This window comes from Arthrobacter sp. GmRoot5-12, assembly GCF_059739365.1.
The window spans coordinates 1479293-1535554 of sequence record NZ_AP046056.1; the positions used below are offsets into that span (position 1 = coordinate 1479293).

Below are 56262 nucleotides of genomic sequence, written 5' to 3' on the forward strand. Positions count from 1 at the left end.
GGGACCGTGGGGGTCATCAGCGGCAGCGGCCACCCGCACTGGGCCATGGCCGCAGCCGCCGTACCGCTCGCCGGCGCAGACCTGCCCAGCAGCGTCCGGCGCGGTGTCCACCGCATCGTGGGGACGTTCCTTGGCCTGGCGGTTACCGCCGTCGTCATTCTTCCGGGCCCCTGGGCGCTCGCTGCGCTCTACCCCGCCTTTGAGGAGCCGGTGCACCACGCCACGGTGCTGGCCCTGCTGGTCATCCTCTTCCAGTTCGCCACCGAGCTGTTCATGACCCGGCACTATGGCTTGGCGATGGTCTGGTTCACGCCGGTCATTCTGCTGATGACCCAGCTGGCCTTCCCTGCCGAACCGCAGGTCCTGATCCTTGAGCGAGCGGTGGAAACACTGGTGGGCGCACTGCTGGGGATCCTGGTGGTGGTGGCTGTCCGCCGCCCCGGCGCCCGCACGCCTGCCGCGTTCCCGGCGCTACTTCGGTTTCCGCGCCGGCCCCGCCATTAGCCGCGCCGGAGCAACCTTGGCCACCGCTGCCACCACCTTGTAGCGCTTGGACGGGATGGACACGGCCTTGCCGCGCTCGTTGTCCGCCAGCCCTTCACGGACCACCCGATCCGCCCGCAGCCACGTCCAGGACGGGGCCACGGACTTGTCCATCCCCATCCGGTCGTGGAACTCGGTGTGGGTGAAGCCGGGGCAGACCGCCGTGACCTTGATGCCCCGGCTGCGGTAAGCCAGGTTGGCCCACCGGCTGAAGCTCACCAGCCAGGCCTTGGCCGCCGAATACGTGCCGCGCGGCAGGAACGCCGCCACGCTGGCCACGTTGATGATCCTGCCCTGCCCGCGCTCCAGCATGCCTTTGAGCGCCGCATGTGTCAGCACCATGGCCGTTTCCGTGTGCAGCTTCAGGTGCTTCTTCTCCTCTGCCGCGTGGTTGTCCTCGAAGTTGTGCAGCAGGCCGATCCCTGCGTTGTTCACCAGGATTCCCACCGGGCGGCTGGTGTCTTCCAGGCGTTCGACGACGGCGGCAACGTCGTCATCGTCCGTCAGGTCTGCGGGAAGCACCTCAGCCGTGATTCCGTACCGGCGACGGAGGTCCTCTGCTGTTTCCGCCAGCCGCGACGCGTTGCGCGCCACCAGGACCAGGTCATGCCCCTGGGCGGCAAGCTGCCTGGCGAATTCGTGGCCGAGCCCGGCGCTGGCCCCGGTGACGAGTGCTGTGGTTCGGGAGGTGGTAGGCGTCATGCTGCAAGCCTAACCACGGGATGGACAACCACTGTATGGGCGGCCCTGACTTGTGCATTATTTAGTAAGCATGCTTTGCTTATGGCGTAGATGAACCTCCGCAAGCAGTTCGCGGCGGGGCTGCCAACGCCGGCGGTTCCGTGAAAAGCCCAAGGAAGAACATAATGACCACCGCACCGGAAAACCAGCTGACGGCGTTTGGGGAACGCAGCGAGGCAGCTGGGCAGCTCTTGGCCACCACCGTACCCGTACCCGTGGACGCTGGGCTGCTCATGACCCTGAATTCCCGCATGCACTGCCGTATGCCGATGCAGCGCGTAGACCATGCGGAGATGCCGGTCCGGGAGCCCGTTTACGTCGACGGGAACTCCATCGTTGCCATGCGGCCCGGGTCCGTCCCGGAGAGCGTAGTCACCTACCGGTGCGCCTGCGGCTTCACCATCGACGATCCCGGCGCCGCCATGCCCGTCACCGACCAGGCCCTGGCCAGCTAGTTCCGCTCAGCGTTCCGGCCAGTCGACGAATTGGCCGTAGCCTTCGTGCTTGCGGAGGTAGCTGGAGATGAACGGGCAGTGCGGAATGATGCGCTTCCCGGTGGCCACCACGTCGTCCAGGGCAAAATGCGCCAGGACCTTGCCAAGGCCCTGGCCTTCAAACTCCTCACCGGTCTCGGTGTGGGTGAAGTCGATGTGCCCGGGAAGGTCGCGGAAGAAGGCCTTGACAGCCAGCCTTCCATCCACCAGAAGCTCATACCGGTGCTCGGCGTCATTGCGCTGCAGCGAGACATTGGCGGTGAAGGTGTCCTCCGTGGACGCGGTGTTCTCGGTCATGGTTCGACACTGGCACTACTTCACGCCGCTGGCAATGCCCCGTGGGCCCCTCTTCCCCGGACCCCGCTTCCGGCCCCCGGGGACGGCTCTCCGCCGCCGCAGCGGCAAACCGCCCAGCAGGAGGATCGCCACGGTGAAACACACGGTACCCGCTGCCAGCAGGCCCAGTGAGAGGCCGTTGAGGGCGGCGTCCGCCACGGGAATAAAGACCACCACGACGGCGGCCCCGGCGGCGGCGGGCCTGCAGCGGAAGGCCTGGGGCGCCGTCGTCCGTTCCTCCAGGCGGCCAAAGGCTGCGGTCGCCGGCAGGAGCAGGAGGACCAGCGCAAGGACCACCAGCGGGCGCGACCACCACCATCCAGCGGTACCGGACGACGGTTTGGGGACCGGCGTCAGGAGCAGCAACCCGGACATGGCGCCCAACAGGGGCAGGTGCCACAGGTAGACCGTCAGCGACCTGGCACCCGCCAGCTGCAGGAGCCGGGCGATCCAGCGGATCCCGGCGAGGGGTGCCAGGACGGGCCGCGCCAGTTCCATCACCGCCAGCTGGGAAACGCCCAGGATCACCAGGGTCAGGTTGGGCGGGTTGAGGTTGACCAGCATGTTGCCGCGGTACAGGCCCAGCCCCGTCACCAGCCCCAGCAGCAGATGTGCCGCCACCGCGACGCCCACAAGTCCGGAGCGGGAGAGCGGGGCCAGGTAGCCATCGGCGGCCAGGAAACCCAGCTGCTGTACGGCGCACCACACGAACACCAGGTTGACATTGGCAAGGTCCGGCAACGCCCCCCTGAAGCAGTCCACGGCAACCACCAGGCCGGCCAGCAGCGCAAGGGTCAGCCAGGGCGCGCGGTGGTGGAGCGCCGCCAGGACTGGAATGTTCAACTGCGCCGCGAGGTAGGCTGCCAGGAACCACAACGGCATGCCCGCCCCGGTGGCCACGAGTTGGACCACCTGCCGGTCCACGCCCAGCGCGGCTGCCGCGGACAGGCCCGCCACCATGGTTGCCAGCAGCGCCGTGGCCGGGCGGACCAGCCGCAGGAGGCGCGCACGGATGAACTGGGCCGCCGTCCCGCCGCCTGCCTTGAGCCGGCGCCAGGATTGCAGGCCCGTGATGCCGCCGGTGACGAAGAACAGGGGCATCACCATGAAGATCCAGATGACGGGCTCAAACCAGTCCTGCTCGGCCAGGGTGTTCTCGGTGGTCACGGTCCCATCAGGGTGCAGGACCGGGCTGACCATCATGGAGTGCCCCACCACCACCAGGACCAGGCAGACCAAGCGGACAAGGTCGATGGCCGGATCACGGTCTGCCGTGTCCGTTCCGGTTACTGTCCCCCGCGTCCCGGCGCTTCCCATGGGGGCCTATAAGGACTTGACGCTGCCCATGCCACCATTGTGCCCCCGGCGGCCGCGCGGATTTAAGGACTTAAGCCGGTTGTGGATCCTTACTGCAGCGTTGCCAGGAGTCCCAGCACGACGGCGACCAACGGTGTGGTGCCCTGCGTCAGGGCGGCGCGGAGGTACTTTCGCCCGGTCAAGGCCAGGACGGCGGCCGCCAGCAGCATGGAGCCGCAGCAGCTGAAGATGAGCGTCCACCCTGCCACGTCCTGCGCCGATCCCGGGCCGCCAAGCGCCACGAGTCCTATGCCGATGAATGCCCCGATGGCCAGGAACAGGTTGTAGAAGCCCTGGTTGTAGGCCATGGGCCTGGTGGTCTCGGCATCGGACTGGGAGGCCAGGCCGAAGCGCTTCCAGGTGGCAGGACGTGTCCAGGTCAGCGACTCCATGGTGAAGATGAAGACGTGCAGCGCGCCGGCGAGGAAGGCAGAAAGAAGGGAGGCCAGGACCATTGCTTGATCCTAGCCTCCCTGTGGGGTCCGCCAATCCAGCGGCGGCGCCTGCTGCGACGTCAGCGTGCCAGCGTGGCCAGCGTGGTGGCGGCAAAGCCCTTGGCCGACCGGTTCCAGGTGGCCAGCAGGCCCTGCAGGTTCTCCCCGTCCGCGCGGTGGGCGGGAAGCTGGTCCTGGAGGGTGGCCAGCACCCCGGTCCGGAGCTCGGTGTTGAAGTTGACCTTGCCCACGTTCATGGCCGCAGCCTTGACGAGCTCCCCGGAGGGGATGCCGGAGGCGCCGTGCAGGACCAGCGGAATGTGGACCCGCGCCGCGATGTCCTGCAGCACGTCCCAGCGCAGCCGCGGCTCACCCTTGTACTTGCCGTGGACATTTCCAACGGCCACTGCCAGCAGTTCCGCACCGGTGCGGGCTACGAAGTCCTCCACCTGCGCCGAGTCCGTCAGCCCTGCCACGTCCACGCCTGTCCGGCCTGCCGGCTGCTCGGCCGAGAAGGCACGGTCCTCGTCGCCCGCCAGGCCGCCCAGTTCCGCTTCCAGCACCACGTCGGCGCCCAGCAGGGCCCGGGCCGCCCGGACAAGTGAGATGTTCTCCTCATACGGAAGGGATGAACCGTCGGCGAGGACGGAATCCGCCCCTGCCGCGACGGCGTCGGCCATGACCTTGAGGTCGGAGGCGTGGTCGAGCTGCACCGCGACACGCACCGCGGCAGCGTCGGCCAGGCCGCGCAGCGCCGCGATGAGCCGGAGTCCGTTCGCGGTGGCGGCGGTTTTGGGTGCCACCAGCAGGATTACGCCCCGGCCGGATTCCTCTGCGGCGCCCACCACGGCCAGCGCGGTGGTGAAGTCGTAGCAGGTGAAAGCGGGTACCGCGGAACCCTGCTGCAGGGCGGAGGTGACCAGGTGGTCCAGTCGGGTCTGCATCAGGCGCCCAGTCCTCCCACCAGGATCCAGGCCACAAAGGTCAGCGCGAAGCCGGCCAGGCCCAGGACGGTGGTCAGCACGGTCCAGGTCTTCAGGCCGTCGGAAACGGTGAGCCCGTAGTAGCGGACCACAACCCAGAAGCCGGCGTCCGTCACGTGGGACAGGCCCAGGGCGCCGAAGCCGATGGCGATCACGATCACGGCGATCTGCGCCGGGCTGTAGCCGCCGCCGCTGACCGCTGCGGACAGCAGGCCGGTGGTGGTCACGATGGCCACCGTGGCTGAACCCTGGGCCGCACGCAGCGCCAGCGAAATGATGAAGCCAAGGAGCAGCAGGGGTACGCCCAGGGTGTCCAGGGTCTTGGAGAGCGCGGAACCGATGCCGGAAACCTGCAGGACGTTGCCGAACACGCCGCCGGCGGCCACCACCATCAGGATGGAGGCGATGGGGGGCAGGGAGCCTTCGAAGATTTCGCCGGTTTCCTTGAAGGACCAGCCGCGGCGGACGGCCAGCAGGAAGAAGGACAGCGCTACTGCCACCAGCAGCGCCAGGAAGGGGTTGCCAACGAAGGACGCCAGGCCATACAGGGGGTGGGACTTGGGGAGGATGAGGGTGCCGGCGGTACCCAGGAGGATCTGCACGATGGGCGCGGCAATCAGGAAGATGATCAGGGCCGGCCGGGGAGGTGCGATGGCGGCGGCACCGGGGCCGTCGTGGCCCACCTTGACCAGCGAGTCGGAGCCGAACTCCTCCACCTGGGCCTTGACGGCGGGCAGCAGTTCGTAGTCCTTGCGGTTCATGATGGCGGCAACCCAGTAGGACAGGAAGCCCAGCGGGATGCAGATCAGCAGGGAGATCAGGGCGATGAGTCCGATGTCGGCACCGAGCACGCCCGCACCGGCCACAATCCCGGGGTGCGGCGGGACTGCCACATGGATAGCGAGCATGATGCCGGCCATGGGCAGGCCGAACTTGACCGGGTGGACCTTGGCGATCTTCGCGAAGGCGTACACGATGGGCACCAGCACGATGATGCCGACTTCGAAGAAGACGGGGATGGCCACCAGGAAGCCGACGGCGGTGAGCGCTACGGCCACCCGCCTGGCGCCCAGCTTGCGGGTGAAGTGGTCCGCGAGGGACTGGACGCCGCCGGACACCTCGATCATCCGGCCCAGCACGGCGCCAAGCGCAATCAGGATGGCCACCTTGCCCATGGTGCTGCCCACGCCGCCGGACACCACCGTGAAGATGTCCTGCAGCGGGATGGTGGCAGCCACGGCAACCAGGATGCTGACGGTAAGCAGGGCCACGAAGGCCTGGATCTTGAAGCGGATGATCATCACCAGCAGGATGGCAATGCCCACCGCCGCGATGGTGAGCAGTACCGGGGTGCCCAGCTCAACGGCGGGCTTGATGGCCGGGGCGTCGGCCGCCCGCTGTATCAGCGGGGTCATGAGGTGGTTCACGGGAAAATGTCTCCTTTGACGTGCCGTCCGGGGCAGACGGGCATCAGGTCTTACGGCGGGGATGGAACGCTGCGGAACAAAGCCGGCAGCGCTGGGAGGTACGACGACGGCGGAGGGGGGACCGCCGTCGTCGCACCGTTTGGGGGCCTACTGCCGGGTGGGCCTACTTGGTGCGCTTTGTGGGCGCAACGACCTTGATGACGGCGGAGTCGTCGGCGGCGGCGAGGCCCTGGGCCTGGCCGAGGAGGTAGAGCTGCTCGGCGGCGGCGGCAACGGGGGCTGCCAGGCCGGCGGCACGGGTGGCCTTGCCCACGATGCCCATGTCCTTGACGAAGATGTCCAGGCGGGACAGGACCTCGGCGCCGTCCTCGTCGTAGGCCTCAAGGATGCGGGGGCCACGGTTGGAGAGCATGAAGGAACCTGCGGCGCCGGCCTCCAGGGCGGCGAGGGTCTTGGCCTGGTCCAGTCCCAGCGCGTCGGCCAGGGCCAGGGCCTCGGCGGCAGCGGCAATGTGCACGCCGCACAGGAGCTGGTTGACGGTCTTCAGGGCCTGGCCGTCGCCTGGGTTGTCGCCCACCACCGTGAGCGTGGAGGCCAGCAGGTCCAGGGCCGGGGCGGCCTTCTCGCGGGCTTCGGGGGAAGCGCCCACGACGATCAGCAGGTCACCTTCGCCGGCGCGCTTGGGTCCGCCGGACAGCGGGGCGTCCACCAGGTCCACGCCGTATTCGGCCAGCTTGGCCACGGTGGCGGGAATGGCGTCCGTGCCCACGGTGCTGCCGAGGATCACGACGGCGCCCGGCTCGAGAACGGAGGCCACGCCGTTCTCGCCGAAGAGGACGTCGTTGAGCTGTTCGCCGTTGCGGACGGCCAGAAGGACTGCGTTGGCGCCCTTGGCGGCTTCGCGTGCCGTGGTGAAGGTGGCGATGCCGGCTTCTTCCGCCAGCTTGAGGCGGGGCCCGGCGATGTCGAAGCCGTGGACGGTCAGCTGGGATGCCAGGCGGGTGGCCATGGGCAGGCCCATGGCGCCAAGGCCCAGGACGGTGACGGTGTAATTGCTGGTCATGGTGTTCTCCATTGAATTCTTGCGGGAATCAGGGTTCGTGCCGGGTGGGGATCAGAAGGTGTTGCTGAGTTTGCTGGTGACCTGGGCCAGGGAGTCGTCGTCGCCAACGTTGCCGGCGAACACGATGTACGGGATGCCCTTGGCAGGTCCGTCCACCGGTTCCCAGAGGCTGACGATGCCGGGCAGCATGGGGCCGCGGACAATGGCGTGGCGGATCTCCAGGCCGTGGGCCGCGACGTCGGAGGAGGTGATGCCGCCCTTGGCGATGACGAACCGCGGCGGGAAGGTCTTCAGGGTCCGGTTGACCACGTCCACGACGGCGGCGGAGACGGTCCGGGCGATCCGCAGGCTCTCGGCGGGGTCGTCCGTCTTGATGAGCAGGCGGCTGGTGTGGACGATGACGTCACCGGCGCGGAGGGCGTCCACGACGGCGTCCACCGTCTGGTCCAGGTGCGCCTTGGCGTCCGGTTCGGCGCCGAGGAGCTTTTCGACGTCGATCTCGATGATGCGCGCGGAGCTGTGCTGGGCCGTGAGGACGTTCAGCTGCCGGGTGGTGAGGCCAACATGCGAGCCCACCACGATCAGGCCGCCCGCCTCTGACGGGGTGTTGCCGGCATAGGCCTCTTCGGCCGTGAGCGCGGTGCGGATTTCCTGGCCGATGCGGCCGCGGACGAATGGGGGGCCGACGCGGTAGAGGAGGTTCTTGCCGCGGCGTTCCGCTTCTTCAAGGCCCAGGGCCAGTGCCCGGAAGTCGTTCTCGGTGACGATGTCGGCCACGATGGGCGTGGAGTCGGTGGCCGGCTCGATGGCATCGGCAATGGCCTTGGCGGAGATGGCCGGGTCCTGCGCGGCGGCGCCTGCACGGATGATGTTCAGGTCCAGGACGATCACGGAGTCTGCGGGGAACCTGCCCTGCGACTTTTCCGCCACGTAGTCGGCCATGACGGATGTGCTGAAGCCGAAGGAGGCGTCCCTGGCGAACTCGGTCTCGGAGACGGGGACCAGGGTGCCCTTGGCGTTGCCGGTGCCGCGCATGTAGTGGACGCCGCCGATGGTGAGCCGGCCGGCCTCGGGGAATGCGGGAACCAGGACAACGCCGTCGGTCGTTTCCCCGCTCACGGCGGCAACAGTGGCTGCGATGACGTCCGGTTCCAGCGGGTAGTGGCCCCGGAGGGTGGAGTCGCTGCGGCTGACGAAGCCTAGGCGCAGGCCGGAACCTGCTGCTGCCAGGGCGTTCCGGACCACTTCGCCGTTGCGGGCCGCGGCCTCTGCCGGGTCGAGGCTGCGGGTGTTTGTGAGGACGTAGACGGCGGGCTTGTCCTGGCCGAAGGCCCAGGTGAAGTCCTCCACGTCCCAGCGGGTGAGAACGGGCAGGTCCGCCACGGACTGCGTGCCGGTCGGGTCGTCGTCGAGCACTACCAGGACACGGGGAACCTCCGCGTTGGAAGCGGCCAGCGCGCCGGCAACCAGCCCGGCGGGGATCTCCATGTCAGCCGGGTAGGCGGCCAGAACGTCTGCTTCAAGCGTCACAGTGCACTCCGTTGTGTAGCGATCCGGGCGGACGGATCCTGATGTAAGGGTAACTGTAAGATGTCTGACATCTTGCATTTGAATGTTAGTGTGGCACACGGCATACGGACGCGCAAGTACACTTGTCTGACATATCCGCCAGGCGTCGGCCGGGCACAGGGATCGGGGGGCAACATGGCACGGAAGTCACTGGTAGGCGTGGTTGCGGACGAACTGCTGGACCGCATCATCGAAGGCGAGTTTCCACCCGGTTCCACCGTTCCCGGCGAGCACGAACTGAGTGCCCGCCACGAGGTCAGCCGAATGACCGTCCGCGAAGCCATGAAGACGCTGCAGGCCCAACGCATCCTGAGCGTGGAGCGGGGCCGGGGAACATTCGTCAACCCGTTGAGCCGCTGGGCTTCGCTGGAAGCCGTGCTCCGGGCCGCGTCCGAGGGCAAAAATGATGCAGACGCCTCCATCCAGCTCATCGAACTCCGCCGGATGCTCGAAACGGGAGCCTGCGAGCTTGCGGCCGGACGGATCGCCGAGGAGGACATCAAGGCCCTCTTCAACTACATCGCGGCAATGAAGGCCGCCCACAGCATCAACGACGTCGCGGCCTTCGTGGAGGCAGACCTGGCCTTCCATGACGTCATCCTGCACGCATCCGGGAACGTCTTCGTATCGGTCCTGTTCGAGCCGCTGCACCGCGTGCTGGAAAAGCGCCGGACTGAGACCTCTGCCGTTCCGGCAATCCAGGAGCACGCCATCGGCCATCACCAGAACATTGCCGAGGCCCTGGAGTCCCGCGATGCAGCCAGGTCACGCCAGGCCATGGACGCCCACATGCAGCAAACCCTCGACGACCTGAAGCAACTGGTGCTGGAAGCCAAGTAGCCGGCGCGTGGACAGGGTCTGTTCAACGCTCCCGCAGTCCCACTAGGCTTCAGGGACGGCCCGCAACCGGGAGCAACGATGATCACGAGGAGCGAAGTTGTCCAACCACACGTACAGCATTTCTGAAATTGTCGGCACCTCCACCCAGGGCGTGGATGACGCCGTCCGCAACGGTATTGCCAAGGCATCCCAGACCCTGCGGAACCTTGACTGGTTTGAGGTCAAGGAGGTCCGCGGCCACCTGGAGGACGGGAAGATCGCAGACTGGCAGGTCACCATCAAGATTGGCTTCCGCCTGGAAGAGCACTGACTAAAGCAACTGACCCGCAGCCATCGTCGCGAAACCTGGTTTCAACGACGGTGACTGCGGGTCAGTTCTGCTTTAAGGCGCCCTAGTTCGCTGTGCCCTGGCTGCGCCGCCGCCAGACTGTTGGGACGCCGTCGAACGCGGGGAAAACGTGGCCCTCAAAGAAGGACAGGACCGTGTGCGGATCGAGGTCCGGGCTCCAAAGACCCGAAACCGGGCAGTGCGAACCGGTGGCGGTGGAAGCGGCGCCGGCGGACGCCTGGCGCTCCTTCAGCAGGGCGATGCGTTTCATCGTTGAGACCATCCTGGGTGTGAAGACTGGGCAGGGAAAACGTGTACTCCCACCCTAGGAAACGCCTGGTCAACAGCCAATGGGCGGCTGGCCAGAATCACCGCCCTTCGCTGGACGAATGTACAGGAGCACGGCGGCTTTCAGCCCGCTTCACCGCTTTCGCCCACCGCCGCGGGGTCGCGGTCCGGGCGGACGTCCGTCCCCGCGCCAAGGCTGCCCAGCAGGGCAAGGGCGTCCGACGACGGCGATCCCGGCCGCGCGGAGTACACCCGCAGCGTCTGATCAGGATCCTCCGGCAGGACAAGGTTTTCGAAGTTCAGCTCCAGGTCCCCTACCGCGGGATGGTGCAGCCGGACGGTGCCGGCCGAGCGGGTGGCCACCCGGTGCCCGGCCCACCACTGGCGGAAGTGTTCACTGTGGACCGCGAGCTCGCCCACCAGGTGGCTGGCCTGGGGGTCGTTGGGGTGCCGTCCCACGTCCAGCCGAAGGGATCCCGTGGCCTCCGCCGCCACCGTCTTCCAGTCCCTGAACAGTTCCCGGGCTGCGGGGTCCAGGATGGTCCAGCGGGTCAGGTTCCGCTCCGCGGGCGGCAGTGCAGGGAAGTCCGTGAACAACAGGAAGGCCATCCGGTTGCCTGCAAGGACATCGCTGCGCCGGCCCAGCACCATCGCGGGCACCTCCCCCACGGCGTCGAGGAGCTGGCGCAGCGCCGGGCGGACACCCTGCGCAGTGTTCGCGCCGGGTTCGCGGGGAGCGCCGGCGCAGTTCTCCAGCAGGTCCAGCATGTGCGCGTGTTCGCTGCTGTCCAGGCGCAGCGCCCTGCCCACTGCATCCAGGACCGTCCGCGAGGGGTGGATGTTCCGCCCCTGCTCCAGCCGCACGTAATAGTCGGTGCTGACGCCGGCAAGCCGCGCCACCTCCTCCCGCCGCAGCCCCGGAACCCGTCGGGCCCCGGTGCTGGGACCCGTTCCGGCAACGTCCGGGCTCAACCGGGACCGCATGGCTTTGAGGAACTTTCCGAACTCCGCGCTTTGACCCATGCAGACCATTCTGCCTGCGATGACTGCCCTCCTCTACAACGAAGGTAGGACTGGCAGTCCTAGGAAAAACAGGAACAGCCTTGCCTGCTGACTTGATGGCGAAAAGTGCATAGGCTCGGGAGTGAGCCGGTGGAAACCGCTTTCTGGACGGCGTCATACCCCCGCACCACCCGGCCCTAAATCCCAGCACCAGACTTTCCAAGGAGCACACCATGTCAGAGCTGACCCCGAACCTGACCCTGAATAATGGCGTCACCATCCCGCAGCTTGGCTTCGGCGTCTTCCAGGTCCCTCCGGAGGACACCCAGCGGACCGTGGAGGACGCGCTGGAAGCGGGCTACCGCCACATTGACACCGCCGCGGCCTACCGCAACGAGGCAGGGGTTGGGGCGGCACTTGCCGCCACCGGGATAGCACGTGAGGACATCTTCGTCACCACCAAACTCCGCAACGGCGAGCAGGGCCGGGCGCAGGAAGCGTTCCAGAACAGCCGCAAGGCACTGGGCCTGGACTTCATCGACCTCTACCTCATCCACTGGCCGGTCCCCTCACAGGGGCTCTTCGTCCAGGCCTGGAAGGAGATGGAGCGGTTGTACGAGAACAAGGAAATCCGCGCCATCGGCGTCTCCAACTTCCTCTCCGACCACCTCGACACACTGCTGCAGTCGGCTGAAACCGTTCCGGCCGTCAACCAGATCGAACTGCACCCCAGCTACCAGCAGGTGGACCTCGCAGCCAAGTGCCGGGGCCTGGGCATCGCGGTGGAGGCCTACAGTCCGCTGGGGCAGGGCGGGGACCTGAACGGAAACGCCGTCACGGCAATCGCCAATGCCCACAACGCCACGGCAGCCCAGGTTGTGCTCGCCTGGCACCTTGCCGGCGGAAACATCGTCATTCCCAAGTCGGCGAACCCGGACAGGATCCGGGAAAACTTCGCAGCCTCATCCCTGCAGCTTTCCCAGGACGAACTGGCCGCCATCACGGCACTGGAGTCCGGTGCCCGCATCGGGTCCGATCCCGCCGTCGCCGCCTTCACCCAGATGTAGCGTCCGGCAACCCAGCCACCGGAACGCTCCGCCACCGAAAGGATTTTCCATGCAGTACACGCACCTTGGCCGCTCCGGCCTGAAAGTCTCCCGCCTCTGCCTGGGCACCATGAACTTCGGGCCTCAGACAGAGGAAGCGGACGCCCACAGCATCATGGACTCCGCGCACGGGTCCGGCATCAACTTCTTCGACACCGCCAATGTGTACGGCGGTGCAGACCACCGCGGCTGGACCGAGGAAATTATTGGGCGCTGGTTCGCCAAGGGTGGCGAGCGCCGCGAACACACGGTGCTGGCCACCAAGCTGTACGGCACCATGACGGACCGGCCCAATGAATCCAAGCTCTCGGCACTGAACATCCGCAGGGCCCTGGATGCGAGCCTCAAGCGGCTGCAGACCGACTACATCGACGTGTACCAGTTCCACCACATTGACCGTGATACGCCATGGGACGAGATCTGGCAGGCCATCGAAGTTGCCGTCCAGCAGGGGAAGATCCTCTACTCGGGCAGCAGCAACTTTGCCGGCTGGCACATCGCCCAGGCCCAGGAAGCAGCCCGCCGGCGGAACTACACCGGCCTGGTCAGCGAGCAGTCCATCTACAACCTGTTCATGCGCCAGGTGGAACTTGAAGTCATCCCGGCGGCACAGCAATATGGCCTCGGCCTGATCCCCTGGTCGCCCCTGCAGGGCGGGCTGCTGGGCGGTGTGCTGAAGAAGGAACGCCAGGGCGTGCGGCGGACCGAAGGACGGGCGGCCGAAACCCTGAAGAAGCACCAGGACCAGATCCGCCAGTACGAGGACTTCGCCGATGAACTGGGCCATGAGCCCGGCGACGTTGCCCTGGCGTGGCTCCTGCACCAGCCTGCCGTGACCGCCCCGATCGTCGGCCCGCGCACCCAGGAACAGCTGGACGCCGCCATCCGCGCCCTGGACGTCTCCCTCGATGACGACGCGCTCAAGCGGCTGGACGACATCTTCCCGGGACACCGCACGGCGCCGGAAGACTACGCGTGGTAACCCCGCCTGTTGCCGATACGGTGGCGCCGCGGAGCATCCTCTTCATCGGCGGCACCGGCGTCATCAGCACCGCGGCGGCGGAACGGGCCGTCGAGCTCGGCCACCGGCTGACCATCCTGAACCGGGGCCGGTCCACCCGGCCGGTCCCGGACGGGACCGAAGTGCTGCACGCGGACGTCCGGGATGCGGCGTCGGTCCGGGAGGTCCTGGGAGGCAGGGAGTTCGACGCCGTCGCGGACTTCATCTCCTACACCCCGGACCAGGCGCAAACAAGCATGGACCTGTTCCGGGAGCGGACTGGCCAGTTCGTCTTCATCAGTTCCGCCTCCGCGTACCAGAAGCCGCCCACCAGGCTGCCTATCCTGGAGTCGACGCCGTTGAAGAACCCCTTCTGGCAGTACTCCCGGGACAAGATCGCGTGCGAGGAACTGCTTTTCCGGGCCTACCGGGAGCAGGACTTCCCCCTGACAGTCATCCGGCCGTCGCATACCTACGACCGCACCAAGATCGCCATGGTGGGCGGCTGGACGGACATCCACCGGATGCGCAGCGGCCTGCCCGTCATGGTCCACGGCGACGGCACCTCGCTGTGGACGCTGACGCACAGCAAGGACTTCGCCAAGGCGTTCGTCGGGCTGCTCGGAAGGCCGCAGGCGGTGGGCGAGAGCTACACCATCACCTCTGACGAGTACCTGCCCTGGAACCAGATCTACCGGCTGTTCGCCCGGGCAGCTGGGATCCGGGAGCCGGAACTGGTGCACGTGGCGTCCGAGACCATCGCCGCCCATGACCAGGAACTCGGTTCCAACCTCCTGGGCGACCGGTCCCATTCAGTGGTCTTTGACAACACCAAGATCAAGTCCCTGGTCCCGGACTACACCGCAACCATCCCGTTCGCGGACGGGGCCCGGGAAATTGTGGACTGGTACGACAGCCACCCGGAGCTGCAGCAGGTGGACGAAGCCTATATGCAGCTTTCGGACAAGCTCACCGGCTGGTCCCGCCAGGGCGCCTGAGCCTGCGTCGCCGGTATCGCTGGGGCCGCCGCATCCAGCGGCGGGCCAGCGATGCCTGCCGGCTGTGCTAATTTCGGCGCATGACGTTGCCCCCTTCCGAACAGCCCGTCGATAAGCCTGTCGCCGCCGCCATCGCGCTCCTGGCCTCGCAGGGTTTCGATGCAACGTCCGTTGAGGAGCTTGCCGAGGCCTCGGGCATGAGCCGGAGCACGTTCTTCCGACGCTTCGGGTCAAAGGAGGACGTGGTCTTCGCCGACCACGAACGGATCCTGCGCCAGGTGAATGACCGGCTCGCGGAATCCAGGCTCGAGCCCCTGGCCGCCGTCGCGGACGCGGCACTGCTGGTCTTCGAACACCATATGCGGAACCGCGATACGTCCCGGGCCCGGTATGGACTGCTGCAGGCGGTTCCGGCCCTCAGGGACCGCGAACTGGTCACGTCGCACCGGTACGAGCGGGCATTCCTGAAATACTTGAACGACAGGCTGCCGGAGGACCAGCGGAGCGGATACAAGGCCGTGGCCTTCGCCGCAGCCGTGGTGGCCGTGCACAACGCCTTCCTGCGGCAGTGGTTGCGCGCCTCGCCCGGCGCCGGGGAAACCGACGTTGGGGACCGGGAAAGGGCTGCAGCCCTCGCGGCCGAACTTCGTGCCCTCTCAGAAACGTTCCGGCCTGCACTCCTTGGTGCCGCCGCCACCGCCCAACCCGCGCCGACCGTCGTCGTCACCGTTCTCCCGGGCCAGGCCGGCAGGGAGGCGATCGCCCAGGCCGTCCTCGACGCCCTTCCCTAGTCCGCTGCATCCCTCCGTGGTACCCAGTTTCTTGACGTGGAACTGAGTTTCAAGGCATCCTTAGTCGGTGTGGTGCAAGCCACATGCTTCCCGCCACTGATTCAAAGGATGCAGATTAATGACGACGACGTCGCGGACCGACGTGTCCGGCCGCACCGAAAGCCCCGCAGGCTTTCCTGCAGGCACCATGGAGCCGGACTACTTTCTGACCGAGGCCCTCGGGACTGACCCCGCATCCGTTTTCACCCGCATCGGCGATGAGGACCGCGCGTACTGGGACCGGGCCCGCCGCTTCGTCCAGGATGAGGTCCTCCCCGTCATCGACGGCTACTGGGAACGCAGCGAGTACCCGCTGCACCTGCTCCGGCGCCTTGGCGAACTGGACCTGCTGCGGGACGGCGTGGCGGTTGATGGTTTCGCGCCGATGAGCAGCATGGCCGCCGGGCTGGTAAACATGGAGATCAGCCGCGGTGACGGCTCCGTGGCAACCATGATCGCTGTCCAGGGCGGCCTGGCCCTGCGGTCCGTGGCGGAATGCGGATCTGCCGGGCAGCGGGAGCGCTGGCTCCCGCCGATCGCCAGGGGCAGCGAGTACGCCGCTTTTGCCCTGACGGAGCCCACCCACGGCTCCGACTCGGTGGCCCTGGAAAGCACGGCGACCCGTACCGACGGCGGCTTCCTGCTCAACGGCGAAAAGAAGTGGATCGGCAACGGCTCCGTAGGTGGCGTCACCGTTGTGTGGGCCCGCGGCGACGACGGCCAGGTCCATGGCTACCTGGTCCCGCAGGACTCCCCCGGCTACACCGCCACCAAAATCGAGGGCAAACTGGCCCTGCGCGCCATTTGGCAGGCCCATATCAGGCTGGAAAACGTCTTTGTCCGGGAAGGGAACGTCCTGCCGGGCGCCCGGACCTTCAAGGACACAGCCCGCGTCCTCCTGGCCACCCGCCTGGGCGTGGCCTGGTCCGCCGTCGGGCACGCCACCGCCTGCTACGAGACTGCCGTGCAGTACGCCAGGCAGCGCAAGCAGTTCGGGCGGCCGCTGGCCGCCTCCCAGATCGTGCAGGAACGGCTGGCCCGGATGCTCAGCGAACTGGCCACCATGCAACTGATGGTGGTGCAGATGACACGGCTGGACGACGCCGGATTACTCACCCCGGAGCAGGCGTCGCTGGCCAAGTACACCTGCACCCGGACCGCCCGGGGCATAGCGTCCAATGCGCGCGACCTGCTGGGCGGCAACGGCATCCTGCTGGAAAACCGCGTGGCCCGGCACCTGGCCGACATCGAAGCCATCCACACCTACGAAGGCACCGAGACTGTGCAGGCCCTGATCATCGGCCGGGGCATCACCGGCATGTCCGCCTTCGCCTGATCTCCGCCCCGCATCCCCGAAAGGACTGTTCTTGAACCAGAACGCCAACATCCCCGTCATCCTGGGCGGCGCCCGAACCCCGTTCGGGCGGTTCCGCGGCGGGCTCACGCCCTTCTCCTCCAGCCAGCTCGGCGCCCACGCCATCCGGGCGGCCCTCGAACGGACAGGCGTTGCCCCGGAGCAGATCGGCGCCGTCATCGTGGGGCAGGTCATCCAGGCCGGTGCCGGGCAAGGCCCCGCCCGGCAGGCCAGCCTGGCCGCCGGAATCGGCTGGGACGTTCCCACGATCACCATCAACAAGCTCTGCCTGTCCGGCCTCACGGCCGTGATCGACGCCGCCCGCATGATCCGCACGGGGGAAGCGGACTTCATTGTCGCCGCCGGCCAGGAGTCGATGACCAACGCACCGCACCTGGTCCCCGGGCTTCGCGCCGGCGTCGTCATCGGCGACGCTCCCATGCTCGACTCCCTGAACCACGACGGGCTGCAGGACCCCGTGAGCGGCAAGCTGATGGGCGAGGCCACCGACGCCGGCAACGCCGAGCGCGGGATCACCCGTGCCGGGCAGGACGCCGTGGCGGCCCGCTCCCACCAGCGCGCCGAAGCGGCCCGGGCCGCCGGGGTGCTGGCCGAGGAAATCGCCCCCATCCAGGTGCCCCAGCGGAAGGGCCCTGCCGTGACGCTTGAACACGATGAGGGCATCCGTCCGGAAACCACGGCAGAATCACTGGCGCAGCTCCGCCCTGCGTTCTCCAAGGAGGAGACGGCCACCATCACCGCCGGCTCATCGTCTCCCCTCTCCGACGGCGCCGCAGCCCTGGTCATCGCCAGCAAGGCGGCCGCCATTGCCGCAGGGCTGGAGTGGATCGCCGAGATCGGAGCACACGGCCAGACGGCGGGACCGGACGGATCCCTGCACTCCCAGCCTGCCCGGGCCATCGAACGCGCCCTCAAGGACGAGGGGCTCACGGTCCAGGAACTGGACCTGGTGGAAATCAACGAGGCGTTCGCCTCGGTCCTCATCCAGTCCGCCAACGACCTGGGCATCGACCCCGAAGCCGTGAACGCCGAAGGCGGTGCCATCGCCCTGGGCCACCCCGTTGGCGCCTCGGGCGCACGCCTGGTGCTGCACCAGGCGCTGGCGCTGAAGCGCCGCGGCGGTGGCACCGGCGTCGTGGCCCTCTGCGGCGGCGGCGGACAGGGCGACGCCCTCATCCTCAAAGCATGACCCTCCCACCGAAGAAGCACGCCATGACCAATACCCACTCCGCCGACGGCTTCGCCACCATCTCCGTCGCAGCCGTCCTGGCTGAATCAGCCAAAAGGACTCCGGACAGCATTGCCCTCGTCGTTGGGGAGGACCAGGTCAGCTACGCCGACCTCTGGAGCCAGACCCGGGCCTACGCCGGAGCCCTGCGGGCCCGCGGCATCGGCCCGGGAGACGCCGTCGCCGTCCTGATCCCCAACGTCCCGGACTTCGCCCGGGTGTACTACGCCATCCTGTCGCTCGGCGCCATCGTTGTCCCGGTGCATGCCCTGCTGAAGGCACGCGAAATCGAGTACGTCCTCCAGGACAGCGGTTCCAAGCTGCTGGTCTGCGCCGCTCCCCTGCTGGCGGAGGGGGCCGCCGGCGCGGCGGCCAACGGCATTGACGTGCTGACCGTGATGGCTCCCGACGACGGCGGGTTCCCCCGCCTGGAAGCGGAGGCCGCCCGCACCGAGCCGATCCGGACGTATGAGCCGTGCCGCCCGTCGGATACAGCCACCATCCTGTACACCTCGGGCACCACCGGTAAACCGAAGGGCGCGCTGGGCACGCACTTCGCCCTGGTGGAACAAACCAGTGTCCTGCTGACCAGCGTGATGGACTTCCGGCCTGGCGACGTCCTCTTCGGCGGACTGCCGCTCTTCCACACCTTCGGACAGACCGTGGTCCTCAACACCGGACTGCGCGCCGGGGCCACCATCGTGCTTATGCCGCGCTTCAGCGGCGAGGACGCCCTGAAGCTGCTGGCACGGCACAACGTCAACATCTTCCTGGGCGTACCGACGATGTATGTGGCGCTCCTGGAAGCCGCCAAGACGGTGCCGGACCGGCCCACGGCGCTCCGCTACGGCATCTCCGGCGGAGCATCGCTTCCACTGGCCGTCATGGACAAGTTCCGCGACGTCTTCGGGGTGGAAATCCATGAGGGCTACGGCCTGACGGAGACCTCCCCGGTGGCGGCCTTCAACCATGTGGGCACGGCGCCGCGGCCCGGAACGATCGGGATCCCGATCTGGGGCGTCGACATCAAAATCGCCCGCCCGGAGACGGTGGAGAGCATTGAGCTGCTGCCCAACGGGGAACTCGGTGAACTCGTCATCCGCGGGCACCTGCTGATGAAGGGGTACCTGAACCGCCCGGAGGCAACGGCGGAGGCGGTGGTGGACGGCTGGTTCCGTACCGGTGACCTGGGGACGAAGGACGACGACGGCTACCTCACCATCGTGGACCGCAAGAAGGACATGATCATCCGCAACGGATACAACGTCTATCCCAGGGAAGTGGAGGAAATCCTGCTGACCCACCCGGCTGTGGTGAGTGCTGCCGTCTACGGCATCCCCGATGACGTCCACGGGCAGGAAATCGCAGCGGCGATCGTGCTGGATGCCGGGGCAACCGTCAGCGACACGGAGCTGATGGATTTCGCCAGCAACCAGCTCGCGGCGTACAAGTACCCTCGGGTGATCAGGATTCTTTCCGAACTCCCGCTGGGGCCCAGCGGGAAGATTCTGAAGCGGAAGCTGGCTGAGGAGCCCGCCTAGGGACAGGAACGGCCGTGGGAGGGCAGACTGATGGCATGACACTTGCACCCCTCATCGACCTCAATGATGGCAACAGGATTCCGCAACTGGGGCTTGGCACCTGGCCGCTGGACGACGAACAGGTGGCTGCCGCCGTCGTACACGCCGTGGAAGCCGGCTACCGGCACATCGACACCGCCGTGAAGTACGGCAACGAACGCGGCGTGGGCAACGGCATCCGCGCCAGCGGGGTGGACCGGAGCGAACTCTTCATTACCACCAAGCTGGACGGGGAATTCCAGGGCCACGACCGCGCTGTGGCGGGCCTGGATGGATCCCTGAAGCGCCTGGGGCTGGATTATGTGGACCTGCTGCTGATCCACTGGCCGCTGCCGGGACGGGACCAGTATGTCTCCACGTGGCAGACGTTCGAACGGCTGCAGGCACAGGGGAAAGTCCGGTCCATCGGGGTGTCCAACTTCAAGCCCGCGCACCTGGAACGGCTGATGGCGGAGACTGATGTGGTTCCGGCGGTGAACCAGATCCAGCTCAGCCCCGCAATCACCCGAACCGCAGAACGTGAATTCCACGCACGCCACGGGATTGTCACGGAATCCTACAGCCCGCTTGGCGGATCGGGCGCCAGCTTATTGGGTGCTCCCATCCTTACCCAGTTGGCCGAAAAGCATGGAAAAACACCCGGCCAACTGGTCCTTCGGTGGCACATACAAAACGGATTGGTAACGATTCCCAAGACCGCTTCCCCGGAGCGGATGGCAGAGAATTTGGACGTGTTCGATTTCGCCCTGGACCCGCAGGATCTAGCGGAATTATCGATCCTCGACGAGGGCCCCGGCGCGGGCAACGACTCAGACAAAACCGGGCACTAAAACACTCCTGAACTGCACCTTTTTCCAAAAACGGGGTTGGCAAATAGATAGTAAGCATGATTACTATTGGGGCAGAAGGATGAAGTGCCTCCGGAACCCGGAGGCCTCCTCTAAGCAGGAAGAGAGCAACAAATGGGATTTATTGCATTTCTGATTCTCGGACTTATTGCTGGTGCGATCGCTAAGGCGATCCTCCCGGGCAGGCAGGGTGGCGGCTGGGTCATCACCTTGATCCTGGGCGTCGTTGGCGCCTTCCTCGGTGGCTGGCTGGGTGGAATGATCTTCGGCAGCGGACTGCAGGAGTTCTTCTCGATCCAGACGTGGCTGCTGGCGATCGTCGGCTCGCTGATCGTCCTTGCCATCTACGGCATGGTCACCAAGCGAAGCGCCCGCGGATAACTGTAGGGGCAAGCCAGGAAGCCGGCCTGGGGACACCATCCCCAGGCCGGCTTTCTTTTTCTCCGGTAACGGGCGCCCGATACGCCGGCCGGGACTGACAACCTTCTCGCAGAGCAGGAGTTCATCGTGAAAAACAAGCTTCTTTTGGGTGTAGGCGTTGCCGCAGGTTATGTCCTCGGCTCGCGGTCAGGCCGTGCCGCCTATGACAAGCTCAAGGCCCGGGCAGCCGGCATCTGGGACAGCAAGCCGGTCCAGGACAAGGTATCCGTGGCCACCGAGGCCATCAAGGAAAAGGCTCCCGAGGTTGCGGACCAGTTGGGTGAAGCCGCACGCCGGGCAGGCACGGTCATTGGCTCTGCGATGCACCGGGAGGGCAGCTCCAGCGGAAGCCAGTCATCCGGGCCTTCCACAGGTACTCCCACCACCTCTTCCGTAGGGAGCGATGCCAACAGCCTGGGCGAAGACCACATCCCGGCCCACAGCACGCACCCGGACACCACCAACCTTGGTACGTCCGACGGGACGGGCACAAAGGCCTGATTCCCGCTTCCGCCCTCATCATTACGCATGGAAGTGCGTATGACATGGGAAGATGCGGGCTTTGTGCTACAACTGAATCGCCTTGCCGGCCGTCGCGATCCTTGGGGGACGCGGCGGCCGGCAGCGTTTAACGCGGCCTGCATTGCCGCCCTGCCGGGTTTTCCACATAGGGGTTTTGGGGGCTCTTGATTGTCGGTGGTGGCTGGCAGAGTTGGGTTATGGAGGCCATTGGGGAGCAGCTGGACGGGCCGTTCGGCGGGTTATACGGTGGGTTGCTCGGCGGGAACGCTGACGACGCCGGCAGCCGGCGGACGAGTCCGGCCCGCCTTCGCGCCGTCCCCGGCGGGGAGGGATCCGGCCCTGCCATCCTCGGGGCACTTGCCGAAGAACTCGCCACCGCCGCCCTGGCCGCCCCGGACCTCCTGGCAGCAGCCACCTATGTCGAGGCCGCCGATTACGCCGCCCGGGTCGAGAACCTTGCCCGCACCGTGGAGTATCTGCAACTCATCTCAGCCCTGACTGTGGACCGGACCCGCACCCAAGCCATCACCCAGGCCGCGGTCAGGACCACCCACCCTGCCGTGCCCTCCCCTGCCGATGACGGCTGCCGCAACACCGCAGAGTTCCTCCGCCTCAGGCTCCGCATCCCCATCCGCGAAGCACGCCGCCGCCTCACCCTCGCCCAGCACACCCTGCCCCGCACCAGCCTCACCGGCGAACCACTCCCGCCAACCCGGCCCCACCTCGCCACCGCCCTCGCACCCCACCCCGCCACGGACAGGACCCCGCAACCGCCCACCGGAACCCTCCAGGCACCGGCCGTGTCCTCCCACGCCGCGACCCTCATCAACGCCACCCTGGACCGGCTCCAACACCACACCACCCCCACACCCTGGACCGGATCGAAGAGCACCTCACCACCGCAGCCACCACCACCGACCCCGACTTCCTCACCCGCCTGGCCCAACGCTGGACCGACACCATCGACGCCGACGGCACCGAACCCACCGAAGAAGCCCTCCGCCACACCCAAGGCGCCTTCATCCGCAAACCACGCCACGGCCTGCACCACCTCGAAATCTTCGCCACCACCGACCAATACGAACACCTCCTCACCGTCATGAACACCGCCACCAACCCCCGCACCACCACCCCAAACACCAGCACTGGCACCGGCACCGGGAACATCCCAACGGCGAACAACGCAACCGACCACACCGCCCAGCCGGCCCCGCCCGACCTGCCGGACCTGGACCGGCGCACCCGCGCCCAAAAACAACTCGACGGCATCATCACCGCCGCCAAAACCGCACTCGCCACCAACACCCTGCCCACCACCGGCGGCAACAAACCCCAAATCATCGCCACCATCCACTACCGGGACCTCTTCCCCACCCACACCACAGCAACAGCGACAGGAGAACGGCCGGGAATACCCGCACCACCAGGGACACAGACAGGCACAGGGACAGAGGCAGGGACCGGGGCTTTCGCGTTCACCGGCCCCGTCGCCGCCACCACCCTGCGCAAAATCGCCTGCGACGCCGACATCATCCCCGCACTCCTGGGCACCAACGGCGAAATCCTCGACCTCGGCCGCAAAACCCGCCTCTTCACCCCCGCCCAACGCACCGCCCTCACCACCCGAGACCAAGGCTGCGCCTTCCCCAACTGCACCATCCCCGCACCCTGGTGCGAAGCCCACCACATCACCTACTGGACACACGGCGGACCCACCACCACCAACAACGGCGTCCTGCTCTGCAGCCACCACCACCACCTCATCCACAAAGAACAATGGACCATCACCACCACCAACCACACCCCAACCTTCATCCCCCCACCCCACATCGACCCCATCCAAAAACCCCAACAAAACCACTACTTCAAACCACCACCACCCCAACCCCAAGACGAATAGATAACGCAGACGGGCCGGTCCTGGGGTTCTTCCGACGCCCTACGAAGACCGTCACGTGAAGGTATGGCGGCGGGATGGACACAGCTGGCTCGGCCCTTCAGCAGGCAGGCCGAACACTGGGAAGCGACTGGGGAGCGAAGAGCGGAGTCAGCGCGTCTCTGCCCGCGCAAGCCCGACGACCACGGTGCCGTCCACTTCCTCCGAATGGACTGTCCGGGTGCCGAACCCGGCGGCGGCCAGGATCGCGGAGGTGCCGGATGCCTGCCGCTGGCTGGTTTCGATGATCAGGTGCCCGCCGGGAGCCAGCCATCCGATGCCCCCGGCGGCGACGCGTCGGTGGAAGTCCAGTCCATCAGGACCGCCATCGAGGGATGCCGCAGGTTCGTACAACCGCGCTTCGGGGGGCATGGTGCGGATTGCCTCCGTGGGCACGTAGGGAGCATTGACCACGAGCACCCGGACGCGGCCACGCAGTTCACGCGGCAGGGCATCAAACAGGTCCCCCGCGTGAACCTGGCCGCCCACGGGCCCGACGTTCCGCCTGGCGCACCGGACGGCCACAGGATCGATGTCCGCCGCATGCACCTCCGTCCATGGCGCCTCATGAGCAATGGCCGCTCCCACGGCTCCGGACCCGCAGCAGAGGTCCACTACAACAGCGGGCTTCCGCCGGGGCCCCTCCGGCCACGTCGCCGGCAGCAGGGCGAGGGCCTCATTTACCAGCAGCCCGGTACGGCGGCGCGGCACGAAGACACCGGGCTCCACCAGAATGCGCCGGCCCGCAAATTCGGCCCAGCCCAGGATGAGTTCCAAGGGGACGCCTTCCACCCTGCGCCGGACATTTCGCGCTAAGTCGCCGGGAAGTGAGGCCCCCGCCAGCAGCAGGCGGGCCTCTTCCTCCGCGAAAACGCAGCCGGCGGACCGCAATGCGGAGACAATGCCTTCGAAGACCGGCGACGGGGCAGGACTGCCGGCAGTCCGTGAGTCGAGAGGGGGCACAGCAACGCCTTTCGGTGGGAAGACGGGCGTCCCCATGGCGGCTAGGCCAAGCTCTCCGGACGGCACCGAACGGGAATGCCCAAAACTGTGACTGCGGTAATGGGATCCACCTCCTTCGTCCGCTGCTGGAAATCCCATGCTAATAGGTGGCCTTGTGCTCGGGAATGGGTGCCAACTCTTGGCAGGATGGGTTAATGACCACGGGAACAGCCAGCAACATTCTTTGGATCGGCACCTACACCCCCGACGGCGGCGGCCGCGCCAATGGCATCGGGGCCGTGCGGGAGCATCAGGACGGAAGCCTTGAATGGTTGGGCACGGCAGTCCAGGCACAGTCGCCGTCGTTCCTGGCCGTGCACCCGACGCTGCCGTTGGTTTACGCGGCGGCGGAGCAGCGCAAAATGGTTCAGGCCTACCGCCGACGGGGTGACTTTGCGCTGGAACTGTCCGGGGCACCGGAGCCTGCCGGAGAGGCCACCTGCCACGTCGCCGTGGACCCGGAGGGCCGGTTTGTCACCGCTGCATGCTGGGGTGACGGGCAGGTCCTGCTCTACGAGCTGGATGACGACGGCGGCATGACGGCACGGCTCCCCGCGGCACCGTCGGTTGACCCCCACGCCGGCCTTTTCCCCGGCAGCCCCAGGCCGAGCCGAGCCCATGCCAGCCTGATGCTGCGCGACGGGCGCATCATGACGACCGATCTGGGCCACGACACCCTCCGCATTTGGACCTATGAGCCGGGCACCGGCCTGGTAGCCGACCACGAGGTGGTCCTCCCCTGCGGCACCGGTCCCCGGCACATGGTGGAGCACCCCACGGGCAACGTCTTCATTGTGTCGGAGTACTCCGTGGAGGTCTTCGTGGTCCGGCCCGAGGCCGGCACCTATGAGCTGATATTCCGCGGACCTGCAACTGCGGGCGGCAGCCAGGACGGTGATTCGGCCGCCGAAATCTGCCTTGGCCCGCAGGGGAACTTCGCCTACGCCGGCGTGCGTGGATCCAACCTCATCAGCGTCCTGGAAGTAGCAGCCGGCGGCACCGAACTGATCCCCGTCAAGGACTTCGACAGCGGTGGGGACTGGCCGCGGCACCACATGGTCCGGGGCAGCTGGCTGCACGTGGCCCACGAACGGTCGGACAACATTGCCACGTTTGAACTGGATCCCGTCACCGGGCTCCCCGGCCCCGTGCTTCATGATCTTCGCACCCCCTCTCCCACTGCCCTGGTGTCCGCCGGCTAACTGCGATGCCCGCTACGGCTTCCTCCCCTAGCTCTTCCCCAGACGCTGGAGTAATTCAGCGCAAGCGCTTACAGTTGTGACTTGGTTCACAGGTCTGCATGCTGTCCTTCGAACCCTCCTGCCGCATCCCTTGTCAACGGCAAGCCTGTACAGCAGCGCTGCTTCCCAGGAAGGTCTCACCCTTGTTATTCCGCACCCCTCCCGGCGCGCCCCCACGCGCCCAACTGCAGGCAAAGCCCGCAGGAACACAGCACCCCACAACCCGCCGCCGGGCCCCGGGCCGGGCAATCACGGCGAGGTCGGCGGCCGGCCTCCTTGCCGCTGCGGTGGCCGTTTCCGCAGCAGTCCTCCCGGCCCATGCCGCGGTGGGCCTCAAGGATTCAGGCTCCAAGAATCCCGGCGCCCAGGGCCAGGGATCCTCCACCGCCCTGCATTCGCTCCGCGGTCCCGTGACGGACGAGAACTTCTACTTCGTCATGGCAGACCGGTTCAGCAATGGCAGCACCGCCAATGACCAGGGCGGCCTGGGGCCGGATCCCATGGTCTCCGGCTTCGATCCCACCAGGAAGGGCTTCTACAACGGCGGCGACCTGGCCGGCCTGCGCAGCAGGATCGACTACATCCAGGGCCTGGGCACCACATCCATCTGGCTGACCCCCAGCTTCAAGAACAAGGCGGTCCAGCCCGAGGACAAGTCGGCCGGCTACCACGGCTACTGGGTCACCGACTTCACCCAGATCGACCCCCACCTGGGCACCAACGGTGAGCTCAAGGCCCTGATCGACGAGGCCCACGCCCGCGGCATGAAGGTCTATTTCGACATCATCACCAACCACACTGCCGACGTCATCGGCTACCAGGAGGGCAACCGGAAAGGCTACATCTCAAAGGACGCAGTCCCTTACAAGACAGCCTCCGGCGAAGCGTTCGACGACCGCGACTACGCCGGCACCGGAACCTTCCCCCGGCTGGACGCCAACACGTCATTCCCCTACAAGCCGGTCCTGCCACCGGGCGAAGAAAACCTCAAGGTTCCCGCCTGGCTGAACGACCCCACGCTGTACCACAACCGCGGCGACACCACCTTCACGGGTGAGGACTCCATGTACGGCGACTTCTTCGGCCTCGATGACCTCTTCACCGAAAACCCCGCCGTGGTGCACGGCATGGAGGACATCTATAAGTCCTGGATTGGCGACTTTGGCGTGGACGGTTTCCGGATCGACACCATGAAGCACGTGAACCACGAGTTCTGGCAGGAATTCGGCCCCAACGTCCTCAGCTACGCCAAGGAGCACGGCAAGGACGAGTTCTTCATGTTCGGCGAGGTCTTCGACACCACCAAGAGCTTCACTTCCCAGTTCACCACCCGCAACAAGATGCAGGCCGTGCTGGATTTCCCCTTCCAGGATGCCGCCCGCAACTTTGCCTCCAAGAGCCAGGACGCCAAGGCGCTCCAGGCATTCTTCGCCGGTGACGACTGGTACACCGACGCCGATTCCAACGTCTATGAGTTGCCCACGTTCCTGGGCAACCACGACATGGGCCGCATCGGCAGCTTTATCGCCCAGGACAACCCCGCCGCAGGCGATGCCGAGAAGGTGGCACGCGACGAGCTGGCCCACGAGCTGATGTACTTCTCCCGCGGCAACCCGGTGGTGTACTACGGCGACGAACAGGGCTTCACCGGCCCGGGCGGCGACCAGGATGCCCGCCAGACCCTCTTCGCCAGCAAAGTCCCGGACTACCTGGACGACGACCTGCTGGGCACGGACGCCACCCACGCCACGGACAACTTCAACCCAAGCCACCCGCTTTACGCCAAAATCCGGGAGCTTGCAGCCCTCACCAAGGAGCACCCGGCACTGCGGAATGGCGCACACCAGCACCGCTACGCCGCTGACGGGCCGGGCATCTACGCCTTCTCCCGCACCGATGCCAAGGACCAGCGCGAATACGTGGTGGCACTGAACAACAGCACCCAGACACAGACGGTGGAAGTCCCCACCTACATCGCCAAGCGCAGCTACATGCGCGTTTACGGCGAAGGCGCCGATGAAGCCAAAACCTCTGACGACGCCAAACTGACCGTGACCGTGCCGCCGCTTTCCGCCGTCGTCTACGAATCCTCGGGCCGCATTCCGCACTCCAAGGAGGCTCCCGCCGTCGCCCTCCGGCAGCCGGCCGCCGCGCCTGGTGACAACGGACGCATCAACGTAACGGCCGACGTCGACGGTGCTTCGTTCTACGAGGTCACCTTTGAAGCCCGGACGGCGAGCGGCGCGTGGCAGCCGATCGGCACGGACGACACCGCTCCGTACCAGGTTTTCCACGACGTCGCGGCGCTGGATGCCGGCACACCGCTGGAGTACCGCGCCACCGTTCTGGACAACGGCGGGCATTCCGCCACCAGCCAAAGCCGCTCCGCGGCCGTACCCGCGCCCGTGCTGACCCTGCAGAAGCCTGCGGAGGGCAGCAGCGTGGAAGGCAAGGTTGAGCTCAGCGCCACCGCTGACCCGGAGAAGGCCAGCCACGTGGTGTCCTTCGAGCGCAGTGTTGGCGGCGGGGTCTGGACCGCGGTGGGCACCGACTCGTCCTCGCCCGTCTACTCAGCAACCGACGACGTGACCGGGCTGGCGGACGGCACCAAGGTCCAATATCGGGCGGCCATGACCGGCACCGGCTACAACGTCACCAGCGAAACCAGGACTGTCACGGTGGGCCAGGCCCCGCAGCCCGACTCGGTCACGGTGGCCGGATCACTGAACCAGGCGATGGGCTGCAGCGCACAATGGGATCCAGGCTGCAGCCAGGCCCGGATGGTGTTGGACCCGGCGGACCGCATTTGGCGGCTGACCGTGGACCTGCCGGCCGGGAAGTACGAATACAAGGCAGCGCTCAACGGCGGCTGGGACGAAAACTACGGCGCCGACGGCCAGCTAAACGGGCAGAACATCGTGCTGGACCATCCCGGCGGCCCGGTGACCTTCCGTTATGACAACAGCACCCACCTGCTCAGCGCCGTCTACGCCTCGCAGCAGCCGGCCGCCGTGGCGGCAGCCGGAAGCATGGACAGCGAGCTGGGCTGCGCCTCGGACTGGGAGCCGTCCTGTAACCAGGCGCAATTGGTGCTGGACCCGGCAGACCTCGTGTGGAAGCTGTCCGTTCCGGACCTTCCTGCGGGAAGCTACGAGTTCAAGGCGGCCCTGAACCGCAGCTGGGACATCAGTTATGGGGCCGGCGGCGCTTCCCCGGGTGCCAACATAGTGTTTGAGCACGACGGCGGCCCGGTCACCTTCCGGTACGACCACTTCACCCATGTGATCGCCGCTAACTAGTTCACCCGCCGAACAAGGCAAACCAGGCAAAGCAACTACGGCAACAGGCCCCGCCGCTTACAAAAGCGGCGGGGCCTGTTGCCTTGAGAGCCGCTTAGGCCCGGCGCAGGGCTCCCTCCACCGCCGCGAGCAGCGAGTTGAACCGCTTGTTGGCGGGGAGGTCATCAAGGTAGACGGGTTTGCCGTCCGGCCCCCCCAGGGGCACCTGCCAGTTGGGGTACAGGGCTTCTGTGGTTCCGGGCTGGTTCTGGACCCTCCGCTCCCCCACCGCATCCACCAGGGCCACGCCGAGCAGGACCGACGGCGCCTGGGCCAGCAGCAGGTGCAGCGCCTCGATGGTGTGCTCCTCGGACGGCTGCCCCTCCACGCCGCCGGCGGCACCCTCGGAGAGGTACCCGCGCTCGCGCAGCAGGGCGAACATCTTCTCCAAAGACGCGTTGTGCTCCGCGCGCTCCTCCTGCTCGGACCGTTCCAGCAGCCCCAGCCGGCTCCGGAGCCCCACATGGTCCCCGGCAAGGTAGCCGGCGGTGGGTGGCAGGTCGTGGGTGTTGACGCTGGCGAGCGCCTGCGTGCGGTACTTTTCGGGCGCAAGGGGCGAATCGCCGTCGTACTCAAACCACAGGATGGACGTGCCCAGGATCCCCCGGGCCGCAAGGTAGTCACGCACCCAGGGCTCGAAAGTGCCCAGGTCCTCCCCGATCACCACGGCACCGGCGCGGTGCGCCTCGAGCGCGAGGATGCCGATCAGGGCCTCGTGGTCGTAGCGGACGTAGGCGCCATCCCCCGGAGCGTTCCCCATGGGGATCCACCACAGCCGGAAGAGTCCCAGGATGTGGTCCACGCGGATGCCGCCGGCATGCCTTAGCACGTTGGCCAGCATGTTGCGGAACGGTTCATATCCGGCCTCGGCCAGGCGTGCGGGGTGCCATGGGGGCTGGCCCCAGTCCTGCCCCTGCTGGTTGTACATGTCAGGAGGTGCGCCCACGCTGGTGTTCGGGGTCAGCACGCCGCGCAGCGTCCAGGCGTCGGCACTGCTGTGGTCCACGCCTACTGCAAGGTCGTGCACCACGCCCAGCCGCATCCCCGACCGGAGCGCGGCCCTCTGGGCGTTCTCGAGCTGCTCGTCGCAGATCCACTGCAGCCAGCGGTGGAACCCGATCCGGTCCGCCAGCTTCTCCCGGAGGGCTTCGGCTTCCGGTGTTCCGATGGCGCACTCGGGGTCTGTCCACAGGGGGTCGTCCGGCGCCAGGTCCTCGCGGATGGCTGACCAGAGCGCGAAGTCCTCCAGGCCGCGGCCGGAGCTGCGGCAGAACTCATCGAAGGCGGCCTGCCGGGCCGGTGAACGGCGCGTGTGATAAAGCATTTCCAGCGCCTGCAGCTTGGCCGCGTACACGGCATTGCGGTCGAGGCGGGTGCCTTCCCGGTTCAGCCCTGCCACTTCCTCGTGCAGCTTTTCCAGCGCCGCACGTTTCCGCGGCCGGAGGTATGCCAGCTCGGGAATGGCCTCGATGCGGATGTACAGCGGATTGAAGAACCGGCGGGTGGACGGCGAGTAGGGCGACGGCTGGACCGGCGGTACCGGCTCGGCCGCGTGCAGCGGGTTGACCAGCACGTAGTCGGCGCCGCGCGCACCACTGATCGCGGCCAGGTCCGCCAGGTCCGCAAAGTCGCCGATGCCCCACGACCGCTTTGAGCGGACCGAATACAGCTGCGTGGCCAGCCCCCAGCCGCGGCGTTCCTCCAGCGGCTTTGCCGTGGCCAGCCGCGCAGGGGTTACCACCAGGGCGGCGCTGGCCATAGCGCCCTCCGACTCGACATGCAGCGTGTGCCAGCCCAAGGGCAGGTCCTGGGGAAGGGCGAAGGTGGCACGTCCCGTGGAGACGCCGTCCACCTCCCGGGGCTGGACCCAGACATCCTGCTGGACCGCTTCGCGCTGTCCGGTTCCACCTTCCAGGGTGACGGTCAGGCGCGCGGTGGCGCCGTCACGCACGTGGACCGGCACTTGGGCCGGTTCGCCCTGCTTAATGACGACGGCGGGCGGCAGCATCCGCCGCCACGGCGCCAGTTCGGCTTCGGCCAGGGCAGCCTCAATGTGACTGTTGGTGTGTGCCTCGACACCGAGGGCTGCCAGCACCTTGACCAGCGTCCCCTGGGCAACGGAATGCGGCAGCCCATCCCAGCCCTGGAAGGACGTACCCACACCATGCGCGTCGGCCAGCTGCTGCAGCAGGTGCGGATCGACCGGCCCGGCCGCAGCGGCGGGAGGGCCTGCTGGGATCGCTGGGCCTGGTGCGTGCTGCTGGTCTGAAGCCGTCATGGGTGTCCGCCTCGTCTGTGATGGTCCCGGAACTTACAGTGCTGTTGTACCGGGCGCTGACACCCCCGTGCACAACCGTTGGTTCAGATTATTGCAGGGCGGCGCGGAGGCGAAACCGGGACGGCATCCAGGCGGATCAGGACGGGTTCCGGAGGCGGACGTTACGGATCGAAGTGCGTGGTCACGGCTCCGTCGCTGACCCGGCCGATGACTCCCGCTGCAAGGTCCCGCAGCTTCTGGTTCCGGTGGCTGGACGCCTTGGTGAGCAGGGCCATGGCTTCATCCTGGCTGCACCGGTTCTGGGCCATGATCACCCCACACGCCAGGTCGATCGTGGTGCGGTTGGCCATTGCGGCCCTCAGGTCGTCCGCCAGGTTCTGGGCGTCGGCGATCCGCAGTGCCAGCCTCAATGCGCGGCCCGCGAGGTCAGCAAACCCCTCAGCCCTGCGAACGACTTCGTCAGCAAAGACGTCCGGTTCCGAAGCGAAAAAATTCAACGCGGCGGACTGGTGCCCGTCCAGGGCAAGCGGGACGCCCAGGACGCTGCGGCAGCCGTTCTCGGCCAGCAGCTTCTGGTACTTGGGCCAGCGGGTATCGGTCTCCACATTGGAAAGGATGACGGGCTTCATGGCCTCCAGCGCCGCAATGCACGGACCTTCACCCAGGACCTGCTCCAGCTTGTCCAGGACAACGGCGCGTTCACTGCTGCCCGCAATGGTGGCACTGCGTTTGCGGCGCTGGAGGGTCACGCCGCACTCGACGAACACGCCCGCGTCCTCGCTGACGGCGGAGGCTGCAACAGAGGACAGCTCAGTCAGGAAATCAGCAACATTGCCGCTGCCCATGATGATGTCATGCAACTGGACGAACTGGCCGTCACTATTGAAGGAGCCCATCCCTCAATATAGGCGCTATGGAGTGCCGCGTGCGCGCCACAAAACGTCATTTGCGGGGCGCCGGTTACTCCGTACGACGAAAAGAGAAGGACTAAGGCGGGAATCTGTGGCGGCCTGCCGAATCTGTGTAGCCTCGTGACGATCCAAGGCACGGCAACTGAATGGAGGAGGCCGCAGATGAGCCTGAGCGAACTGCGGGTGTTAGGACGGTCGGGAACCCCCATCAGTCCCCTCACCCTTGGCACCATGAACTTCGGCGAGGGGAACGGCAGCTCCCAGGGCGCCCCCACCGGCGCGGACGAGAGCATCCGGATCATCCATGAAGCCCTGGACGCCGGCATCACCGCAATCGACACCGCTGACGTCTACTCCCAGGGTGAGTCCGAACAGGTGGTGGGCCGGGCCCTCCGCGGCCGCCGGGACGATGTCTTCCTGGCCACCAAGTTCCACGGCCAGATGAGCCCCAACCCGGCGCACTCCGGGAACTCGCGGCGCTGGATCACCCAGGCCGTGGAGGGCAGCCTCCGGCGCCTGCAGACGGACCGCATCGACCTGTACCAGGCGCACCGGCCGGACTACAACACCGACGTCCTGGAGACCATCACCACCCTCAACGACCTGATCCGCCAGGGCAAGATCCTGTACTACGGGACCTCGGTGTTCACGCCGGCCCAGCTGGTGGAGGCCCAGTGGCTGGCCACCACAAACCATCTGATCCCGCCGCTGGGCAACCAGGTTCCGTACTCCATGCTGGTCCGCGGCAACGAGCGGGACGTCCTGCCCATCGCCCAGCAGTATGGCCTGGGCGTGCTGGCCTACGGCCCACTCGCGGGCGGTTGGCTGTCCGGCAGCTTCGTCCTCGAATCGGGCAAGCCGCCCACCCGGGTCCACACACTGCCCGGCCGGTACGACATCTCCGGGCCATCCAGCGAGCGGAAGCTGCTGGCCGCGGACTCGCTGGCCCGGCTGGCGGACAAGCTGGAAATGTCCCTGGTGGACCTGGCCGTGGGGTTTGCCCTGACCCATCCCGCCATCAGCAGCGTGATCATCGGCCCGCGCAGCGAGGAACACCTCCGGGCGTACCTGCGCGCGGCGGATGTCCAGCTGGGCGAGACCGTACTGGATGCCATCGACGACCTGGTGCCGCCGGGAACCAACTTTGTGGAGCGGGACGCGGGCGCAATCGTGCCGTCCATCGAGTTCGCGGAATTACGACGCCGGTAGGCGGCTTCCAGCCCGGACCCCGGACTATTGACTAACCGGTAGAAGGCTCCTACGGTCGATACCGATACCGCCGCCCAAGGAAGCCGGGGCCTGCCATGCCAATGTCCGATGAGGAGCGACGCCTGCTCAAGGAGCTGGAACTGGGGCTGATCGCGGACGATCCCCACCTGGCCATGGAACTGCTGTCCGGCTATCCGGCACGCCGTCTCCCCGCAGGCCTGTTCCCGGGCATGGCGGCGGCACTGATTGGTGTGGTGCTCATTATCGCGGGGGCCGGGCTGCCGGCTCCCGGTGCGGTGGTGCTAGGGATTCTGTTGCTGGGGCTGGGCGCCTGCCTGCTGCTCGGTCCCACGGTGCTGGCCCGGAGCGGCGGCCGGCAGACCACCGGCTGATGGCCGTGGTGGTGCACCTGCGCGGCCCCCGGGTGCCGCAGCAGTTTGCCGCCGCGGCGCCAGGATGAACATGCTTGCCAGGACGACGGCGGCGCCAAGCCAGGCAAGTGCTGGGAGCCGTTCTCCCACCACGAGCACGGCCAGGACGGCGGCCACCACGGTTTCGAGCAGCGAGATGCCGGTGGCCGTGCTCGCCCCTACCCGGGCCAGGCCCCACCCGAACAGCAGGTACCCGGCAAACATGGGGACCGCCGCCATGTAGGCGCCGACGCTGACGCTGGTCCAGGACTCCAGCAGCGGGCGTCCCGTTGCGGCAAGGACAGGCACCAGGAGGAGCCCGCCGAGTCCGAAAACGGCGCCCATGGCCGCCCGTGAAGAGACCCCGTCACCGGTCAGCCGGTGTGCCGCCCAGGAGTACAGAGCATAAGTAGTTCCGGCCAGCAGCCCCAGCAGGATTCCCGCCGTCGGCGCCAAGGAAGTCAAAGTCAAGGAAGTCGAGTTCCAGGAATCAGCCCCGGCGCCAGCAGCCCCATGTGCGGGTGCTGCCGGCGAGTGCCCGGCAAGGGACAGCAGGGCTGCGCCGCCAATTCCCAGCAGCGCCCCGAGAATCCAGCGTCGGCTCAGCGGCTTCCCGTCCGCGAAACGTTCGATCAGGGCGGCCGCTACCGGAGCTGAACCGATGGAAACCACCGTACCCACGGCCACTCCGGAGAGGCGCATGGAACTGTAGAAGGCCAGGGGGTAGACAGCAACCGCCACGGCACCGAGAGATACCAGGCGCCATCGCGCAAGCAGGCTGCCCGACTGAACGGCAATGTGCCGTGCGGCGTACAGTGCCTGCATCAGTCCGCCCAGCCCCATTGCCACCGCGCCGATGGCCAGTGGGCTCACGGCGGGCGCGAAGGTGGCCGCTGTTCCGGTGGTTCCCCAGAGGATGGATGCCGCCACTATGGAGAGCGCTCCCCAGGGCTGGGCCTGCTGATGGTTTGGCTTGTTGTTCACAAGGCGTCCAGCAGTTGCCCGGCGATGGCCCGGGCTTGCCGCAGCGGCACGTCGCCGCCCTCCAGGCCTGCCCTGGCCATGGCACCTTCGAGGAGGAAGGCCAAGTGGGCGGCAACGGCAGGCGCCTGCCCCTCCCTCCCGGGCAACAGTGCCGTGACGTGCCGGGCCAGGAGTTCCTGCACTTCCTCCTTGTGGAGCCGCACTGCAGTCCGCCCGGGGTCCCCTGCGGGCAGTTCAGCCGCCGCGTTGAGCAGCCCGCAGCCGCGGAATCCGTGCTGGTAGGCGGCATTTGCGTGGTCGAGGTAGGCGTCGAAGACCGCCAGTGCCTGCTCCGACGGGGTCCCGGCCTTTTCCAGCCGCGTCCGGTAAAGGCCGAGCCACTCCTCATGCCGTGCTTCCAGGTAGGCGGCCACGAGGTCCGCTTTGGACGTGAAGTTGTTGTAGAGGCTTTTTTTGGCAACGCCCGCCGCGGCAGTGATGGTGTCGATTCCCGTGGCGGCCACCCCCTGGGCATAGAAAAGGCGCGCTGCCGCTTCAAGCAGCAGCACCCGGGCGGGGCGGCGGCTGGTCGCCGAAGCGCGTGACACAGGCATGGGGCTCCTTGCGGTGGTAGTAGGTAGGCCAGTCTACCTACTACCACCACAAGGGCGGAACACCCGTTTGTGAATCAGGCGGTGCGGACCGTCTTAGCGGACACGGCCTGGAGCTCCGTGGCCAGCCGTTCCACCAGGAGTTCCGGGGGCTCGGTGATATCGGCCAGGAGGTGGGCCTCGTCCTCGTCCAGTTCCTCCAAGGCTGCGAACTGGGATTCCAGCAGGGTCCGCGGCATGAACTCGTGGGCGCGGGCTTCCATCCGCGCGCCAATGGTGCCCGCGCTTCCGGTCAGGTGGATGAAGACAACATCCGGCGCTGCGCTGCGCAGCAGGTCCCGGTAGCGGCGCTTCAACGCTGAGCAGGCGACGATAGGCGGGACTGTTGTGACGCCGTCGGCCTTTCCTGCGAGCAGCTCCCCCAGCGTGCCAAGCCAGGGCTCCCTGTCAACGTCCGTGAGCGGTTTGCCGGCGCCCATTTTCTGCTTGTTGGCGGCCGGATGGAAATCGTCGCCATCGAAGAATGGCATGTCCAGGCGCAGGCCCAGCAGGGAGCCCATGGTGGATTTCCCCGAGCCGGACACGCCCATCACCACCAGGGGCGGCAACGGGGCGTTCACCGTTCCTCCCCGTTCCCGTCGAAGCTGAGGAGGACTTTGCCGGAACTGGTGGAGTCCTTGGCCACCTCGAAGGCGTGCAGGGCGTCCTCCACGGGGTATTGGTGGGTGATGACGGGGTCGATGTGCAGTGACCCGTCGGCAAGCGCCGCGATGACCTCGTCGATTTCGTCGTTGAAGCGGAAGGAGCCCTTGAGGTCCAGTTCGCGGGTGATGGCCAGCGAGATGGGTAGCGGCTGCATGCCGGTGGGCAGCAGCCCCACCATCACCACGGTCCCGCCCCGCACCGCGCCGCGGATGGCGGAGGCCAGTCCGTGGTGGTTGCCGGAGGATTCGATCACCACGTCCGCCTCCACGGCGGCGATCGCTTCCGTGTCTGCGGCGTTGACGACCTGGTCCGCGCCGACGGCCTTGGCGATCTCCAGCGGCTTGGGATGGAGGTCCACAGCGGTGATGTGCGCTGCACCGGCGCGTTTGAGGACCGCGACAGCGAGGGCACCGATGGGGCCGGACCCGATCACCAGCGCGGTCTTCCCGGCCACGTCCCCGGCGCGGGAGACCGCGTGCCAGGCCACGGACGCGGGTTCGACCAGGGCGGCCGTGCGCAGGTCGATGCCCTCGGGCAGGGCCCGCAGCATCCGGACGGGCAGGTTCACGTACCGGCTGAATGCGCCGTCGGTGTGCGGGTAGCGGGCGGCGCTGCCCAGGTAGGTGCAGCCGGGTGAGAGGTTGGGCCGGTCCGCGGGGTACCTGGCCGCGCCAGGTCCCGGGGTGGCGGGGTGGACGGCGACGGCGGTTCCGGGCTGCGGTCCCTGGCCGTTGGCGGCGGCGCGGACCACCACGCCGGAGATTTCGTGGCCCAGGACCAGGGGTGCCTTCAGGATGGATTCCCCGGCCGCGCCGTGCAGCCAGTAATGCAGGTCCGAGCCGCAGATGCCGCCGTACAAGACCTCGACGACGGCCTGGTCATCCGCCGGCAGGGCCAGCGGGACCTCATCGATCCGGAGGTCCCCGGCGGCGTGGGCCACCACGGCCGGCCCGGAGGCGGGCAGCGTGTTGGGGCCTGGCTGGACGGGTGTGTTCGCGGGCATCAGACCACCACCGTCATTCCGCCGTCGATGAAAATGGTCTGGCCGTTCACGAAGTCCGACCCGTCGGAGGCCAGCCAGACCACGGGCCCGGCCAGGTCCTTCGGCGTGCCCCAGCGGTGGGCCGGGGTGCGGCCCAGGATCCAGGTATTGAACTGTTCGTCGTCCACCAGGTTCTGCGTCATCTCGGTGTGGATATACCCCGGCGCGATCCCGTTGACTTGCAGGCCGGAAGCGGCCCACTCGGCCGTCATGGCCCGGGTGAGGTTCCGCAGCCCGCCCTTGGCGGCAACATACGGGGCGATAGTGGGGCGGGCCAGGTCCGTCTGCACCGAGCAGATGTTGATGATCTTGCCCCGGCCGCGCGGAATCATGTGCCGGGCCGCCTCCCGCCCCACCAGGAACGCACTGGTCAGGTCCGTGGAAATGACCCGCTCCCAATCCGCCACCTCAAGGTCCAGCATCGGCACCCGGTGCTGGATCCCGGCGTTGTTCACCAGAATCTCCAACGGACCCACGTGCTCTTCGATCCACGCGATGCTGCGGGCTGCCGCCTCGCCGTCGGTGACGTCAAACGCGATGCTGGCGATGCGGCCGGCCGGGAAGTCGGCGGCGAGCGCGGCTTCGGCTTCCTTGAGCCGCTCCGGGTTGATGCCATTCAGCACAACCGTGGCACCGGCGTCGGCCAGTGCCCGGGCGAGTGACGAGCCGATGCCGCGGCTGGAGCCGGTGACCAATGCGACGCGGCCGGTGAGGTCAAACAGTGAGCTCATGCGAACGGTCCCTGCTGCACCAGGTTGACCGGGGTGTCGCCGGCGGCGAGGGCCTCAAGCTGCCGTTTCAGGAGTTTCAGGATCCGTGGTTCGAACGCTGAGGCGTTGCCGCCAACGTGGGGGGTGATGAGGGCGTTCTCCGACGACCAGAGCGGGTGGCCGGCGGGCAGCGGTTCTGGGTCGACGACGTCGATGGCGCAGTGCAGGCGGCCGGACACCACTTCAGCCGTTAGGGCGTCGGTGTCGATCACGGCGCCGCGGCCGACGTTGACCACCAGGGCGCCGTCCGGCAGGGCGGCCAGGACCTTGGCTCCCACCAGGTGGTGGGTCGCCTCGGTGAGGGGAAGGACGGAGACCAGGATGTCGTGGCCGGCGGCGAGCGCCACGAGTTCATCCGGACCGTGGACCTGGCCGTCCGCATCGGTCCGTGCGGCGCTTCCCACCCGGGTCAGTGTGACTTCGAAGGGCTCCAGGCGGCGGGCCAGCTCCTTCCCGATTCCGCCGATGCCCAGCAGCAGGACCTTCCGGTCGGCCAGCGACTGGCGGCGTTGCGGGTTCCAGCGTTCGGCCTGTTGATCGCGGGCGGCCTGGTCGATGCCGCGGAGCTTGGCGAGGATGAGGCCAACGGCCAGCTCCGCGGTGGCAGCTGCATGGACGCCCGAGGCGTTTGCCACGGCGGCGGCCGGACCCGCTGCCTCGCGGACGCCGTCGAACCCTGTTGACTGAGTTTGCACGAACTTCAGGTCCGGGACCTTGCCAAGGTTCGCCAGGACCGCGCCGGCATTGAGGTACGGCAGGATGACCCCGTCGATGCTTCCGTGGGCCTCGTCAGGGGCCACCTGCATGTCCCACACCACTCCCGTCAGTCCCTCCGGGAGCGGGGACAAATCGGCCAGGAGCTGGGGTTCGGGGAAACTGACGGTTTGCACGTGCTGCATCGTTGAAGGCCTATCGGTTGGTGGGAAGGTGCTGCGGGCGGATCGTTATGCGTCGCGGCGGTCGAAGGTCAGTCCGCCGGGGACCTGGAAGGTGGGCATGAGCTCGAGCATGCCCACATTCACGTGGCGCGGGGTTTCAATGGCGTAATCAAGGGCATTGACGATGTCGTCCGTGGTGAGCGACTCGTAGCCCTCGTAGTAGGTCTGCCAGGCTTCTTCCATGGCCTCGGGGCTGCCGCCCAGGTTGCGGCCGAAGATTTCGGTCTCCACCCGGCCGGGGCAGATTTCGGTGACGCGGATGCGCTTGCCGACCGTGTCGTTGCGCAACTGCCGGGAGATCTGGTGCACGGCGGCCTTGGTGGCGTGGTACGCGGTGTGGCCGTAGAAGTTGTAGAGCCCGGCGATCGAACTGATGTTGACCACGTGGCCCAGGTCCCGCTCCACCATGCCGGGCAGCACCAGCCGGGTGAGCTGCAGCAGGCCGCGGAGGTTGACGTCGATGAGTTCGTCGATGTCCTGCTCGGAGGAGTCCAGGATGTTGCCGGTCCGGGAGACCCCGGCGCAGTTCACCAGGACGTCCACCTTGAGGTCGCGGACGACGCCGGCCAGGCCGGCGGTGTCGGTCAGGTCCACCACATGCGGGACTGCTCCCGTGCGGTCGGCCAGTTCGGCGAGGCGTTCCTCGTTGCGGGCCACAGCGTGCACGGTCAATCCGCGCTTGGCGAGACGTTCGGCGATGGCCGCGCCCATGCCGGTGGACGCTCCGGTGACGAGGGCTGTGGTGTAGTCGGAAAAAGGCACAGGGACTCCAATAAGTGGTAAATGGCGGGGCTCTTAGGTCCGGCAATGGGCTGGGCGTAGTGGTTGGCAGGGGGTTAGGGATCGCGTAGCGGTTTGTGGGTGCGGTCCCGGGCGGTGGGACGGGCATTCATGATGTTCAGGCTCCTGACGCCGGGCTGAGTTCGTGCCAGCGCTGGCCGGCGCCGACCCCCAGGAGTCCAAAGACTGTGTTCACGGTGTTCCGGAGTCTGTCCAGCTCCAGGCAGGCTGTGCGGTGCATGGCTGTTGCTTCAGCCACGGTTGTCTTTCTGAAGGTGACGGTGTGTCCGGGCCTGGACTGTGCCAGGACATCCAGGGAGCGGCTTGTGACGACCCCCAGGACCGGATAGCCCGCCGTAACGCCGCGTCCCCGGTGCAGGACCAGCAGTTCGTCCCGGGACGGAACCTCGATGGCCCCCACCGGGACACCGCGGGAGAGGACCTCGGAGGTGAGTTGGCGTTCGGGAAGTGCGCCGCCGAGCCGGAGTCCGATGTGGTTGCTTCGGGGGCTCACGGTGTACTGCGTGGTGAAAAGCAGGTCTGCGGTGTCGCCGAATTCGGCTACGTCCGGCCCGTCGGTGACGTCGATGACCGGGTGGGTGGTGAATTCCGGCTTTGCCAGCCCCAGCCGGAACAGGGGCAAGCCGAAGTATGGCTGAGTGAGGGGCGCGGTGGTCTTTTGCGTTGCAAGCCGGGTGCCCTCAACAAGTTTCAGTCCGAAGCCCACGACCGTGTCCGGTGCGCAACTGCCCAGCAGCGTGGGGACAGTGAAGGATCCGCGGACGGCGATGTAGGCCCGGAGACCGGTGCGGATTCCGCGGACCGCCACTGTTTCGCCGGCCCGTACGGAGACGGGCTCCCACTGGGGGCAGTCGCGGCCGCCCACCGAGAGGTCCAGCGGCGCGCCGGTCACGGCGATCAGCAGGTCCGTGGTGGCGCGCATCCTGAAGTCCAGGGCGGTTAGTTCCAGCAGCGGATCGTTGTCCCCGTTGCCGGCCAGGATGTTCGCGGCCTTGGCCGAAAACTGGTCCAGGGCGCCGTTGACGGGAAGTCCGAATGCAGGACCCTTCGTCCGGCCAAGGTCGGTGACGACGGAGTGTCCGGGCTGAAGGACGATAAGTGACCCGGTCATGGCCGGGCCTCCAGGAACTGCCCCTCGTACTTTCCGAAGTCCTCCGCGGGAATGCGGTAGAAGCGCAGTTCATCGCCGGGGACGTAGGGCACCAGGGGTTCGCGTGCTGCGTCCAGGACCGTAAGGGGGGTCTGGCCGATGACGCACCAGCCTCCTGGTGCGACGGCGGGCGCGATCACGGCTTGGCGTCCGGCCACGGATACTGCACCGGCGGGTACGGACAGCCGCGGGTCTTTGAGCCTGGGGACGGGGACCGGGAAGTCTGGTCCGTCCATCATGGGCGAGCCTGCCGGCGCTCCGAGGCAGCGGATGACGTAGGTCTTGGCCGTGTGCCGGGCGATCACGTCCTGGACGTCCAGGCCCTGGTGCTCTGCCACGCTTTCCAGGTCCGGCCCGTAGCTGCCCCCGTACACGACCGGTACCTCGAAGCGGCGCGGCTCGCGCAGGGTGGTGCCAACAAAGTCCAGCTGGCGCATCCCCAGGAGGATGAACGCCCTGACCTGGCGGGCGGAGGTGAGGTAGGGGTCGAATTCGACCAGGACGGAGTCGTAGGTGGGAACGGCGCCATGGATGCCTTCGACGCCGGCGGTCGCCAGCCAGCCGGCCAGGGAGTGGACCGTGGCCCAGTTGGCTTCTGCGTCACCGGCCTGTGCCACCACACGCAGGGCGGCGTCGCCTGACTCGTAGATGTCCAGCATTGTCCGGCTGGTTGTCGTTGGGGCGGCCATGGTCAGGAAACCTTTTGCTTTGCGGCGAGCACTTGTGCCAACGGGGCAATGGTGACGCCTGCGGCGATCAGTTCGCTGCGAACCAGGCGGGCAAGTTCGACGGCGCCCGGATTGTCGCCGTGGAGCAGCACCGTGTCGGCATGGATGGCGATGTCGCTGCCGGAGACTGTTTCGATGAGTCCTTCGGTCACCATCCGCACAGTGCGCCGGACAATGACGGAGGGGTCGTGGATCACGGCGCCGGGCCGGCTGCGCGGCACCAGAGTCCCGTCATCCTGGTAGGCGCGGTCCGCGATGCCAACGATGGCCACCCGCAGGCCGCGCTCCGCCGCCGCAGTGGCGAGTTCACCGTCCTGCGCCAGGATGATCAGCTTCGGGTCCACCCGGGCGGCGGCATCTGCTACGGCTCGGGCGTAGTCCGCGCGGGTGGCCACCAGGTTGCCCAGGCGGCCGTGGGGAGCCAGGTGGGAGACGGTACCGCCGTGGTAGGCGGCAAACGCCGACAGGGCACCCAGCTGGTAGATCACATCGTTGCGGACTTCGTCAGCCGTGAGGTCCATGGCCCGGCGGCCGAAGCCGCGAAGATCCGGGAAGCTCGGGTGGGCGCCGATGCCGACTCCCGTCCTGACACATTCAGCCACGGTGGCGTCCATGATGTCAGGGTCCCCCGCGTGGAAGCCGCAGGCGATGTTGGCGCTGGAGACGATTTCCAGGAGGGCGTTGTCGTCGCCGATCGAGTAGGCGCCAAAACCTTCACCAAGATCCGCTACGAGATCAACTGTGGGCATTGCGGGCCTTCCTCTGCTGGTGCTGCGGGTGTAAATCAGTGTGGCATCGGGATTGGAGCCACACAAAGACGAATGCGGTATCACGCTATAGGGAACAGTTATGACCTTTAGGGGCGCTATTGGCGACCCCGAAAAATTCAAGCGGCCCTTATTTCGTAACAACAAGACTGGCTTTTCCAACAAATTTTTTCCTGCTTATGCACAAAACATATGCCGGCATCAAAACCGGCGATGGCTTGGGCCGGGATAGAATGATCTGGTCATTGGAAAAGTCATCTGCAATTAACCTATGCCCGAGACTCGGATCACACAAAGACGTATTGCCTGTCCCGCCATAGCGCCAACGTATGACCCCGCATGCTGTGCCGTCCCCGGCTGGAAAAGAGGAGCGCTATGGACACCCGGAAGCTGGCGTACTTCGTGAAGATCGTCGACTCAGGAAGCATCACCAAGGCGGCCGCCGCCCTCCACGTCGCCCAGCCGGCGCTGAGCCAGCAGGTGTCGGCCCTGGAAACGGAGCTGAAGCAGCGGCTCCTGATCCGGAGCAAGCAGGGCGTGGAGCCCACGGCGGCCGGCCATACCCTCTACCGGCACGCCCAAACCATCCTGCGCCAAGTGGAGCAGGCAAGGATCGATGTGGCAGCTTCAGGAGCGGCACCTTCCGGGCGCGTCTCCATAGCAATCGCTCCCTACAGCATGGCCTCAAGCCTTACCCCGCGGATTATCCGCGAAGTAGGGCGGCGCTACCCCGACATCGTGCTGCACCTGACGGAGATATACGGCGGCGTACTCAGCGAGGCCATCAAGAACGGGCGGCTGGACATGGCCCTCATCTATGAACCGGGGCCCATCCGGGGTGTGCAATTCACCACCCTCATCGTCGAGGACCTGTACCTGGTGGTCAACGCCGCGCGGGAGCTTCCGGTGGATCCCGGGGCCGGCACCATCGCCCTGGAAGCGGCGGCCACGCTGGGCCTGTTCCTGCCCGAACGGATCCACACCCTCCGCCAGGTGGTGGAGGCGGGCTTCGACAGCAAGGGCCTCACGCTGCACCTGGTGGGGGAAGTGGAATCGGTGCCGTCCCTGACCCGGCTGCTGCGCAGCGACCTGGGTGCGACCATCCTGCCAAAGTCGGCCGCGGATGCCCTGTTCCATGAGGAGGACTTCCGGGTCCTGCGGATCACCGGGCCTGCACTCCAGTGCAAGATCGCGCTGTGCACTCCGGACCACGAACCGCTCTCTGAGGCCGGTTCCGCCGTTCTGCTGGTGCTGAAGGAAATGCTCCAGGAAATGCTGCGCAGCAAATACCAGCCGCTTTCCAGCGGAACACCCTCCGCTGGCGCGGATGCATCATAAGCGGCCCTTATCAGGTCACGCTCCATTAGTCTTATCCATGGAATTTGCTGCGTCCTAGGATAAAAGCCATAAAGGTTCGCCAACGGCGTTTACCCGGCACAAATGATTCCCTTGGAGCCCAGCATGAAAAAGATCACCAGCCTGCAATACCGGAAATCCTCGGAACGAAGGATCCAGCTTAAGGCCAGCACCGGTTCGCATTGCCCCACCAATGGTTTCTGGCGGGCCGAGGACGGCGCTGCCTCGGATCCGGTGTTTGTCTTCGAGGGCAGCATGATGCCGCCGGGCAAGCGGGGATCCACCATGTGGTACCTGGACGACTCCCAGGTGGGGCCGCCTGCGTACCTTCTTCCCGGGATCAACTGAGGTGGCTTGAACCACCGCCCCGCCGGCGGCCAACAGAAGGCCCGGAGTTCCAGAAGGAACTCCGGGCCTCTGTGGTTTAACCCCATCGGTGTGAGCTACAGCGCGGGCTCCAATTCGGCGTCTTCCACCAGCAGCCCCTTTGCCTTCAGGACCTCGGTCAGCTTGCACAACTCGATGGTGGTGCCACCCTCCTTGTAGCGGCGGATGAGGTCGTCCTCAGCGTCCACGCGTGCCTGCGACAGCCTGATGACTTCCTCGATCTCATCCTTGCGGACCACCACCACACCGTCGCCATCACCCAGCAGGACATCGCCCGGGTAGACAATTTCGCCGCCGAACACCAGGGGATGGTTGATCGGGCCAATGGTTTCCTTGACGGTTCCCTTGATGCAGACACTGCCGGAGAACACCGGCAATCCGAGTTCAATCAGGTCCTTGGTGTCGCGGACGCCTGAATCCGTAACCATACCCGCCAGGCCTTTCGCCTTCATGGCGTTGCCCAGCACATCGCCGAATGTCCCGGCTTCCTCGTACTCACCGGCTGCCACCAGGACAACGTCGCCCTGCTTGGCGTAGTGAATGGCCACCTGAAGCATCAGGTTGTCCCGCGGTGCACAGACCACGGTGACGGCGGGGCCGCAGAAGGACATGCTGCGGTCAATCGGCTTGATCTTCGAACTCAGCGCACCTTTGCGGCCCTGTGCTTCATGCACGGTGGCAGATGAGAACTTGGAGAGCCGCTGAACGGCATCTTCGGAAGGGCGGTCGAATTTCGTTTTGACATGGATCATGAGGTGCTCCTGTTTTGTAGAAAGCGTGGGCAAAGCAGTGATTGGGTCAGGCCAGCGCCCTGACGGCCTTTTCGATGGCAGCGATGGAATCCTCGATCACCGGCAGGCCGGTGGCATAGGAAATCCGGAAGTAGGGGCTTAGTCCGTACGCCGAACCCTGGATGACGGCAACGGACGCCGCTTCCAGGAGATACAACGTGAAGTCCTCGTCGTTGCTGATCCGCCTGCCGTCGGGTGTCGTCTTGCCGATGACCCCGGCGCAGTTGACGTACGCGTAAAAGGCGCCTTCCGGCGTCGCGCACTGCAGGCCATTGACCGCGTTAAGCCCGGCGACTGCCGCATCACGCCGTTCGCGGTACACCTCCACGCTTTCGCGGACGAACGCATGGTCTCCGGTGAGTGCCGCGGCGGCAGCCGCCTGGCTGATCGAGGACGGGCAGGAGGACATTTGGGACTGCAGCTTGTTAATGGCAGCCACCAGGGGCGGCGGGCCGCCGGCGTAACCCAGCCGCCATCCGGTCATCGCGTAGGCCTTGGAGACCCCGTTGGTGACCAGCACGCGGTCCTTAAGCTCAGGGGCAACGGCCACGAGACCCGTTATGGGCTCTTCGCCGAAGTGGATCTCGTCGTAGATCTCATCGGTGAGGACATAGACGTCAGTGTGGTCCTTGAGGACGGCGGCCAGGCCTGCCAGTTCTTGGCGGGAGTAGACCGCTCCGGTGGGGTTGGAGGGCGTGTTGAGGATGACCCACTTGGTGTGCTCCGTCAGTGCGCCTGCCAGTGCCTCGGGGGTTAGTTTGAAACCGGTGTCCTCACCACAGGAAACGATGACGGGGGTGCCTTCGTTGGCGAGCACCATGTCCGGGTAGGAGACCCAGTACGGCGCTGGAATGACAACTTCGTCGCCCGGATCGAGGGTGGCCATGAACGCGGTGAAGATGACCTGCTTGCCGCCTCCCCCGATGGTGATTTCGCCGGCGGTGTACTGCTGCCCTGTTTTGCGGTGCAGCGTCTGCAGGATGGCCTTTTGCAGTTCGGGCGTCCCGGTGACCGATGTGTACTTGGTTTCACCACGGTCGATGGCCGCGAAGGCGGCGTCCTTGATGTGCTGGGGCGTGTCGAAGTCCGGCTCGCCGACCGTCAGGTCCAGGATCCGGCGGCCCTCGGCCTTGAGCTCCCGGACACGGGCCGCCGCGGCAACGCTGGGTGAGGATTTGATACGGGTTACGCGTGATGCGGGCACGAATTCAGGCATGGTGTCTTCCAGGCTTCCGGTACGGATGGGGGTGGTTCATTTGAGCCTAGGGAAGGAGCCACCCCCTTGGATAAGACCTAAAGTGCGTGGACAGATAAGCAGCCCTTATGACGGAGCACCTAGAACTTTCGCCTATTGCTCCAAGTACTTTCGGTATTGCCCTGCCGGTTTGACCGGGGCGTAACCTGCAGGGTGGATAACGGGCCCAATGAAGGCACACCGCCGGCCCCCGCGACGCCTCCACGTCCGACGGGCGGGAAGCCGCGCGGGCAGGCGAACACCAACGGAGACAAGGAGCAGAGGTGCCCGGCAGAAAAATTCACGATCGGATACCTCCGCGTTCAGCCAGGACCGGCACGGGCGCGGCCGGCGTGGCAGCGTACCGGTACCGCGGCGTCCCGAAGCCGGACCCCGCCACGGCCCGAGCCCAACAAGTCCTGGCCATGCTGGCCCAGCTGAGGACGACCCTCGCACTTCGGTCCAGCAGGGTACGTGCCCTCACCGCCGAGTTGGGTGATTGCCTTGCCCAGGCCGTGTGCGATGGCGTGAAGGTTGCCGCCGTCGCGAAGGCCGCCGGACAGCCTGCAGCAAGTATCCGGTCTGCCGCGCTGGCACGCGGCGAGCTGTACCCGTCCGGCCAAACCCGGAGCGGGCATCTTCACCTCATTGCGGGATTGGCTTCGGAGCTGGCGGCAGCAGAAGGCGCCCGGAGCGACGCGGAAGAACAACGAACGCAGGTTCTGGCCCTGGCCAGGAAATCCCGGCTCCTTGACGACTACCAACTTGCCGGGGCAAGCGGGCTTAAGTCCGACGAAATCCGCAAAATGACCAGGGGCGTCGGCTTGCGTGTGCCCAGCCGCAGTAATCGTCCCGCCTGATCCCCGGCCGGCGGGCCTTCCGCCCTCCCATCCCCGTTCCACGGCGAGCTTCCGTGTTGTCCAAGGTCTCCGGTCCTTCGACTCCAAGCCATAACAAATCGCTATGTAGGTACATAAAAGCCGACTTTGTGTGACCCATACCGCAAACGTTAACTTGATGTTTGAGGCCGGTCCGCAAAGCCGTAAACACGATTTGCGAGAGAGCTCACAGCAGGACCAACAGGACATTCCACTCAAGATCTCTTTCCGAGAGCCCAGGTTTAGCGGCAACCGGTGTTCACCCATCACCCACGGAGACGAAATGACAGAAACCACACTTCCCAGGAAGACCCCGGTCAAGGCCGCAATCGCGGCCTGGATCGGTACGACGTTGGAGTACTACGACTTCGCGGTGTACGGCACCTCGTCGGCGCTGGTTCTGAACGTGCTCTTCTTTTCACCCGAGCTGCCCCAGGGCCTCAGCGTACTGCTCGCCATGATCACCTTCGCGGTCGGCTACGCGGTGCGCCCCCTCGGCTCCCTCATCCTGGGGCCGCTGGGCGATCGTCGCGGCCGCAAGTTCGTCATGATGATCACACTGTTCGGCATCGGCGGCTGCACCTTCCTGATCGGGTGCCTCCCCACATACGCCCAAATCGGGCCTCTTGCTCCAGTCCTGCTCGTGCTGATCCGCGTCATCCAGGGACTGTGCCTTTCCGGCGAGCAGCCCAGTGCCATCACCATGAGCCTGGAGCATGCTTCCGAAGGCCGGCGCGGGTTCCTCGCGAGCTTCACCACCTTGGGTTCCTCCTCCGGCACACTGCTTACCCTGCTGGTCTTCATCCCGATCGCCGCCATGCCCTCGGAGCAGTTGCTGAGCTGGGGTTGGCGGCTGCCGTTCTGGGCCTCCGCCCTCGTAGTCGTCGCTGCCTACCTGATCCGCCGCCACATCGAGGAGCCGCCGGAGTTCGTAAAGGCCCAGGCCGCCAAGGTGAACGTTGCTCCCCTCCGGCATCTTCTGCGCTTCCACTGGCGTGCCGTGCTGCGGATCGTGTTCTGTGCCCTCATCGCTGGCACGAGCTACATGATGCAGACCTTCTCGGTGGCATTCGGTACCGCCGGCTACAAGCTGGATAAGCCGACCATGCTCCTGACGACTACCGTCTCGGCCGTGATCGCCCTCGGCATCACGCCCCTCGCAGGATTCCTTGTGGACAAGATCGGCCGCAAGACGATGTTCCTCATCGCAACGGGCGGCGTGGGCGTCACGATGGTCCCCTACCTGTGGTCAATCACGACCGGGAATTGGTCGCTGATCTTCCTGTTCGGCATCATCAACTACTCCCTCTTCTACTCAATGGTGAACGCGTCCTGGCCGTCATTCTTCGCGGAGATGTTCCCCGGCCGCCTGCGCGTCTCCGGACTCGCCCTTGGGACGCAGGTCGGCTTCGCCATCTCGGGCGTCATCGGCCCCGTTCTCTCGACAGCCCTCGCTGGCCCCGACCTGAAAGATTGGGTCGGACCGTCCATGGTCGCGCTCGGGTTCATGGTCCTGGCCGGAGCCTCAGCCCTGACCGCCAAGGAGACCAGAAAGTACACCCTCAAGGAGCTCGACGAGGTGCAGCAGAGCGAACGGGAAACGTCCGTCCTCACGGCCGCGGCCATGTCCCCAAGCTCAGCTGCCCGCGGCCTCGCTGGTTAGACCCAAAAGCGGGATGACGGGATATCTCCCTTGAGATGATCACGGACTCGCTGAACGTCCCACAACGTTGATTCAGTTGTGAACAAGTGAAGACCTCTTAGTGGCGGCACCAACAGCCAACCACTAAGAGGTCTTCCTGTCGCCAGGGCCGCTCCGGCTGGCTGCAGCACGCCAACCAAAACTTCAACGGCCGCGGCCCCCGGCCCGAAGCACGACGGGATCCGCAAGCTGACCAGGGGCATCGCTGCACCGTAACGGCCCGGGCACCTGAGTCCGGTCCGGAAGGCTCTGGCCAGATCTACCGGATAGTGCTGGGATAGTCCCGGAACACGGACTCGCTGGAGGCGATGGGCATGGCACGGTTGAACGGGCGTATTGCGTTGGTGACCGGTGCCACCGGTGGGATCGGGCGGGCAGTGGCTGCCGGCCTTGCCCGCGAAGGCGCAACTGTCGTGGTGGTGGGCCGGACCGTGGCGCGTGCCCAGGCGGCGATGGCCGATATCCGGACCCGCGTTCCGGGCGCGGAGCTTGAGCCGCTGGCCTGCGACCTGTCTCTGCAGTCTTCGATCCGCTCTGCCGTGGACGGGTTCCGCTCCCGTCACGGCAGGCTGGATGTGCTGGTGAACGCGGCCGGCGTGTTCCGCAAGGAACGCCATGAAACTGCCGAAGGGCTGGAGCTCACCTTCGCCACCAACGTGATGTCCTACTACCTGGTCACCGGGCTCCTGCTGGACGATCTCAGGAAGGGTGCGTCCGCCGCCCTGCCGTCGCGCGTCATCAACATCGCGTCCAAGTACGGCAATGTCCGGATCCCCTTCGATGACCTGCAGACGGCGAAGGGGAAATACAGCTTCCTCCGTTCCACGCCGCCCACCATGCTGGGCCGGGTCCTCCTGACCCAGGAATTCGCCGCCAGGCTGCGTGGAACAGGGGTGGTGGTCAACGCCGTCCATCCCGGACTGGTGAAGAACACGGGGCTGTTGCAGGACGTGGGCGGCCCGTTCCGGTGGATCACGAACACCCTGGGAAAGTCGGCAGAGAAGGCTGCCGACACGCCGCTCTGGCTGGCAACCTCACCCGAGGCGGCGGTGCTGACCGGCAAGCTGTGGGCAGGCCGGAAAGAGCTTCCCACCCCCGGCATGGGTTCTGACCCGGAGGCGCGGCGGCGGCTGTGGGACGCCTGTGCCGGCCTGGCGGGGACTGACTTCCGGTGAGCGCCACCGTTCATGCCCGCCGCACGGGCCGCATGCCGGGGCGGCGCCGGATGCCGGGGCACGGGAATTTGTTGCCCGCGTCCGGCGTTGTCGATCTGTCCAGAACAATCTGGACATCAGCAGCTGGACAGGAGAACACACCACATGTCAGTTGACTACGACGCTCCACGGGTCACGCCCGAGGAAGAGCCGAACGTCGCCCTGGAGGAGCTGAAGTCCGATAAGTCCGGCCGCCGGGAGGCAGCTCCCGACATGGACGAAACGGACCTGGCGGACAGCTTCGAGCTGCCCGGCGCGGACCTCTCCAACGAGGAACTCCTCATCCAGGTGGTCCCGGTGCAGGCAGACGAATTCACCTGTATGTCCTGCTTCCTGGTCCACCACCGCAGCCAGTTGGCGCGCGAGAAGGATGGCAAGAAGTACTGCAAGGAATGTGAGGGCTAGCAGGGGCACGACGGCCAACTGCGTTCGGTTTCCAACCATTGGAATCTGCACTCGTGGCCGGAGCGATGGACAGCCATGATGTAGGTCACGCTCCGGCAAAGGCCGGCCGACTGGAAAGAAGGAAACCATGTCCCTCAGCGTTGAGGAAATGAACAAGCAGCTCCCGGCGGCCAACGTGCTGCCCGGAGAGGCAGTCCCGTATTACATGGCGTCGGGCGAGGGCGCGCGCTACGAAATCAACGGCCAGTTAGTAACGGTCATCGCCCGCGCCGCCGATACGGGCGGCATCTTCAGCGCGGCCTACATCTCCGGCGGAATGGGGGCCGAATCCCCCTTTGTCAGCCACAGCATCGAACACAAGACCCTCTACGTCTTCGACGGGATCCTGCACGTCTGGCTGCCCGGCGAGAGCAGGATCCTCACCTCCGGAGACTCGGTGGTCATCCCGCCGAACACCCCGCACGCCTACCGGATGGCAAGCCACTACACCCGGTTCCTGAACTGGATGACGCCCGGCGGCGGCGAAAAGTACTACGAGCGGGTGGGAACGCCCATTGATTCGCACGTCCCGCCGGTGCGCGCCGGACACAAGACCAGCCTGCAGGAGCAGGCCGAGGTGGGCGCCGAGTTCGGCATCACCTTCCCCGACGTCCAGCGCGTGGCGCCGTCGTTCAAGAACGACGCCGGCCTCCCGCCTGCCCAGAGCCCCTACTTCCTGAGTGCCGGGGAGGGTGAGCGACTGGTCAGCTACCAGACCATGTTCACCTACCTGTCCCGGCCGGCCAACACCGGTTCGAGCTACTTCGCCGTGCACACCAAGGGCGCCAAGTCCCCCTACATCCCGCTGCACTTCCACTCACAGCACACGGAAAACTTCCTGTGCACCGAGGGCCGGATGTGGCTGTACGCCAACGGCCGGGAAATGCTGCTGACCAAGGGGGACTTTGTGCACGCCCCTGCGGGAACCATCCACTCGTTCGCGTTTGATGCCCACAACACCCAGATGGTGGGGTTCCTGACGCCGTCCGTGTTCAACGGGTTCTTCGAGTACTTCAACCAGCCCACGGAGGACTACATGTACACCGAGGGCGGCGAGCCTTACATGGACCTGGAAGGCTTTGGGCGTGCCCAGGCCGAGATGGACCTGACCGTGGTGGGCCCGCCGCCGCAGCGCCGCGCGGCCCTGGACATCCCCTAAACCACATCCAACACAGAAGGCCCGGACTTCCGAGAGGAAATCCGGGCCTTGGCTTTGTCATCATTCCATTGCTCCGTAGCGGCCGTTCCGGACACTCAAAACGGCAGTTACGGAGCAGCCGATGGGTATTGCCTGACCAGTTCGCGGCCGTAGTCGTTGCCGTTGGGGGTGCGGACCACGGTGTGCATGTGGAACGGGGCAGGTTCGTCGTTGCTGAGGAACACGCCGGTGTGGTGGTCCAGTTCCAGCACCACCACAGGGCTTTGCAGGCGGAAGTAGAAGGCCTCCTCCCCCTCCCAGCCGCCGATCCAGCTGAAGAACGATTCACCGTAGTGCTGCTGGATCTCCCGGCGCCGTGCGGCGCGGGGCCCGTCCGGCAGGTAGGCGATGAAGTCATCCACCACCGCGTCCAGCAGTTCCCGGGCCTCCGTGGGCATATCCCGCACGGGGATGCCCTCACAGGGGATCACCCGGTTGTCCTGGAAGCACCCGCCGAGGTGCCGCTCGTCGCCCGGGTGGAGGCGGCCTTCGGGCATGGCCGGGTCCACCATCGACGCGTAGACGGTGGCGCCAGCCCGGAGCTGGGCGGGCAGCGCGCCCATCAGCTGCCGGGCCAGGGCGATGCGCTCCTTGAACACCTTCACGCCCCGGTGCGGGCCGGCGTCGATCATGTCCGGTTCGGCGCCCATGAACACCGGCGACACCACCAGCTGCGTCCCCGCCACCAGGCAGTTCAGCGCCGCGTGGTGGCCGAAGAGCTGCCACCCCCACGGTTCGGTCTCGGACGGTTCGCCGTAGAGGGCAAAGTTGTAGCTGAACTCGTTCATGAGCAGCGGCAGCTCCACCAGGTCGCCTAGGAACCCGTTGATGCGCATCAGGTTCCGCACCAGCTCAAACCCCTGCGGGCTCAGGCTTGCTTCCACCACGCCCAGGGCAGCGTCGCGGACCGGTGGTTCCAGCTCATCCAGGCGCAGCCCGGTATCGTGCTGCATGAATTCGGGGTTGGCCCAGCTTTGCCACTCGGGCGCATCCACGGCGTAGCTGAGCTTCCGCGCCTGGTCCGCAGTGACGGTGCCCAGCAGCTTGCGGGCCGCGGCCACCATCTCCGCGGCAGGCGCTTCCTCCCCGGGCCGGGCCGGTGCCAGCGGGTACAGGCCTTCCCGGCGCACGCCGTCGCTGGTGATGCCGGTGAAGGGCTGCGGGTAAAGCTTCTGCCAGCCTTCGATCATGGGCCCGGCGAACGGGTCGGTCTTGGCAGCTTCTGCGTACTCGCGGGCGTTCAGGCCCCGGATGTCCGCCACGCGCGGGTGGTCCGGGGGAAACAGGTAATCACGGAATGACGGCGTCGACACGGTTGCTCCTGGTGTTCTCAAGGGAAGTGGGCGACCATCCGGCCGCCACGGATAGGGCTGCGCCCGCGGCGGGGGCGGAATTTCCGCGCCAGGCCACGTGCTGGTCCGGGCGGACCAGCACGGCGTTGGCGCCCCACACGTGGGAAAGGGGCCTGCCGTCGTAGGAAGGTCCGACGACGGCGACGGTCACCGGAACGCCCGTCCGGGCGGCGGCCGCCAACACCGGCTGGGCGACTTCAGCCGCGGTCGCGCCTGCCGCGCCGGCGTCCACCAGCAACGTGAATCCGGTGCCCAGATGGCTGTACAGGGAGGTGCCGTCCGCCAGCCATGCGTGCGGCAGCAGGGCGCCCGGGCTGGCGGACGGTACGTAGCGGATGGGGTCTTCGGCCGGGACTGGCAGGCCGTCGGGAACCACGAGGGCCGACTCCGCGTACGAGTAGCCCAGGACCAGGCCCAGGGAGTCGAACTCGCTCTGCTTCACGGCGAGCGCGTCGTGGGCAGCCCGGCGCGCAGCGTCACCACGGGTCCCGGCAAGCGCCAGGTGCGGGTCCGCAAAATGGTACGCCAGGGCCTTGCCGTTCTCCGCGGCGTCGCGGATGGTGCGGGCTGCCACGGGCCGGCGTTCTTCCCCGTAGCTGGGCAGGAGGCCGGGGCCTGCCCAGCCGTTGACGGCGGCGGCGAGCTTCCAGGCCAGGTTGGCGGCGTCGCCGATGCAGGTGTTGAAGCCGTGGCCGCCCCATGGCGGGTTGAGGTGGGCGGCGTCGCCCACCAGGAAGATGTTGCCGCGGCTGTACTCCGGGGCCAGCAGCATGCGGGCAGTCCAGGGGTCCGTGGCCACCACTTCGACGTCCACCTCAGTGCCTACCAGCGCCCGGACCATCGCGGCAGCATCGGCGGCGGTGACGGTCACGGCCGGATCCACGCCCTGGACAATCGCCCACCAGGTGTCGGTGCGGTCCATGGGCCCCACCATTCCCGAGGTCTCCGATCCCACCACCCAATACTGCACGGCAGGATCCAGCGAGACGGCGGAGGCCAGTGACCGTGACCGGAACAGGATGCTGATGTTGGACAGGGCTGCGGAGCCGCCCTCCAGGCGCATGCCCAGGCTGCGGCGCACCGCAGAGGATCCGCCGTCGGCGCCAATAACGTAGTTCGCGCGGATGGTGCGGCAGGTACCGGAAACATCGGCGATGACGACGGCGTACGGCGCCGTGGCTGCCACGCCTTCCGGATCAGCGGCATCTTCGGGAGCGGCGGCGTGGGAAAGTCCGGCGTGATGGCTGCCGCCTTCGTCTCCGCGGGCGCCCGGCCCCTGAACCTCCTGGACCTCCTGGACGGACCACCCGGTCACAAACGTGACCAGCGGGTTGTCCGCGACGGCGGCGCGGAGCACCTCTTCGAGGACCGGCTGCGGCACCTGCTGGCCGCACTCCGGCTGGGGCCCGTATGTGCCGGGAACCAGCTGGAAGGCGTGCCGGAACCGGCGGAGTTCATGTGCGGAAGGCCCGGTGAGCGCGGTGCAGAAGATGACGTCCTGGGCGTAGTCCACCGGCAGCGGCGAAGCCTTCCGGAGCGCGCCGGCAAGGCCCAGCCGGCGCAGGTGCGTCATGGTGCGGGCATTGGTGGTCTTGGCCCGGGGGCGGCTGGGGTCCACGGCGGTCCGGGGATCGATGACGGTGCTGGGGATCCCGCGGGATGCCAGGTCCAGGGCCAGGAACAGCCCGCTGGGGCCGCCGCCGGAAACCAGGACCCGCGCCTCCTCCGGGATGTCCGCGGGGCCGGCGTTCGGGAACGTGCTCATCAGGCACGGCTCCGGAGGGAGGGATCGCCCACGGGCGTGGTCAGGGTGCCGAGCTTCTCGATCTCCACCTCGACGGTGTCACCGGGCTGCAGCAGCCACTGCGGGGTGCGGGCGTACCCCACGCCTTCCGGTGTTCCGGTGGCAATGACGTCGCCCGGGTGCAGGGTGAACGTTTGGCTGATGAGCGCGATGATGGCCGGGACGGAGAAGATCATGTCGCGGGTGTTGCCGTTTTGGGCTTCGATTCCGTTCACGCGCGTGCGCACCTGCAGGCCGTCCCGCAAGTCGCCCACCTCGTCGCGGCTGACCAGTGGACCAAGGGGTCCGCTGAAGTCGCCGTTCTTGCCCAGGGTCCACTGCGACGTCAGTTTCTGGGCCCTGCGGGAGGTGATGTCGTTGAAGGTGGAGTAACCAAAGACGGCGCCGGCAGCTGTTACCTCATCCGCGGACTCGACGCGCCGGCCGATGTAGGCGGCCACTTCGCCCTCCCAGTCCAGTCCCGACTCGCCGGCCGGGACGGGAACCGGGACGTTGCCCACGGACAGGGACGCCGTCCAGCGGGCAAACAGGGTGGGGTACGGCGGCAGTTCCTGGTCCTTGAAGCTGCCTTCCGCCACGTGCGCCTTGTAGTTCAGGCCCACGCAGATGACCCGTGCGGACGCCGGGACGAGCGGCACTTCGGTGACGGTGCCGCGCTCCAGCCAGGCGCCGGCGTCGGACGCGTCATGCTCTGCCGCGCCCGCAACCAACGATGCCGCTTTGTCCTGCCAGCCTTCCGCGTCGGTCCAGAAGCCGGCGACGGGTGCCAGCGGGAGGACGCGGGAACCGGCGAGCGCTGCTGCCCAGGGTTCGCCGTGGTGCGTGATGCCAATGAACTGCATGGAGGTGCCTTTCGGGTGTGTTCCGGGCGCATGGCGCACCGAAGGAAGTGGGGAAATCAGTGCTGCTTTGCCTGCCGGCAAAGGAAATCAATGGTGGCGGCGGTTGCCTGCCCGGCCGCCGAGCTGCCGCCGTCCGGCAGCTGCCACATGTGGTCCGCGTCTTCCAGCAGGAGAAGTTCGACGGCGGCACCCGCACCTTCCAGCGCTGCGGCGAGGCTGGTGGACTGCTCCACGGGGACGAACCGGTCCGCCGTTCCGTGGATCAGGAGGAAGGGAGGCACGCCTGGATGCACATAGGTGAGGGGGCTGGCCGCCCTGGCCTTGTCCGGGGCGTCGGCCGGCTGCGCTCCGATCAACAGCGCTTCACGGGAGCCGGGGTCATCGGCGCGGGCTATGGCATCCGTCCTGGCCTGTTCGCCCATGCGTTCCACGTCCGTGGGCGGGTACCAGGCCACGACGGCGGCAACCTGGTCCCCGCCGTCGCGGTCCAGGGTGCCGGCGTCCAGGGTGCCGGCGTCCAGGGTGCCGGCCGGTTGGGAGGATCCGCCAGTCAGGCCGAGGAGCGCGGCCAGGTGGCCGCCTGCCGAATCGCCCCAGGCGTAGATCCGGCGCGGATCCACGCCATAGTGGGCAGCGTGGGCGCGGAGCCAGCGGACCGCCGCCCTGGCGTCCAGCAGCTGGGCAGGGAAGGTGGCAACGTCCGTCAGGCGGTAGTCGGCGGAGGCCACCACGAACCCGGCGTCCACCAGCTGTTCGATGGGGCTGAGGCCGAAACCGTCCACCCCGGGCCCCAGCGAGGAGCGCTCACCCATCCGCCAGCCGCCCCCGTGGAAGTGGATCACGGCAGGGCGTCCGTCCTGGTCCGGGCCCTCCCCGGGAGTACCGGGAAGGTAGAGGTCCAGCAGCAGCGGGACTGCGTTTTGGGGCCGGGCGAACTCGATCCCCCGTT

Annotated in this window: 55 protein-coding genes (2 of these 55 only partly in view); 26 read left to right on the forward strand and 29 right to left on the reverse strand. The window is 66.9% G+C overall.

The features are described from left to right. Positions 1-504, forward strand: the 3' end of a protein-coding gene (locus AC6JAM_RS06670; RefSeq protein ID WP_497934318.1) for an FUSC family protein. 612 nt of this gene lie to the left of the window's left edge; only the last 504 of its 1116 coding nucleotides appear in the window; the start codon falls outside the window, past its left edge; the stop codon is at positions 502-504. Here AC6JAM_RS06670 and AC6JAM_RS06675 read toward each other — a convergent pair. Continuing rightward, positions 472-1245 (reverse strand): SDR family NAD(P)-dependent oxidoreductase, encoded by a 774-nt coding sequence (locus AC6JAM_RS06675; RefSeq protein WP_018769648.1) that lies wholly within the window; start codon positions 1243-1245, stop codon positions 472-474. The two genes, AC6JAM_RS06670 and AC6JAM_RS06675, sit on opposite strands and share 33 nt — an antisense overlap. Positions 1246-1409: 164 nt before the next feature. Between AC6JAM_RS06675 and AC6JAM_RS06680 the strand changes: the two genes are divergently transcribed. Next, positions 1410-1739, forward strand: a complete 330-nt coding sequence (locus AC6JAM_RS06680; RefSeq protein ID WP_224084224.1) for a hypothetical protein — start codon at positions 1410-1412, stop codon at positions 1737-1739. A 6-nt stretch (positions 1740-1745) separates the two neighbouring features. Here the strand turns inward: AC6JAM_RS06680 and AC6JAM_RS06685 are convergent, their stop codons facing one another. From AC6JAM_RS06685 to AC6JAM_RS06715, 7 genes are all read right to left on the reverse strand, one after another. After that, a complete protein-coding gene (locus tag AC6JAM_RS06685) occupies positions 1746-2075 on the reverse strand; it encodes a GNAT family N-acetyltransferase (protein ID WP_018769646.1) in 330 nt (109 codons plus the stop codon). Between the two features lie 15 nt (positions 2076-2090). Continuing rightward, on the reverse strand, positions 2091-3431 hold the full coding sequence (locus AC6JAM_RS06690) for an acyltransferase family protein (RefSeq protein ID WP_224084223.1): 1341 nt from the start codon (positions 3429-3431) through the stop codon (positions 2091-2093). An 89-nt stretch (positions 3432-3520) separates the two neighbouring features. Further along, positions 3521-3925, reverse strand: a complete 405-nt coding sequence (locus AC6JAM_RS06695) for a DUF1304 domain-containing protein (protein WP_497934320.1) — start codon at positions 3923-3925, stop codon at positions 3521-3523. Positions 3926-3984: 59 nt separating this feature from the next. Continuing rightward, a complete protein-coding gene (locus AC6JAM_RS06700) occupies positions 3985-4848 on the reverse strand; it encodes a class II fructose-bisphosphate aldolase (protein ID WP_497934321.1) in 864 nt (287 codons plus the stop codon). Then, the gene (locus AC6JAM_RS06705; RefSeq protein ID WP_056391061.1) at positions 4848-6314 is read right to left on the reverse strand and encodes a GntP family transporter; all 1467 of its coding nucleotides are present in this window, start codon (positions 6312-6314) and stop codon (positions 4848-4850) included. The genes AC6JAM_RS06700 and AC6JAM_RS06705 overlap by 1 nt, the downstream gene beginning before the upstream one ends. Positions 6315-6477: 163 nt before the next feature. Next, positions 6478-7377, reverse strand: a complete 900-nt coding sequence (locus tag AC6JAM_RS06710; RefSeq protein ID WP_497934322.1) for an NAD(P)-dependent oxidoreductase — start codon at positions 7375-7377, stop codon at positions 6478-6480. A 51-nt stretch (positions 7378-7428) separates the two neighbouring features. Further along, positions 7429-8907: a four-carbon acid sugar kinase family protein gene (locus AC6JAM_RS06715; protein WP_497934323.1), complete on the reverse strand. Its 1479-nt coding sequence runs from the start codon at positions 8905-8907 to the stop codon at positions 7429-7431. A gap of 174 nt (positions 8908-9081) precedes the next feature. Here AC6JAM_RS06715 and AC6JAM_RS06720 point away from each other — a divergent pair, with 174 nt between their 5' ends. Both AC6JAM_RS06720 and AC6JAM_RS06725 read left to right on the forward strand, forming a co-directional pair. Continuing rightward, the gene (locus AC6JAM_RS06720; protein WP_018769639.1) at positions 9082-9786 is read left to right on the forward strand and encodes a FadR/GntR family transcriptional regulator; all 705 of its coding nucleotides are present in this window, start codon (positions 9082-9084) and stop codon (positions 9784-9786) included. 97 nt (positions 9787-9883) lie between these two features. Beyond that, positions 9884-10096: a dodecin gene (locus AC6JAM_RS06725; protein WP_018769638.1), complete on the forward strand. Its 213-nt coding sequence runs from the start codon at positions 9884-9886 to the stop codon at positions 10094-10096. Positions 10097-10178: 82 nt separating this feature from the next. Here AC6JAM_RS06725 and AC6JAM_RS06730 read toward each other — a convergent pair whose 3' ends face one another. Beyond that, positions 10179-10385 (reverse strand): hypothetical protein, encoded by a 207-nt coding sequence (locus AC6JAM_RS06730; RefSeq protein WP_018769637.1) that lies wholly within the window; start codon positions 10383-10385, stop codon positions 10179-10181. 140 nt (positions 10386-10525) lie between these two features. Further along, on the reverse strand, positions 10526-11425 hold the full coding sequence (locus tag AC6JAM_RS06735; RefSeq protein ID WP_056391093.1) for a helix-turn-helix transcriptional regulator: 900 nt from the start codon (positions 11423-11425) through the stop codon (positions 10526-10528). A 212-nt stretch (positions 11426-11637) separates the two neighbouring features. Between AC6JAM_RS06735 and AC6JAM_RS06740 the strand changes: the two genes are divergently transcribed. The 11 genes from AC6JAM_RS06740 (at position 11638) to AC6JAM_RS06790 (ending at position 23211) form a co-directional block, all read left to right on the forward strand. Beyond that, positions 11638-12471 carry an aldo/keto reductase gene (locus AC6JAM_RS06740; RefSeq protein ID WP_056391069.1) on the forward strand — a complete coding sequence of 278 codons (834 nt, stop codon included), beginning with the start codon at positions 11638-11640 and terminating at the stop codon, positions 12469-12471. Between the two features lie 49 nt (positions 12472-12520). Then, the gene (locus tag AC6JAM_RS06745) at positions 12521-13492 is read left to right on the forward strand and encodes an aldo/keto reductase (protein ID WP_056391073.1); all 972 of its coding nucleotides are present in this window, start codon (positions 12521-12523) and stop codon (positions 13490-13492) included. Next, the gene (locus tag AC6JAM_RS06750; RefSeq protein WP_134166056.1) at positions 13486-14508 is read left to right on the forward strand and encodes an SDR family oxidoreductase; all 1023 of its coding nucleotides are present in this window, start codon (positions 13486-13488) and stop codon (positions 14506-14508) included. Before AC6JAM_RS06745 ends, AC6JAM_RS06750 begins: the two co-directional genes overlap by 7 nt. Positions 14509-14588: 80 nt before the next feature. Further along, positions 14589-15299 (forward strand): TetR/AcrR family transcriptional regulator, encoded by a 711-nt coding sequence (locus AC6JAM_RS06755; protein ID WP_497934324.1) that lies wholly within the window; start codon positions 14589-14591, stop codon positions 15297-15299. Between the two features lie 118 nt (positions 15300-15417). Then, entirely contained in the window at positions 15418-16674 is a 1257-nt protein-coding gene (locus AC6JAM_RS06760) for an acyl-CoA dehydrogenase family protein (RefSeq protein WP_497934325.1), read from the forward strand. A 31-nt stretch (positions 16675-16705) separates the two neighbouring features. After that, positions 16706-17902, forward strand: a complete 1197-nt coding sequence (locus AC6JAM_RS06765) for an acetyl-CoA C-acetyltransferase (protein WP_018769630.1) — start codon at positions 16706-16708, stop codon at positions 17900-17902. A 23-nt stretch (positions 17903-17925) separates the two neighbouring features. Continuing rightward, entirely contained in the window at positions 17926-19482 is a 1557-nt protein-coding gene (locus AC6JAM_RS06770; protein ID WP_497935925.1) for a long-chain-fatty-acid--CoA ligase, read from the forward strand. A 35-nt stretch (positions 19483-19517) separates the two neighbouring features. Further along, a complete protein-coding gene (locus tag AC6JAM_RS06775) occupies positions 19518-20351 on the forward strand; it encodes an aldo/keto reductase (RefSeq protein WP_497934326.1) in 834 nt (277 codons plus the stop codon). A 132-nt stretch (positions 20352-20483) separates the two neighbouring features. Continuing rightward, positions 20484-20750 (forward strand): GlsB/YeaQ/YmgE family stress response membrane protein, encoded by a 267-nt coding sequence (locus AC6JAM_RS06780; RefSeq protein ID WP_018769627.1) that lies wholly within the window; start codon positions 20484-20486, stop codon positions 20748-20750. Between the two features lie 126 nt (positions 20751-20876). Beyond that, positions 20877-21290, forward strand: coding sequence for a YtxH domain-containing protein (locus tag AC6JAM_RS06785; RefSeq protein WP_497934327.1), 414 nt, complete (start codon positions 20877-20879; stop codon positions 21288-21290). A 901-nt stretch (positions 21291-22191) separates the two neighbouring features. Beyond that, positions 22192-23211, forward strand: coding sequence for an HNH endonuclease signature motif containing protein (locus AC6JAM_RS06790; RefSeq protein WP_497935927.1), 1020 nt, complete (start codon positions 22192-22194; stop codon positions 23209-23211). Positions 23212-23358: 147 nt separating this feature from the next. On the opposite strand, the gene AC6JAM_RS06795 is transcribed toward AC6JAM_RS06790, so the two are convergent. Then, on the reverse strand, positions 23359-24138 hold the full coding sequence (locus AC6JAM_RS06795; RefSeq protein ID WP_497935929.1) for a putative protein N(5)-glutamine methyltransferase: 780 nt from the start codon (positions 24136-24138) through the stop codon (positions 23359-23361). A gap of 266 nt (positions 24139-24404) precedes the next feature. Here AC6JAM_RS06795 and AC6JAM_RS06800 point away from each other — a divergent pair, with 266 nt between their 5' ends. Both AC6JAM_RS06800 and AC6JAM_RS06805 read left to right on the forward strand, forming a co-directional pair. After that, positions 24405-25451 (forward strand): lactonase family protein, encoded by a 1047-nt coding sequence (locus tag AC6JAM_RS06800; protein ID WP_497934328.1) that lies wholly within the window; start codon positions 24405-24407, stop codon positions 25449-25451. Positions 25452-25633: 182 nt separating this feature from the next. After that, complete coding sequence (locus tag AC6JAM_RS06805) at positions 25634-28789, forward strand: alpha-amylase family glycosyl hydrolase (RefSeq protein WP_497934329.1); 3156 nt, start codon at positions 25634-25636, stop codon at positions 28787-28789. Positions 28790-28883: 94 nt separating this feature from the next. Here the strand turns inward: AC6JAM_RS06805 and malQ are convergent, their stop codons facing one another. Both malQ and AC6JAM_RS06815 read right to left on the reverse strand, forming a co-directional pair. Continuing rightward, positions 28884-31106: a 4-alpha-glucanotransferase gene (gene malQ / locus AC6JAM_RS06810; protein WP_497934330.1), complete on the reverse strand. Its 2223-nt coding sequence runs from the start codon at positions 31104-31106 to the stop codon at positions 28884-28886. 161 nt (positions 31107-31267) lie between these two features. Continuing rightward, a complete protein-coding gene (locus AC6JAM_RS06815) occupies positions 31268-32002 on the reverse strand; it encodes a GAF and ANTAR domain-containing protein (RefSeq protein WP_497934331.1) in 735 nt (244 codons plus the stop codon). 177 nt (positions 32003-32179) lie between these two features. On the opposite strand from AC6JAM_RS06815, the gene AC6JAM_RS06820 reads away from it, so the two are divergent. Both AC6JAM_RS06820 and AC6JAM_RS06825 read left to right on the forward strand, forming a co-directional pair. Beyond that, complete coding sequence (locus tag AC6JAM_RS06820; RefSeq protein WP_497934332.1) at positions 32180-33226, forward strand: aldo/keto reductase; 1047 nt, start codon at positions 32180-32182, stop codon at positions 33224-33226. 95 nt (positions 33227-33321) lie between these two features. Continuing rightward, complete coding sequence (locus tag AC6JAM_RS06825) at positions 33322-33618, forward strand: DUF3040 domain-containing protein (RefSeq protein ID WP_224084219.1); 297 nt, start codon at positions 33322-33324, stop codon at positions 33616-33618. Here AC6JAM_RS06825 and AC6JAM_RS06830 read toward each other — a convergent pair. From AC6JAM_RS06830 to AC6JAM_RS06875, 10 genes are all read right to left on the reverse strand, one after another. Then, positions 33529-34620, reverse strand: coding sequence for a DMT family transporter (locus AC6JAM_RS06830; RefSeq protein ID WP_018772087.1), 1092 nt, complete (start codon positions 34618-34620; stop codon positions 33529-33531). The two genes, AC6JAM_RS06825 and AC6JAM_RS06830, sit on opposite strands and share 90 nt — an antisense overlap. Then, the gene (locus tag AC6JAM_RS06835) at positions 34617-35213 is read right to left on the reverse strand and encodes a TetR/AcrR family transcriptional regulator (protein WP_497934334.1); all 597 of its coding nucleotides are present in this window, start codon (positions 35211-35213) and stop codon (positions 34617-34619) included. The genes AC6JAM_RS06830 and AC6JAM_RS06835 overlap by 4 nt, the downstream gene beginning before the upstream one ends. A 74-nt stretch (positions 35214-35287) precedes the next feature. Beyond that, on the reverse strand, positions 35288-35830 hold the full coding sequence (locus AC6JAM_RS06840) for a gluconokinase (protein ID WP_223993520.1): 543 nt from the start codon (positions 35828-35830) through the stop codon (positions 35288-35290). Beyond that, positions 35827-36918 carry an L-idonate 5-dehydrogenase gene (locus tag AC6JAM_RS06845; RefSeq protein WP_497934335.1) on the reverse strand — a complete coding sequence of 364 codons (1092 nt, stop codon included), beginning with the start codon at positions 36916-36918 and terminating at the stop codon, positions 35827-35829. Before AC6JAM_RS06845 ends, AC6JAM_RS06840 begins: the two co-directional genes overlap by 4 nt. Continuing rightward, positions 36918-37688 (reverse strand): SDR family oxidoreductase, encoded by a 771-nt coding sequence (locus AC6JAM_RS06850; RefSeq protein WP_018772091.1) that lies wholly within the window; start codon positions 37686-37688, stop codon positions 36918-36920. The genes AC6JAM_RS06845 and AC6JAM_RS06850 overlap by 1 nt, the downstream gene beginning before the upstream one ends. Then, positions 37685-38626 (reverse strand): 2-hydroxyacid dehydrogenase, encoded by a 942-nt coding sequence (locus AC6JAM_RS06855; protein WP_488315189.1) that lies wholly within the window; start codon positions 38624-38626, stop codon positions 37685-37687. The genes AC6JAM_RS06850 and AC6JAM_RS06855 overlap by 4 nt, the downstream gene beginning before the upstream one ends. 45 nt (positions 38627-38671) lie before the next feature. Further along, positions 38672-39427: an SDR family oxidoreductase gene (locus AC6JAM_RS06860; protein ID WP_056388221.1), complete on the reverse strand. Its 756-nt coding sequence runs from the start codon at positions 39425-39427 to the stop codon at positions 38672-38674. A 136-nt stretch (positions 39428-39563) separates the two neighbouring features. Next, positions 39564-40577, reverse strand: coding sequence for a 5-oxoprolinase subunit C family protein (locus tag AC6JAM_RS06865; RefSeq protein WP_056388223.1), 1014 nt, complete (start codon positions 40575-40577; stop codon positions 39564-39566). Further along, positions 40574-41305, reverse strand: a complete 732-nt coding sequence (locus AC6JAM_RS06870) for a 5-oxoprolinase subunit B family protein (RefSeq protein ID WP_056388225.1) — start codon at positions 41303-41305, stop codon at positions 40574-40576. The genes AC6JAM_RS06865 and AC6JAM_RS06870 overlap by 4 nt, the downstream gene beginning before the upstream one ends. A 2-nt stretch (positions 41306-41307) precedes the next feature. Next, complete coding sequence (locus AC6JAM_RS06875) at positions 41308-42093, reverse strand: LamB/YcsF family protein (RefSeq protein WP_056388227.1); 786 nt, start codon at positions 42091-42093, stop codon at positions 41308-41310. A 393-nt stretch (positions 42094-42486) separates the two neighbouring features. Here AC6JAM_RS06875 and nac point away from each other — a divergent pair, with 393 nt between their 5' ends. Beyond that, positions 42487-43449: a nitrogen assimilation transcriptional regulator NAC gene (gene nac / locus AC6JAM_RS06880; RefSeq protein ID WP_056388229.1), complete on the forward strand. Its 963-nt coding sequence runs from the start codon at positions 42487-42489 to the stop codon at positions 43447-43449. A 123-nt stretch (positions 43450-43572) separates the two neighbouring features. Beyond that, positions 43573-43815: a hypothetical protein gene (locus AC6JAM_RS06885; RefSeq protein WP_026266203.1), complete on the forward strand. Its 243-nt coding sequence runs from the start codon at positions 43573-43575 to the stop codon at positions 43813-43815. 95 nt (positions 43816-43910) lie between these two features. Here the strand turns inward: AC6JAM_RS06885 and AC6JAM_RS06890 are convergent, their stop codons facing one another. Continuing rightward, positions 43911-44606: a 4-carboxy-4-hydroxy-2-oxoadipate aldolase/oxaloacetate decarboxylase gene (locus AC6JAM_RS06890; RefSeq protein ID WP_497934337.1), complete on the reverse strand. Its 696-nt coding sequence runs from the start codon at positions 44604-44606 to the stop codon at positions 43911-43913. Positions 44607-44652: 46 nt separating this feature from the next. Beyond that, the gene (locus tag AC6JAM_RS06895; protein ID WP_497934338.1) at positions 44653-45861 is read right to left on the reverse strand and encodes an aspartate transaminase; all 1209 of its coding nucleotides are present in this window, start codon (positions 45859-45861) and stop codon (positions 44653-44655) included. 302 nt (positions 45862-46163) lie between these two features. On the opposite strand from AC6JAM_RS06895, the gene AC6JAM_RS06900 reads away from it, so the two are divergent. The 5 genes from AC6JAM_RS06900 to AC6JAM_RS06920 all read left to right on the forward strand — a co-directional run bounded on the left by AC6JAM_RS06900 (position 46164) and on the right by AC6JAM_RS06920 (position 51276). Continuing rightward, complete coding sequence (locus AC6JAM_RS06900; protein WP_497934340.1) at positions 46164-46739, forward strand: hypothetical protein; 576 nt, start codon at positions 46164-46166, stop codon at positions 46737-46739. A 301-nt stretch (positions 46740-47040) separates the two neighbouring features. Further along, on the forward strand, positions 47041-48420 hold the full coding sequence (locus AC6JAM_RS06905; RefSeq protein WP_478222470.1) for an MFS transporter: 1380 nt from the start codon (positions 47041-47043) through the stop codon (positions 48418-48420). Positions 48421-48773: 353 nt separating this feature from the next. Further along, positions 48774-49634, forward strand: a complete 861-nt coding sequence (locus AC6JAM_RS06910; protein WP_497934341.1) for an SDR family NAD(P)-dependent oxidoreductase — start codon at positions 48774-48776, stop codon at positions 49632-49634. A 144-nt stretch (positions 49635-49778) separates the two neighbouring features. Continuing rightward, on the forward strand, positions 49779-50078 hold the full coding sequence (locus AC6JAM_RS06915; RefSeq protein WP_018772148.1) for a DUF4193 domain-containing protein: 300 nt from the start codon (positions 49779-49781) through the stop codon (positions 50076-50078). Between the two features lie 127 nt (positions 50079-50205). Beyond that, a complete protein-coding gene (locus AC6JAM_RS06920; protein WP_497934342.1) occupies positions 50206-51276 on the forward strand; it encodes a quercetin 2,3-dioxygenase in 1071 nt (356 codons plus the stop codon). Positions 51277-51383: 107 nt separating this feature from the next. Here AC6JAM_RS06920 and AC6JAM_RS06925 read toward each other — a convergent pair whose 3' ends face one another. The 4 genes in view from AC6JAM_RS06925 to AC6JAM_RS06940 are tightly spaced (at most 56 nt apart) and all read right to left on the reverse strand, a layout consistent with a single transcriptional unit that may run on beyond the window. Beyond that, a complete protein-coding gene (locus AC6JAM_RS06925; protein ID WP_497934343.1) occupies positions 51384-52628 on the reverse strand; it encodes a DUF3500 domain-containing protein in 1245 nt (414 codons plus the stop codon). Further along, on the reverse strand, positions 52606-54432 hold the full coding sequence (locus AC6JAM_RS06930; protein WP_497934345.1) for an FAD-dependent monooxygenase: 1827 nt from the start codon (positions 54430-54432) through the stop codon (positions 52606-52608). Before AC6JAM_RS06930 ends, AC6JAM_RS06925 begins: the two co-directional genes overlap by 23 nt. Then, complete coding sequence (locus tag AC6JAM_RS06935) at positions 54432-55313, reverse strand: fumarylacetoacetate hydrolase family protein (RefSeq protein ID WP_018772152.1); 882 nt, start codon at positions 55311-55313, stop codon at positions 54432-54434. The genes AC6JAM_RS06930 and AC6JAM_RS06935 overlap by 1 nt, the downstream gene beginning before the upstream one ends. A 56-nt stretch (positions 55314-55369) precedes the next feature. Beyond that, positions 55370-56262 carry the 3' portion of an alpha/beta hydrolase fold domain-containing protein gene (locus tag AC6JAM_RS06940; protein ID WP_497934346.1) on the reverse strand. The gene runs 19 nt beyond the window's last position, so the window shows 893 of its 912 coding nt (coding positions 20-912); its start codon lies off the right edge, out of view; it ends in the stop codon at positions 55370-55372.

What these genes read in the sequence shown, in the direction of transcription:
- AC6JAM_RS06820 (WP_497934332.1), top strand. Translation starts at nt 32,180, where the DNA reads ATGAGCCTGAGCGAACTGCGGGTGTTAGGACGGTCGGGAACCCCCATC.
- AC6JAM_RS06780 (WP_018769627.1), top strand. Translation starts at nt 20,484, where the DNA reads ATGGGATTTATTGCATTTCTGATTCTCGGACTTATTGCTGGTGCGATC.
- AC6JAM_RS06910 (WP_497934341.1), top strand. Translation starts at nt 48,774, where the DNA reads ATGGCACGGTTGAACGGGCGTATTGCGTTGGTGACCGGTGCCACCGGT.
- AC6JAM_RS06870 (WP_056388225.1), bottom strand. Translation starts at nt 41,305, where the DNA reads ATGGCCGCCCCAACGACAACCAGCCGGACAATGCTGGACATCTACGAG.
- AC6JAM_RS06890 (WP_497934337.1), bottom strand. Translation starts at nt 44,606, where the DNA reads ATGATCCATGTCAAAACGAAATTCGACCGCCCTTCCGAAGATGCCGTT.
- AC6JAM_RS06895 (WP_497934338.1), bottom strand. Translation starts at nt 45,861, where the DNA reads ATGCCTGAATTCGTGCCCGCATCACGCGTAACCCGTATCAAATCCTCA.
- AC6JAM_RS06735 (WP_056391093.1), bottom strand. Translation starts at nt 11,425, where the DNA reads ATGGGTCAAAGCGCGGAGTTCGGAAAGTTCCTCAAAGCCATGCGGTCC.
- AC6JAM_RS06815 (WP_497934331.1), bottom strand. Translation starts at nt 32,002, where the DNA reads ATGGGCTCCTTCAATAGTGACGGCCAGTTCGTCCAGTTGCATGACATC.
- AC6JAM_RS06855 (WP_488315189.1), bottom strand. Translation starts at nt 38,626, where the DNA reads ATGCAGCACGTGCAAACCGTCAGTTTCCCCGAACCCCAGCTCCTGGCC.
- AC6JAM_RS06690 (WP_224084223.1), bottom strand. Translation starts at nt 3,431, where the DNA reads ATGGGAAGCGCCGGGACGCGGGGGACAGTAACCGGAACGGACACGGCA.
- AC6JAM_RS06730 (WP_018769637.1), bottom strand. Translation starts at nt 10,385, where the DNA reads ATGAAACGCATCGCCCTGCTGAAGGAGCGCCAGGCGTCCGCCGGCGCC.
- AC6JAM_RS06745 (WP_056391073.1), top strand. Translation starts at nt 12,521, where the DNA reads ATGCAGTACACGCACCTTGGCCGCTCCGGCCTGAAAGTCTCCCGCCTC.
- AC6JAM_RS06755 (WP_497934324.1), top strand. Translation starts at nt 14,589, where the DNA reads ATGACGTTGCCCCCTTCCGAACAGCCCGTCGATAAGCCTGTCGCCGCC.
- AC6JAM_RS06875 (WP_056388227.1), bottom strand. Translation starts at nt 42,093, where the DNA reads ATGCCCACAGTTGATCTCGTAGCGGATCTTGGTGAAGGTTTTGGCGCC.
- AC6JAM_RS06905 (WP_478222470.1), top strand. Translation starts at nt 47,041, where the DNA reads ATGACAGAAACCACACTTCCCAGGAAGACCCCGGTCAAGGCCGCAATC.
- AC6JAM_RS06680 (WP_224084224.1), top strand. Translation starts at nt 1,410, where the DNA reads ATGACCACCGCACCGGAAAACCAGCTGACGGCGTTTGGGGAACGCAGC.
- AC6JAM_RS06865 (WP_056388223.1), bottom strand. Translation starts at nt 40,577, where the DNA reads ATGACCGGGTCACTTATCGTCCTTCAGCCCGGACACTCCGTCGTCACC.
- AC6JAM_RS06695 (WP_497934320.1), bottom strand. Translation starts at nt 3,925, where the DNA reads ATGGTCCTGGCCTCCCTTCTTTCTGCCTTCCTCGCCGGCGCGCTGCAC.
- AC6JAM_RS06775 (WP_497934326.1), top strand. Translation starts at nt 19,518, where the DNA reads ATGACACTTGCACCCCTCATCGACCTCAATGATGGCAACAGGATTCCG.
- AC6JAM_RS06845 (WP_497934335.1), bottom strand. Translation starts at nt 36,918, where the DNA reads ATGCCCGCGAACACACCCGTCCAGCCAGGCCCCAACACGCTGCCCGCC.
- AC6JAM_RS06915 (WP_018772148.1), top strand. Translation starts at nt 49,779, where the DNA reads ATGTCAGTTGACTACGACGCTCCACGGGTCACGCCCGAGGAAGAGCCG.
- AC6JAM_RS06825 (WP_224084219.1), top strand. Translation starts at nt 33,322, where the DNA reads ATGCCAATGTCCGATGAGGAGCGACGCCTGCTCAAGGAGCTGGAACTG.
- AC6JAM_RS06710 (WP_497934322.1), bottom strand. Translation starts at nt 7,377, where the DNA reads ATGACCAGCAATTACACCGTCACCGTCCTGGGCCTTGGCGCCATGGGC.
- AC6JAM_RS06770 (WP_497935925.1), top strand. Translation starts at nt 17,926, where the DNA reads ATGACCAATACCCACTCCGCCGACGGCTTCGCCACCATCTCCGTCGCA.
- AC6JAM_RS06930 (WP_497934345.1), bottom strand. Translation starts at nt 54,432, where the DNA reads ATGAGCACGTTCCCGAACGCCGGCCCCGCGGACATCCCGGAGGAGGCG.
- AC6JAM_RS06935 (WP_018772152.1), bottom strand. Translation starts at nt 55,313, where the DNA reads ATGCAGTTCATTGGCATCACGCACCACGGCGAACCCTGGGCAGCAGCG.
- AC6JAM_RS06700 (WP_497934321.1), bottom strand. Translation starts at nt 4,848, where the DNA reads ATGCAGACCCGACTGGACCACCTGGTCACCTCCGCCCTGCAGCAGGGT.
- AC6JAM_RS06760 (WP_497934325.1), top strand. Translation starts at nt 15,418, where the DNA reads ATGACGACGACGTCGCGGACCGACGTGTCCGGCCGCACCGAAAGCCCC.
- nac (WP_056388229.1), top strand. Translation starts at nt 42,487, where the DNA reads ATGGACACCCGGAAGCTGGCGTACTTCGTGAAGATCGTCGACTCAGGA.
- AC6JAM_RS06740 (WP_056391069.1), top strand. Translation starts at nt 11,638, where the DNA reads ATGTCAGAGCTGACCCCGAACCTGACCCTGAATAATGGCGTCACCATC.
- AC6JAM_RS06800 (WP_497934328.1), top strand. Translation starts at nt 24,405, where the DNA reads ATGACCACGGGAACAGCCAGCAACATTCTTTGGATCGGCACCTACACC.
- AC6JAM_RS06835 (WP_497934334.1), bottom strand. Translation starts at nt 35,213, where the DNA reads ATGCCTGTGTCACGCGCTTCGGCGACCAGCCGCCGCCCCGCCCGGGTG.
- malQ (WP_497934330.1), bottom strand. Translation starts at nt 31,106, where the DNA reads ATGACGGCTTCAGACCAGCAGCACGCACCAGGCCCAGCGATCCCAGCA.
- AC6JAM_RS06920 (WP_497934342.1), top strand. Translation starts at nt 50,206, where the DNA reads ATGTCCCTCAGCGTTGAGGAAATGAACAAGCAGCTCCCGGCGGCCAAC.
- AC6JAM_RS06720 (WP_018769639.1), top strand. Translation starts at nt 9,082, where the DNA reads ATGGCACGGAAGTCACTGGTAGGCGTGGTTGCGGACGAACTGCTGGAC.
- AC6JAM_RS06675 (WP_018769648.1), bottom strand. Translation starts at nt 1,245, where the DNA reads ATGACGCCTACCACCTCCCGAACCACAGCACTCGTCACCGGGGCCAGC.
- AC6JAM_RS06885 (WP_026266203.1), top strand. Translation starts at nt 43,573, where the DNA reads ATGAAAAAGATCACCAGCCTGCAATACCGGAAATCCTCGGAACGAAGG.
- AC6JAM_RS06850 (WP_018772091.1), bottom strand. Translation starts at nt 37,688, where the DNA reads ATGAGCTCACTGTTTGACCTCACCGGCCGCGTCGCATTGGTCACCGGC.
- AC6JAM_RS06685 (WP_018769646.1), bottom strand. Translation starts at nt 2,075, where the DNA reads ATGACCGAGAACACCGCGTCCACGGAGGACACCTTCACCGCCAATGTC.